34 protein-coding genes are annotated in these 40766 nt (G+C 66.1%); 19 read left to right on the plus strand and 15 right to left on the minus strand.

The features are described from left to right. A partial coding sequence (locus GOSPT_RS18230; RefSeq protein WP_005207935.1) for a TetR/AcrR family transcriptional regulator occupies positions 1-676 on the plus strand: 676 nt, incomplete at its 5' end. Positions 677-736: 60 nt separating this feature from the next. Here GOSPT_RS18230 and GOSPT_RS18235 read toward each other — a convergent pair. Next, entirely contained in the window at positions 737-2269 is a 1533-nt protein-coding gene (locus GOSPT_RS18235) for an AMP-binding protein (RefSeq protein ID WP_005207936.1), read from the minus strand. A 73-nt stretch (positions 2270-2342) separates the two neighbouring features. Then, a complete protein-coding gene (locus tag GOSPT_RS18240) occupies positions 2343-3302 on the minus strand; it encodes a phosphotriesterase family protein (RefSeq protein ID WP_005207937.1) in 960 nt (319 codons plus the stop codon). Between the two features lie 210 nt (positions 3303-3512). Here GOSPT_RS18240 and GOSPT_RS18245 point away from each other — a divergent pair, with 210 nt between their 5' ends. Then, entirely contained in the window at positions 3513-4469 is a 957-nt protein-coding gene (locus tag GOSPT_RS18245; protein ID WP_039856631.1) for a L,D-transpeptidase family protein, read from the plus strand. A gap of 134 nt (positions 4470-4603) precedes the next feature. Here GOSPT_RS18245 and GOSPT_RS18250 read toward each other — a convergent pair whose 3' ends face one another. The 3 genes from GOSPT_RS18250 to GOSPT_RS18260 all read right to left on the minus strand — a co-directional run bounded on the left by GOSPT_RS18250 (position 4604) and on the right by GOSPT_RS18260 (position 8479). Then, the gene (locus tag GOSPT_RS18250; protein ID WP_005207939.1) at positions 4604-5299 is read right to left on the minus strand and encodes a PIG-L deacetylase family protein; all 696 of its coding nucleotides are present in this window, start codon (positions 5297-5299) and stop codon (positions 4604-4606) included. Positions 5300-5302: 3 nt separating this feature from the next. Continuing rightward, positions 5303-6703, minus strand: a complete 1401-nt coding sequence (locus GOSPT_RS18255) for a class II fumarate hydratase (RefSeq protein ID WP_005207940.1) — start codon at positions 6701-6703, stop codon at positions 5303-5305. Positions 6704-6790: 87 nt separating this feature from the next. Next, positions 6791-8479, minus strand: a complete 1689-nt coding sequence (locus GOSPT_RS18260) for a fumarate hydratase (protein ID WP_005207941.1) — start codon at positions 8477-8479, stop codon at positions 6791-6793. 188 nt (positions 8480-8667) lie between these two features. On the opposite strand from GOSPT_RS18260, the gene GOSPT_RS18265 reads away from it, so the two are divergent. The 3 genes from GOSPT_RS18265 to GOSPT_RS18275 are packed head-to-tail and all read left to right on the plus strand — an operon-like array spanning position 8668 to position 13852. Then, entirely contained in the window at positions 8668-10908 is a 2241-nt protein-coding gene (locus tag GOSPT_RS18265) for a glycerol-3-phosphate 1-O-acyltransferase (protein WP_005207942.1), read from the plus strand. Beyond that, positions 10905-12419 carry an HAD-IB family hydrolase gene (locus GOSPT_RS18270; RefSeq protein ID WP_005207943.1) on the plus strand — a complete coding sequence of 505 codons (1515 nt, stop codon included), beginning with the start codon at positions 10905-10907 and terminating at the stop codon, positions 12417-12419. Before GOSPT_RS18265 ends, GOSPT_RS18270 begins: the two co-directional genes overlap by 4 nt. Then, on the plus strand, positions 12416-13852 hold the full coding sequence (locus GOSPT_RS18275; RefSeq protein ID WP_005207944.1) for a wax ester/triacylglycerol synthase domain-containing protein: 1437 nt from the start codon (positions 12416-12418) through the stop codon (positions 13850-13852). Before GOSPT_RS18270 ends, GOSPT_RS18275 begins: the two co-directional genes overlap by 4 nt. Positions 13853-13861: 9 nt before the next feature. Here the strand turns inward: GOSPT_RS18275 and glpX are convergent, their stop codons facing one another. From glpX to GOSPT_RS23300, 3 genes are all read right to left on the minus strand, one after another. Continuing rightward, complete coding sequence (gene glpX / locus GOSPT_RS18280) at positions 13862-14857, minus strand: class II fructose-bisphosphatase (protein ID WP_005207945.1); 996 nt, start codon at positions 14855-14857, stop codon at positions 13862-13864. 164 nt (positions 14858-15021) lie between these two features. Continuing rightward, on the minus strand, positions 15022-15798 hold the full coding sequence (locus GOSPT_RS18285) for an amino acid ABC transporter ATP-binding protein (RefSeq protein ID WP_005207946.1): 777 nt from the start codon (positions 15796-15798) through the stop codon (positions 15022-15024). Continuing rightward, positions 15795-17330, minus strand: coding sequence for an ABC transporter permease subunit (locus GOSPT_RS23300; RefSeq protein ID WP_005207947.1), 1536 nt, complete (start codon positions 17328-17330; stop codon positions 15795-15797). The genes GOSPT_RS18285 and GOSPT_RS23300 overlap by 4 nt, the downstream gene beginning before the upstream one ends. A 103-nt stretch (positions 17331-17433) precedes the next feature. Between GOSPT_RS23300 and GOSPT_RS18300 the strand changes: the two genes are divergently transcribed. Further along, on the plus strand, positions 17434-18009 hold the full coding sequence (locus tag GOSPT_RS18300) for a DUF4245 domain-containing protein (RefSeq protein WP_005207948.1): 576 nt from the start codon (positions 17434-17436) through the stop codon (positions 18007-18009). A 31-nt stretch (positions 18010-18040) separates the two neighbouring features. Here the strand turns inward: GOSPT_RS18300 and GOSPT_RS18305 are convergent, their stop codons facing one another. The 3 genes from GOSPT_RS18305 to GOSPT_RS18315 are packed head-to-tail and all read right to left on the minus strand — an operon-like array spanning position 18041 to position 20555. Further along, complete coding sequence (locus GOSPT_RS18305; protein WP_005207949.1) at positions 18041-18319, minus strand: exodeoxyribonuclease VII small subunit; 279 nt, start codon at positions 18317-18319, stop codon at positions 18041-18043. Beyond that, a complete protein-coding gene (gene xseA, locus GOSPT_RS18310; RefSeq protein ID WP_005207950.1) occupies positions 18316-19677 on the minus strand; it encodes an exodeoxyribonuclease VII large subunit in 1362 nt (453 codons plus the stop codon). Before xseA ends, GOSPT_RS18305 begins: the two co-directional genes overlap by 4 nt. Beyond that, complete coding sequence (locus GOSPT_RS18315) at positions 19674-20555, minus strand: lipid droplet-associated protein (protein ID WP_039856643.1); 882 nt, start codon at positions 20553-20555, stop codon at positions 19674-19676. The genes xseA and GOSPT_RS18315 overlap by 4 nt, the downstream gene beginning before the upstream one ends. Before the next feature lie 83 nt (positions 20556-20638). Here GOSPT_RS18315 and GOSPT_RS18320 point away from each other — a divergent pair, with 83 nt between their 5' ends. Beyond that, a complete protein-coding gene (locus GOSPT_RS18320) occupies positions 20639-21595 on the plus strand; it encodes a 4-hydroxy-3-methylbut-2-enyl diphosphate reductase (RefSeq protein WP_005207952.1) in 957 nt (318 codons plus the stop codon). Between the two features lie 17 nt (positions 21596-21612). Here the strand turns inward: GOSPT_RS18320 and mycP are convergent, their stop codons facing one another. Together mycP and eccD are read right to left on the minus strand one after the other, a co-directional pair. Beyond that, positions 21613-22959, minus strand: coding sequence for a type VII secretion-associated serine protease mycosin (mycP, locus tag GOSPT_RS18325; protein WP_051994039.1), 1347 nt, complete (start codon positions 22957-22959; stop codon positions 21613-21615). A gap of 38 nt (positions 22960-22997) precedes the next feature. Next, positions 22998-24569 carry a type VII secretion integral membrane protein EccD gene (eccD, locus tag GOSPT_RS18330; protein ID WP_039856634.1) on the minus strand — a complete coding sequence of 524 codons (1572 nt, stop codon included), beginning with the start codon at positions 24567-24569 and terminating at the stop codon, positions 22998-23000. A gap of 128 nt (positions 24570-24697) precedes the next feature. Here eccD and GOSPT_RS18335 point away from each other — a divergent pair, with 128 nt between their 5' ends. Together GOSPT_RS18335 and GOSPT_RS18340 are read left to right on the plus strand one after the other, a co-directional pair. Then, positions 24698-28885 carry a type VII secretion protein EccC gene (locus tag GOSPT_RS18335; protein WP_005207955.1) on the plus strand — a complete coding sequence of 1396 codons (4188 nt, stop codon included), beginning with the start codon at positions 24698-24700 and terminating at the stop codon, positions 28883-28885. Then, entirely contained in the window at positions 28882-30210 is a 1329-nt protein-coding gene (locus GOSPT_RS18340; protein WP_005207956.1) for a type VII secretion-associated protein, read from the plus strand. The genes GOSPT_RS18335 and GOSPT_RS18340 overlap by 4 nt, the downstream gene beginning before the upstream one ends. 61 nt (positions 30211-30271) lie before the next feature. On the opposite strand, the gene GOSPT_RS18345 is transcribed toward GOSPT_RS18340, so the two are convergent. Continuing rightward, the gene (locus GOSPT_RS18345) at positions 30272-30712 is read right to left on the minus strand and encodes a hypothetical protein (RefSeq protein WP_005207957.1); all 441 of its coding nucleotides are present in this window, start codon (positions 30710-30712) and stop codon (positions 30272-30274) included. A gap of 239 nt (positions 30713-30951) precedes the next feature. Between GOSPT_RS18345 and rplM the strand changes: the two genes are divergently transcribed. From rplM to GOSPT_RS18395, 10 genes are all read left to right on the plus strand, one after another. Continuing rightward, a complete protein-coding gene (rplM, locus tag GOSPT_RS18350) occupies positions 30952-31395 on the plus strand; it encodes a 50S ribosomal protein L13 (RefSeq protein ID WP_005174183.1) in 444 nt (147 codons plus the stop codon). Further along, entirely contained in the window at positions 31392-31994 is a 603-nt protein-coding gene (gene rpsI / locus GOSPT_RS18355; protein ID WP_005207958.1) for a 30S ribosomal protein S9, read from the plus strand. Before rplM ends, rpsI begins: the two co-directional genes overlap by 4 nt. A 1-nt stretch (position 31995) precedes the next feature. Next, on the plus strand, positions 31996-33387 hold the full coding sequence (gene glmM / locus GOSPT_RS18360) for a phosphoglucosamine mutase (RefSeq protein ID WP_005207959.1): 1392 nt from the start codon (positions 31996-31998) through the stop codon (positions 33385-33387). 16 nt (positions 33388-33403) lie between these two features. Further along, the gene (locus GOSPT_RS18365; RefSeq protein WP_005207960.1) at positions 33404-34102 is read left to right on the plus strand and encodes an HAD family hydrolase; all 699 of its coding nucleotides are present in this window, start codon (positions 33404-33406) and stop codon (positions 34100-34102) included. A 205-nt stretch (positions 34103-34307) separates the two neighbouring features. Then, the gene (locus GOSPT_RS18370; protein WP_141630930.1) at positions 34308-34670 is read left to right on the plus strand and encodes a hypothetical protein; all 363 of its coding nucleotides are present in this window, start codon (positions 34308-34310) and stop codon (positions 34668-34670) included. Continuing rightward, complete coding sequence (locus GOSPT_RS18375) at positions 34667-35644, plus strand: hypothetical protein (protein WP_005207962.1); 978 nt, start codon at positions 34667-34669, stop codon at positions 35642-35644. Before GOSPT_RS18370 ends, GOSPT_RS18375 begins: the two co-directional genes overlap by 4 nt. Beyond that, the gene (locus GOSPT_RS18380; RefSeq protein WP_005207963.1) at positions 35641-35916 is read left to right on the plus strand and encodes a hypothetical protein; all 276 of its coding nucleotides are present in this window, start codon (positions 35641-35643) and stop codon (positions 35914-35916) included. The genes GOSPT_RS18375 and GOSPT_RS18380 overlap by 4 nt, the downstream gene beginning before the upstream one ends. Positions 35917-35926: 10 nt before the next feature. Then, on the plus strand, positions 35927-36862 hold the full coding sequence (locus GOSPT_RS18385) for a dienelactone hydrolase family protein (protein ID WP_005207964.1): 936 nt from the start codon (positions 35927-35929) through the stop codon (positions 36860-36862). Between the two features lie 6 nt (positions 36863-36868). Then, positions 36869-38731, plus strand: a complete 1863-nt coding sequence (gene glmS, locus GOSPT_RS18390) for a glutamine--fructose-6-phosphate transaminase (isomerizing) (protein ID WP_005207965.1) — start codon at positions 36869-36871, stop codon at positions 38729-38731. A 6-nt stretch (positions 38732-38737) separates the two neighbouring features. Further along, positions 38738-40192, plus strand: coding sequence for a bifunctional ADP-dependent NAD(P)H-hydrate dehydratase/NAD(P)H-hydrate epimerase (locus GOSPT_RS18395; RefSeq protein WP_005207966.1), 1455 nt, complete (start codon positions 38738-38740; stop codon positions 40190-40192). Positions 40193-40260: 68 nt separating this feature from the next. Here the strand turns inward: GOSPT_RS18395 and GOSPT_RS18400 are convergent, their stop codons facing one another. Continuing rightward, positions 40261-40653, minus strand: coding sequence for a hypothetical protein (locus GOSPT_RS18400; protein ID WP_005207967.1), 393 nt, complete (start codon positions 40651-40653; stop codon positions 40261-40263). Positions 40654-40766 lie beyond the last annotated feature (113 nt).

A 40766-nucleotide genomic window follows, 5' to 3' on the forward strand; every position in this document is an offset into this window, starting at 1 on the left:
TGACACCGCGCTCGAGGTGCCGTCGGTTTCGGCTGCCCCGAGCGCGGTTCGCAAACCCCTGACCGCTCGCGGAGAGAGAACGCGGGCGGCTCTGGTGTCTGCGGCGCGCACGGTCTTCGAGCGCGACGGATTCGCCGACTCACGGCTCACCGACATCACCACTGAGGCCCAGTGCTCGATCGGGTCGTTCTACACCTACTTCGACAGCAAGGAAGAGATCCTCGACGCCGTGTTGGCCGAGGCGCATCAGGACATGCTGCATCCGGGCTTCCCGCACGTGGAGCCGGGTTCTGACGACGATCCCACCGAGATCCTCGCCGCAGCCAACCGGGCCTATTTCGAGGCGTATCGGCGTAACGCCGGCCTGCGTCTCGTGCTCGAGCAGGTGTCGTCGACGATGGCGGAGTTCCGTGAGAAGCGGCGCCAGCGCAGCCACGTGTTCGTCGAACGCAATGCGCGCCACATCCAGGAATTGCAGGAACGAGGCATCGCCGATCCAGAACTCGATGCGACGGCAGCGGCCGCGGCGTTGTCGGGCATGGTGTCGCGGATGGCCTACCAGGCGTTCATCGTCGGTGGCGAGCCGCATGACGTCGACGCGATGGTCGACACCGCCACCCGCCTGTGGGTCAACGCGATCGGCCTTCGCCGTCCGGGTTCGGCGTCGCGCGCCTGATCACCCGGACGGCACTCTCGCACGGGTCCGCAGCCTCGGATGAGGTTCCCGACCGCAACCTCATCGAGGCTGCCGTATACCAGTACCCGTCGAGCTGAGTTCGCGCAGCGAGTCACGGTCGATCGCGCGCTTGAGGATCTTTCCGGTCGCGCCCTTCGGCAGCGCGTCGACGACGTGGACGATCCGCGGAACCTTGTAGGCGCTGAGTCGTTCTTTCGCCCAGCCGCGTAGCGAATCGGTGTCGAGCACGGCGTCCGGCCGCAACGCGATGACCGCGGCGATCTCCTCGCCATAGTGGGCGTCGGGCACTCCGATGACGGCGACCTCGACGATGTCGGGGTGGGTGTAGAGCACCTCTTCGACTTCTCTCGGGTAGACGTTGTAGCCGCCGCGGATGATGAGATCCTTTGCGCGGTCGATGATCCGGAGGTCACCGTCGGCGTCCATCGCGCCGATGTCGCCCGTGCGCAGCCACCCGTCGACGAGCTCGGATGCGGTGGCCTCGGGGCGGTTCCAATAGCCCGTCATCACCGTCGGTCCTTTGAGGAAGATCTCACCGACCTCGTCGGCGGCGAGTGGTGTGCCGTCGGGATCGCGGATCTCGATGGTGAAGCCCGGCAACGCCGGTCCGACTGTTCCGACCTTCGGTTCGCCGTTGAGGTCGCGGAAGGTCGCGGTGCCCGCGGTCTCGGTGAGGCCGTAGCCTTCGAGGATCGCGCAGCCGAACTTGTCGGCGAACGCACGAATGACCTCACCCGGCATCGACGCTCCGCCCGAGCATGCCAGTCGCAGGTCGACGAAATCGTCTGACGAGTATCCGGACGCGTTCTGCAACATCGCATTCCACATCGTCGGCACGCCACAGGCGATGGTGACATGCTCGTCGCGGATGCGGTTCATGAACTCCACGGGCGCGAAGGGTGACAGCAGCGACAGGCTGCCGCCCCAGGTGAGTGAGTTGTGCATCACGACGACCTGGCCGAAGCAGTGGAACAGGGGAAGTGCTGTGGCCCAACGCTCTTCGTCGCCGAGCCGCAGTGCCGGGCGGAACGCGATCGGCGCAGCGTTGACGTTGGCGATGCTCAACTGGGCGCCCTTGGGCTTTCCGGTGGTTCCGGAGGTGTACAGGATGACCGCGGTGTCGTGCTCGTCGCGCTCGACGTACGAATCGACCGACGGCGCGTCTGCGGCCGGATCATCCTCGAACGGCTTCAGTTCGACGAACGGAAGGCCACGGTTCGTCGCGACCAGATCGGCCGCCGCTGCCGACTCGTGCCATGCGACGATCAACGAGGTCCCGGAATCGTCGACCACGTAGTCGATCTCGTGGGTGGTCGACATCGTGTTGACCGTGATGATGGTTGCGCCGATCGTATGGAGTCCGTAGTAGGCGATGACGAACTCGGGAATCGACGGCGCAACAAGCAGTACGCGGTCACCGGGAGAGACTCCCAAGGCCGCGAAACGCGCTGCGCTGCGGGTGATTCGAGCACGCAGGTCGCCGTAACGCAGGATGCGGTCGCCGCTGCGTACCGCGATGCGGTCGGGGTAGGTGTCGGCACCCTTCCACAGGGCGGCTACGGGGTTGGCCATGAGAATTCCTTATGACAGAAGGGTTGTGGAGCTGCATGCGCCCGGGGCGGTAGTCGCCCCGGGCGCATGGTGGTCACTCGAAGTAGCGGCGCGGGACGTCGACGAGCATGGTGGTGATGTCGGCGTCGCTCACACCCCGTTCACGCAGGGCGGGCAGCACGTCCTCGCTGATGTGGCGGTAGTTCCAGTTCGGGACCGCCTGCTTCTTGGCCTCGGGATCGAACCAGTCGATGAAGCACGACGCATCGTGGGCAAGTCCCATCCGATCGGCGTAACCGCGTTTGGCCAGTTCGACGATGGTGTTGATGCGGTCGTCGAAGGGCAGCAGGACGTCGAGTCCAAAGCGATCCATGCCCAGGATCGATCCCTCGTCGGCAAGCTTCATGAGGTAGTCGAGGTCGGTCGAGTCGCCGGAATGTCCGATGACGACCTTGCTCAGGTCGACGCCCTCCTCGCGCAGAACACGCTGCGCGACAAGGCCCGAGCCGGTGTGCGGGTTGGTGTGCACGGTGATCGGTGCACCGGTCTGAACGTGTGCCTGGCCGACGGCCCGCATCACGCGTTCGACGCCGGGCGTCAGGCCCTGCTCTTCGATGGCGCACTTGAGGAACGAGGCCTGCACGTCGGTGTCGGCGATGCCCTTGGTGAGGTCGCGGACGAAGAGGTTCACCAGCGGCTCGTCGACGTCGAAGAGCAGTCCCGGGCCGGTGTAGTGGAACTGGAAGGGAATGTCGTTGTAGGTGTAGAGGCCCGTCGCCACCACGATGTTCAGGTCGACCTGGTCGGCGATCTTCTTGATCCGGGGGATGTAGCGGCCCAGGCCGAGCACCGTCGGGTCGAAGATGGTGTCGATTCCAAGCCCCTTGAGCTCGCGCAGATCGCGCACGGCGTCGGCGATCTTGCGATCCTCGTCCCAGTCGTCCTGGTAGTTCTCCCGGTACTCCTCGCCGAGGACGAAGATGTGCTCGTGGATGAGAGTCGGGCCCAGGTCGCCCGAGTCCACGGGGCCCGTGACGGTGTTGACAGTGCTCATCTGATGTCCCTTCGAAGTGTGTGAGCAGTCGCCGACGGTGGTCGGTGTGCGCTGCATCACCAAAAGACAATAGATGAGGCTGAGTTCATGTTCAAGTAGCAGTTTTCACTGCTCTGTCATCCGATCAGTGCAGCACCGTGATGCCCCTGAGACTCACGCCCTGATGCCATTTGCCACACTTGAGTGGTGCAGAAGTTACTGGTGAGGCGAATGAGACTGTTGGGACTTGTAGCGATTGCGGTGATGGCTGCAATCGTTGCCGGTGCCGGCCAGGCATTGGCCGCGCCGGGAACCTCGACAACTCCGACATCGCCCGCTCCCACATCACCCACGACACCCCACACGGGAACGCCGACGTTGCCCTCTGTCGGTATCCCGCAGGTCGACGGAATCCTCGACACTCTCGCGGGTAACGGATCGTCGAAGCCGGGTACCACGGCGTCGGACACCGGCCAGATGATCGTGGTCACGGCACCCAAGGCGTCCGACCCCACCGCGACGCTCACCGCGTTCGAGAAGGGTGCGGACAAGTCGTGGAAGCCCGTGTTCGGGCCGACCAAGGCGTTCCTGGGTTCGCTGGGAATGGGGGAGCCCAAGGACAACGTCTATCGCACGCCCGAGGGCACCTTCGCGCTGGACCAGGCGTTCGGTAGGCAGGCCAACCCCGGCACCAAGATGCCGTACTTCCAGGCGACGCGTCAGGACTGGTGGGACTCCAACATGAAGTCCCCGACCTACAACACCCACGTCCGCCAGGCGAACAGCCCCGGCGGTGACAGCGAGAACCTCTACGACGCAGGTCCGGTGTACGACTACGCGGTCAACATCGCACACAACCCGCAGCGCACCCCCGGCAAGGCGTCGGCGATGTTCCTCCACGTCACCAACGGCGAGCCGACGCAGGGCTGCGTTGCCATCGATCGCGACGTGATGCGCAAGATCCTCGCGTGGCTCGACCCCGCCAAGCACCCCAAGATCACCATCGGCGTCAACGCCGCCGCCCCCACGGGCGACGGGCCGTCGACCACCGCGCCGTCGGGAACGACGCCGAAGACGCCTACAACGCCGAGCCTGCCGGGAGTGTCAGACATCCTGGGCGACAAGGGGTTGAGTGACCTCTTGACGCAACTGGTCAACCTCATCCCGACTCTGCTCGGGACCAAATAGCGCACTCGCGGCGGTAGCCGCGCGCTGAATATGTGTTGAATCGAAGGACGTGGGTGCTTCAGCACCCACGTCCTTCGATATGACACACATATAGGACGAAGTGAGGGCCAGTGAACCCGAGGGCGACTCGGCCGTCACTCCGAAGTAGCGCGCGTCCTCTTGAGCTCGAAGCACGCCGCGCGACGACCACCGAAGTCGTCGCGCGGCGCGCTCACGAGTTCGATCTGTGCACGCGCCTGGTCGACGACCGGTGTGTCGGGATCGAGCACTCTGAGGTACACCTCATGTGCCGCAAGGGAATTCACTGCGACATCGATCTGCTCGGTGACGTCGACGGCGTGCGTCGGGTGTGGACCGTTCTCGAACAGCCAGCGCGGAGCTTCGTCGCCGAGTGAGTCGTACGCATCGAGAACCGCTGCGGCGAACTCCATGTGATCGCGCTGGTTGGGTTTACCCGGCGCCCACTCCGCTCCGCCGTAGAGCGAGAGCACCACCTGCGGGCCGACCCGTCGGATCGTCTCTGCGATCGCGGCGCGGAGCTCGGGAGTGTTGCGAATGTTGCTGTCCGGAAAGCCCCAGAACTCCACCTCGTCGACGCCGACGATGGCGGCAGACGCGCGTTGTTCGCCTTCTCGAAGCGGACCGGCCTCGGCTGCCGCCATGCCTTCGATGCCGAGCTCACCGCTTGACGCCAGCGCGTACACGACGCGTTTGCCTTCGCTCGTCCACTTCGCGACCGCCGCCGCCATGCCGTACTCCGGATCATCCGGATGCGCCACGAGCGCGAGCGCCGTCTGCCAGTCGGTGGGGAAGGGCGCGAGATCGGTCATGACTCAGCGCTTGTGGTCGAGGTTGGCCATCTTCAACACGTCGAGGCGCTTGTCGAGTTCCTCTTCGCTGAGCTTGTCGGGGACGAGACCACGATCGAGAACGGTCTGCCGGATCGTCTTCTTCTCCTTGAGGGCCTGCTTCGCGACCGCCGCGGCCTCCTCGTAACCGATGGCCGAGTTGAGCGGCGTGACGATCGACGGCGAGCTCTCGGCGAGAGTCCGCAGGCGCTCCTCATCGGCCTTGAGGCCGGAGATGCAGCGGTCGGCGAACAGCCGAGACACGTTGGCGAGGAGCTTCAGCGATTCGAGGACGTTGCGCGCCATCATCGGGATGTAGACGTTCAGCTCGAACGCACCGTTGCCGCCACCCCAGGTCACCGCCGCGTCGTTGCCGATGACCTGCGCCGCGACCTGCGTAACCGCCTCGGGCAGAACGGGATTGACCTTGCCCGGCATGATCGAGCTGCCTGGCTGGAGGTCGGGGAGGTGGATCTCGGCGAGACCGGTGAGCGGACCGGAACCCATCCACCGGACGTCGTTGGCGATCTTGGTCAACGAGACCGCGATGGTCTTGAGCTGACCGGACAGTTCCACGAGTCCGTCGCGGGCGGCCTGCGCCTCGAAGTTGTTCTTGGCCAACGTGATCGCGTCGACGTCGGTGAGCTTGACCAGTTCTTCGACGACCTTGGTGCCGAAGTGGTCGGGGGCGTTGAGACCGGTTCCGACGGCGGTGCCACCGATGGGCACCTCGCCGACCCGCGGCAGCGTCGCGACAAGACGCTCGATGCCTGCTTCGACAGCCCTGGTGTAACCGCTGAACTCCTGGCCGAGCGTGACCGGCACCGCGTCCATCAGGTGGGTGCGGCCGCTCTTGACCACCTCGCGCCACTCCTCGGCCTTGGCGAGCAGTGCCAACCGCAGGTGGTCGAGCGCGGGGATCAGGTCGGTGACGACGGCCTCGGTCGCAGCGACGTGCGTCGCGGTGGGGAAGGTGTCGTTCGACGACTGCGACATGTTGACGTCGTCATTCGGGTGAACCTCGACGCCGTTCGCCTTCGCGATCGACGCGATCACCTCGTTGGCGTTCATGTTCGAGCTGGTGCCCGACCCGGTCTGGAAGACGTCGATGGGGAACTGGTCGTCGTGCTTGCCCTCGGCGATCTCCTTGGCAGCGGCGATGATGGCGTCGGCCTTGGTGGCGTCGAGCAGGCCGAGGTCCTTGTTGACCTGCGCGCAGGCGGCCTTGAGCAGTCCCATCGCACGGATCTGCGTGCGCTCGAGCGGGCGGTGACTGATCGGGAAGTTCTCGACGGCGCGTTGCGTCTGTGCGCGCCACAGTGCGTCGACGGGGACCTTGACCTCGCCCATGGTGTCGTGCTCGATGCGGTACTGCTGCTCGCTCATCTGATGCGTCCTCCGGATGTCTGCGGTGGGTTAGGACTACCTCAATCCACGCTACTCGCCGCGACCTACCGCCCATCCGCGGCCCGGTCAGGACCTGACGCGCACCCCGAGCGGGACCGTCACCGTGCCGGACGGGTCGGTGAAGAAGTCGTTGCCCTTGTCGTCGACGACGATGAAGGCCGGGAAGTTCTCGACCTCGATCTTCCAGACCGCTTCCATCCCGAGCTCCGGGTACTCGATGACCTCCTGGCTCTTGATGCAATCGAGGGCGAGGCGAGCTGCCGGGCCGCCGATCGAACCGAGGTAGAAGCCCCCGTGCGCGTCGCATGCCTGGGTGACCTGCTTGGAGCGATTTCCCTTGGCCAACATGACCATTGATCCGCCTGCGGCCTGGAACTGCTCGACATAGGAGTCCATGCGACCCGCCGTCGTCGGTCCGAACGAACCCGACGCCATGCCCTCGGGAGTCTTGGCCGGACCCGCGTAATAGACGGGGTGATCGCGCAGATACTGCGGCATCGGCTCGCCCGCGTCGAGGCGTTCTTTGATCTTGGCGTGTGCGATATCGCGAGCCACGACGAGGGGCCCGGTCAGCGACAGTCGAGTCTTGACCGGATACTTCGACAGTTCGGCGAGGATCTCCGGCATCGGCCGGTTGAGATCGATCTCGACGACCTGCCCTCCCTCGATGTCCTCGGCGACGCCGGCGTCCGGCATGTACTGCGCCGGATCGGTTTCGAGCTGCTCGAGGAACACGCCCTCGGAGGTGATCTTGCCCAGTGCCTGGCGGTCGGCCGAGCACGAGACCGCGATGGCCACCGGGCACGATGCGCCGTGACGCGGCAGACGCACGACCCGGACGTCGTGGCAGAAGTACTTGCCGCCGAACTGGGCGCCGATGCCGAAGGACTGGGTCAGCTTGAAGACCTCCTCCTCGAGCTCGACGTCCCGGAAGCCATGCGCCGACATCGAGCCCTCCGTGGGGAGCGTGTCGAGGTAGTGCGCCGATGCGTATTTCGCTGTCTTCAAGGCGAATTCGGCCGACGTCCCGCCGATGACGACGGCGAGGTGGTACGGCGGACAGGCGGCGGTACCCAGTGACCGGATCTTCTCGTCGAGGAAGGTCAGCAGGCGGTCGGGGTTGAGGATCGCCTTGGTCTCCTGGAACAGGAACGACTTGTTGGCGCTGCCGCCGCCCTTGGCCATGAAGAGGAACTTGTACTCAGGTCCCTTCGGCCCCTGCTGGGTCGAGTAGATCTCCACCTGCGCAGGCAGATTGGTGCCCGTGTTCTTCTCGTCGTATGTCGTCAAGGGCGCGAGCTGTGAGTAGCGCAGGTTGAGTTTGGTGTACGCGTCGTAGACGCCGCGCGAGATCCACTCGCCGTCGTCGACGCCGGTCAGCACCCCCTCGGACTTCTTGCCCATGACGATCGCTGTGCCGGTGTCCTGGCACATCGGCAGCACGCCGCCCGCGGAGATGTTGACGTTCTTGAGCAGATCGAGCGCGACGAAACGATCGTTGCCCGACGCCTCCGGGTCGTCGATGATCTTGCGCAACTGCCGCAGGTGTGCGGGGCGCAGGTAGTGGCTGATGTCGTGCATCGCCTCCGACGTCAAGCGTTCGAGGGCTTCCGGCGCGACCTTGAGGAAGGTCTGGCCGTCGACGTCGACCGTCGAGACCCCCTCGGTGGTGATCAGGCGATAGGGCGTGTCATCGGCGCCGGAGGGTAGCAATTCGGCATAGCGAAACTCCGGAGCAAGGGCTGGTTTGCTCACGTGCGAATCCTATCGCGGCCGGTCAGCGACCCTCCCGCGTCCCGGTGCCTGATGTGGGCCACGCCACGGGGATTCGTCACAGCCCCAGTCCGATGTGCGTGAGGAACGGAAGGGGTATTAGTGTGTGGTGGGTCACAGTTCACTGAACTGTTGTCGATTCAGTGATGTCAACACGGGAGGGGAACGCATTGGCAGCAATCGTGCTCGCCGAGGTTCGAACGAACTGTGAACGCGAGGCCGTCGCCGAATGGGCGTCGAGCAGACATCCCGACGCCCCGGTGCGCACACTCGACGAAGTCGATCCCGAGACCCTTGACCCGGCAACGACGCTGATTCCCGCCCGGGTTGTCTGGCTTCCCCCGATGCGCAAGGGTGAGCGCCGCGTGTCGATGGCCGACGTTCTGGTGCTGTCCAACCCGCGGCGACCACCCGCGTTTCGTCAGGGAGCGATCAAGAAGCGTGCGCCCGACCGTGTGCGAGTGGTCGCGGGCGAACCGGCGACCGTGGAGGAGTTGCGCCGCAGGCACGAGCAGTCGTCGGCCGAGGGAGAAGACTTCGGACGATTCGTCGAACTGGCGGCCGCACTGTCCGCGGAGCGCGCCGAGCGACAACTGATCGGCGACCGCTACAAGGTGCCGAAACTCGTGGCGCAGCAGATCGGTTCGTCGGCGCGCTTTCAGGCCAATGCCGCCAAGCTCGCCGCCGATCTCGGTCGCCCTGCGGCGGCGGTCATCCAGGATGCGATCGACAAGATGTCGACGTTCGTGGCCACGCAGAGCCCGCTGATGGACGACGTGTTCTCGACGACCTTCGGCAAGCTGTACGAACGTACCTGGACGGTCTCGGCCGACCTCGACACGTTGAGCGAACTGCGCAATCTCAACAAGACCCACGGCTTGGTGTTCCTGCCATCGCACCGGTCGTACGTCGACACGCTGGTTCTCTCCGATGTGCTACGGCGCCATGACTTTCCGCCCAATCTGGTGCTCGGCGGCAACAACCTGGCGCTGTGGCCACTCGCGGCAATTGCCCGACGTGCCGGAGTGATCTTCATTCGCCGCAAGTTCGGCGACGACCCGGTCTACAAGTTCGCGATGCGCGCATACCTGTCGTTCATCGTCGAGAAGCGGTTCAACCTCGAGTGGTACATCGAGGGCGGTCGCAGCCGCACGGGCAAGCTCCGTCCGCCGATGATGGGGCTGCTCGCCTACGTCGTCGACGCCGTCGAGCAACTCGACACCGCGGACGTCATGGTGGTGCCCACCTCGATCGTCTACGACCAGCTTCACGAGATCGCGGCGATCGCCCGCGAATCTGCCGGTGGCACAAAGAAACCCGAAGATGTGACGTGGCTGCTCAAATACGCCAAGGCGCAGCGGTCCTACCTCGGTGAGGCGCGGGTGCGGTTCGGTGAGCCGTTTTCGCTGCGGGAGTCGATCGTCGAGTTGAGCGAGGACGATCCCGCACGCTTGGAGAAGATCGCCTTCAAGGTGATGGACGAGATCAACGCGGCGACACCGATTTCGGCGACCTCGCTTGCGGGTTTCGCGCTGTTGGGGGCGGGTGATCGGGCATACACGGCCAAAGAGATCGAGGACATACTGCGGCCGCTGCTCGCCTACATCGAGCGTCGCGAGCTACCGGGACCCGATCCGGCGATGTGCCGGGGACTAGGGCTGAAATCCACGTTGAAAGAACTGACCGACGCGGGTGTGCTGACCCATTTCGCGGGCGGTGTCGACGACGTGTGGTCGATAGCCGGGGAGAACCACGCGGTGGCCGCGTACTACCGCAATGGTGCGATCCATCATTTCGTCGACCGTGCGATCGTCGAGGTCGCGCTGTTCGCCGCGGACCGTCGAACCATCGACGACGATCGCGAAACACGCCTGGCCGCAGCGCAAGCCGAGGCGCTGCGGATTCGGGATCTGCTGAAGTTCGAGTTCTTCTTCCCGACAAAGCAGGAGTTTCTGCACCGACTCGGCGCCGAGATGGATCTCATCGCGCCCGAGTGGCGAAAGGTCAGGCCAACGCCCGCGTGGTTGCACGACACCTTCGTCGCGATGTCGGGAGAGCTGTTTGCCCGCAGAACCCTTCAGCCCTTCTTCGACGCGCAATTGGTCGTGTCGCGGCGGCTGGTGGAACTGGGCGAGGAGTCCCGCGAGAAGCAGGAGATCATCGCCGATTGCCTCGGGTTGGGTAAGCAGCTTGCGCTGCAGGGCGTCGTGAAGAGCAGGGATTCGGTGTCGACGGAGCTCTACACCGCCGCGTACAAGCTGGCCGAGAATCGGGGATTGATCGATCCCCACGACGGACGCGATCTGGTTGCGGCACGGCAGGAGTGGCTCGACGAGGTCAAGGACATGCGGGATCGTCTTGCGAGAATCGCCGAGATCGAGGCGAAGCAGACCGGAGTGACGGCGGTATGAGCGCACTGGGCGATCGCCTGGCCGAGATCCGCTCTGCACCGCGCGGCAAGCACATCGGCGCGTTCTTCGACTACGACGGGACCCTGATCGAAGGGTTCTCTGCGACAGCACTTTTCGGAGCCCGGATACGAAGTATGGAGTTCGGGATCGGGGAGGTCGCCGACTTCGCGCTGATCGGACTGCGTGGAGTGGAGTCCGAACAGGACTACGCGGAGGTGCTCCAAGCCACCAAGCCGACGTTCGCGGGCAAGACGTACGCGGAGCTTTTGGACTTGGGAGACAGGCTCTTTCGGCAGGAGACGGCCGCCAAACTACGTCCTCAGATGTGGCAGATCCTCAACGCGCACCGCGAGATGGGGCACCGTATCGTGATCGCGTCGTCGGCGACGCGATTCCAGATCGAGCCCATCGCACGCGAAATCGAGGCTGATCACGCCTTGGCCACCGACGTCGAGGTGGTCGACGGCATCGTCACCGGGGAGGTGCTCGGCCGTCCGCTCTGGGGACCGGGTAAAGCGGCGGCGGTGCGCTCCCTGGCGCGCGAGCACAACATGGATCTCGACGCGTCCTTCGCCTACAGCGACGGCAACGAGGACATCCCGTATCTCGAAAGCGTCGGACATCCCGCAGCGGTCTCGCCTCGGAGGACGCTGCGGGCCGAGGCGGAATCCAGAGGGTGGCTGATCCTCGAACTACGCAATCCATCACACAATCGCTTCGGGATGGCTCTGCGTACCGGTGCGATGTACGGATCGTTTCTCGCCGGTGCCGCCGCCGGAATCGCGGGCGGCGTCGTGGCGCGCAGTCGATTCGAGAGCGCCGTCCAGGCGGGCATCGCCACCGGGAACGACGTCGGGCTGGCGTTGGCCGGTGTGCATGTCGACGTCCTCGACGGCGCCGAATACCTGACGTCGGACCGTCCCTGCGTGTTCGCGTTCAACCATCAGTCGAAACTCGACCTCCCCGTCATGATCCACCTGATCCAACGCAACGCGACGGGTGTGGCGAAGAAGGAGATCCAACGGCTTCCGGTGTTCGGTCAGATTCTCGACGCAGCAGGGTTGGTCTTCATCGATCGAGCCGACGCCGGGAAGGCCATCAATCAGCTCGAGCCGGCCGTACGCAAGCTGCGCGACGAGGGCGCCTCGTTGGTCGTGGCGCCGGAGGGCACGCGATCGCCGACGCCGCGGATCGGACGGTTCAAGAAGGGGCCCTTCCACATCGCCATGCAGGCAGGGGTGCCCATCGTTCCGGTCGTGCTGCGCAATGTCGGCGAATTGATGTGGCGTGGTTCGCAACTCGTGGCACCGGGCACGATCGAGGTGCGCGTGTTGCCGCCCGTCGACACATCGGAGTGGCAGGCGGAGACGATCGACGACCACACCGAGGAGGTACGCCAGATGTTCATCACCGCGCTGGCGGAGTGGCCGGAGCCGAACGGAACTGCAGAACACGATGATTCGCAACAGGACGAGAGCCGCAGTGACGACGCAGGGGAGGCTGTCGAATGAGTGAGGACCAACCCCTCGAGTGGGGCACCGAGCAGCACATGAGTCCGGTCGACGCGCTGATGTGGCGCGGCGACACCGACCGTCGACTGCGCGGGACGATCTCGATGATCGAGATCTACGATTGCGAACCCGACTGGGACAGACTGATCGCGGCACACGACTGGGGCAGCCGGATGGCGCCCAGATTCCGTTCGCGCGTTGTTGATTCGCCGCTGCACACCGGCACGCCGAGTTGGGCCGTCGACCCGGAGTTCGATCTCCACTATCACGTTCGACGCATCCGATTGCCCGGCGACGGCTCGATGGGCGAACTGCTGTCGACGTGTGAGCAATTGGCGATGACCGCGCTCGACCCGGCGCGACCGCCGTGGGAGGGCTACCTGATCACCGGCCTCGCCGACGGCAAGACCGCGTACTTCCTCAAGGCGCATCACGCGTTGACCGATGGACTCGGCGCGATTCTCGCTCTTGCGCAACTGCATTCGCCTTCGCGTGAGCCGATCCCGGACAAGCCTCAGCCACCCGCGCCGCCGCCGACCGAACTGTCGGCGTTCGAGGTGCTCGCTCGACAGGTGGGGGAGGAGATTCGACGTACGCCCTACCGTGCGGGCGTGGTGTTGCGCGGAGCGTTGGCGCTGACAGATCCCAAGCAAGCGTTGAGCAAGGTGCTGCGCTACGGGCGGTCGGTGCCGCGCGTTGCCGGCCTCGTGAGTCCGCCCGGTTCGCCGCTGCTCGCCGACCGCAGCCTCTCCTGGCGCTTCCTTGCGTTCGAGGTGCCATTCGTTGAGCTGAAAGCGGTGGCGAAGTCGATGAAGGCGTCGATCAACGACGTCTATCTCGGCGGGCTGATCGGTGGCTTCCGCATCTATCACGAGAAGATGGGTGAGCAGGTCGACGCGATTCCCGTCGCGATCCCGATCTCGGTGCGTCGACCAGAAGATCCCGAGGGTGGTAACCGCATCGCGGTCGGCAGGCTTGCCGGGCCGATGGGCATCGACGACCCGTTCGAGCGTGTGTTGACGATCCGCGAGCAGGTGCGTGCCGCGCGCACGGAGCCCGCCGTCGACATCTTCAACACACTGGGGTCGGTGCTGGCGTGGATGCCGGGTGAGCTTCTCGGTCAGTTCAGTGGCGCGACGAGCATGAATGATCTGCAGGCCAGCAATGTGCCGGGTATCCCGTGGGAGACGTTCGTGGCGGGTGCGAAGGTCGAGCGGTTGTTCCCGTTCGGACCGCTCCCCGGATGCGCGGTGATGGCAACGATGATCACGCACAACGCCACGGCATGCCTCGGGCTCAACTGCGACGCCGCGTCGATCTCCGACCCGGAACTGTTCGCCGAGTGCATCGTAGCCGGGTTCGACGAGGTGCTCGCCGTCGCCGCCCCGACCGGTGAGGACATCGACCGGGTCGGGATGCGGCGCGTCGTATAGGGGCTCTGGCTAGATGTCGAGGCGCGCGTACTCGCGCAGCTTGGTGGTGCGGTGCACGGCCTCGATGCGGCGGATGGTTCCCGACTTCGAGCGCATGACCAGCGAACGGGTGGTCGCGCCGCCACGGCGGTAGGTGACGCCGCGGAGCATGTCGCCGTTGGTGACGCCGGTTGCCGCGAAAAAGCAGTTCTCGCCGCGGACCAGGTCATCGGTGCCCAGCACCCGGTCGAGGTCGTGTCCGGCGTCGATCGCCTTCTGGCGCTCTTCGTCGTTGCGCGGCCACAGCTTGCCCTGGATCTCGCCGCCCATGCACTTCATCGCGACTGCGGTGATGATGCCCTCCGGCGTACCGCCGACACCCATGAGCATGTCCACCGTCGAGTAGTCACCGGCAGCGGCGATCGCGCCCGCGACGTCGCCGTCGGAGATCAAGCGGATCTTGGCGCCTGCCTTGCGGATTTCTCCGATGAGGTCGGCGTGGCGCGGACGGTCGAGGACGACGACGGTCAGATCGCCGACGTCGATGCCCTTGGCCTTGGCGACCGAGTTGATGTTCCACTCGACCGACTCGTCGATGTTGATGGCGCCCTTGGCTTCCGGGCCGACGGCGATCTTGTCCATGTAGAAGACGGCAGACGGGTCGTACATGGTGCCGCGCTCGCTGACCGCGATGACGGCGATCGAGTTGGGGCGACCCTCGGCCATCAGCGTGGTGCCGTCGATGGGGTCGACCGCGACGTCGCAGTCGGGGCCGAATCCGTTGCCGACCTCTTCGCCGTTGAACAGCATCGGGGCCTCGTCCTTTTCGCCCTCACCGATCACGACGACGCCGCGCATGGAGACTGTCGACAGGAGTTCGCGCATCGCGTCGACGGCCGCACCGTCGCCCTTCTTCTTCTCGCCGCGTCCCACCCAGCGTCCTGCGGCGAGTGCCGCGGCCTCGGTGACCCGCACCAGCTCCATGGCAAGGTTGCGGTCGGGTGCCTGGTGGTTTTCGGCTGTCATGTCTGATCGACTCCTTGGCGTTGGCAGTGACGCGGCCGCAGTGGCGTACGCGGCATCGGGCGAATGACGCCCATCGATCATCCTTTCATGACGAGTGCGAGTTCACGCACCCGCCTCGGGAGTGATCTGACGCGTCGATGCAGCGCACGCGGGTTGTGGAGGCCTCAGAGGGGGTCGAGGATGCGACGGAGGAACTGACGGGTGCGTTCCTCCGCGGGATGTGCGATCACCGCGTCGGGGCCGCCCTGCTCGACGATCACACCACCGTCGACGAACAGCACCTGGTCGGCGACCTCCTGCGCGAATCGGATCTCGTGGGTCACGACGACCATCGTCCAGCTCTCCTCGGCGAGACCCTTGAGCACTTTCAGCACGTCGCCGACGAGTTCGGGATCAAGCGCCGACGTCGGTTCGTCGAACAACAGGACCTGCGGATGCAGCGCGACGGCGCGGACGATCCCCACTCGCTGCTGCTGGCCGCCCGACAACTGGTGCGGGTATTGGTTGCGCTTCTCGGCGAGCCCGACGCTGGCCAGCAGTGCTTCGGCCTCCGCAGTGGCGTCGGCCTTGCTGCGACGCTGCACCGTGACGGGCCCCTCGATGACGTTCTCGAGGACCGTCATGTGAGGAAAGAGGTTGTAGTTCTGGAACACCATCGCACTCTGCGCGCGATACCTGGCGATGTCGGATTTCGAGTACGTGCCGTCGAAGTCGATCGTCTGCTCCCCGACGCGGATGACTCCGGCGTCGGGGATGTCGAGGGCGTTGAGCGATCGCAGGATGGTGGTCTTGCCCGAGCCGGATGGGCCGACGATGACGGTCACCGTGCCGCGGTCGACGGTGAAGTCGATGCCGCGCAGAACGTGGTTGTCGCCGAAGGACTTCTGCAGCCCGGCGACGTCGACGACTCGCTCCGGCTGCTTGCTGACGGGTTCACTCATGACGTCACGAACCTTCCCAATCGGGACTCGAGCCTGTTCTGCAGGGCGGACAGGACCATGCACACGATCCAGTAGTAGATGGCTGCGGTGGTGTAGAGCGCGAAGAACTCGAATGTCGGTGCTGCGGCGAGCTGGGCGACCCGCAGCAGTTCGGTCACCAGGATCGTCGACGCCAGGGAGGTGTCCTTGACCAACGAGATCAACGTGTTGGACAAGCCCGGCACCGCGTTGCGTGCCGCCTGCGGCAGGATGATCCGACGCATCGTCGTGCGGTAATTCATGCCGATCGTCTGGGCCGCTTCTGTCTGCCCCTTCGGAACCGAGAGGATCGCGCTGCGGATGATCTCGGCGGCGTACCCGCCGACGTTGAGCGAGAACGCGACGACGGCGGCGGGGAACGGCGGCACCTTGATGCCCAACTCGGGTAGCGCGTAGAAGATGATGAACAACTGCACCAACAGTGGCGTGCCACGGACGATCGAGATGTAGGCGCGCGCCAGCCAGTTGATCAGTCGTGTCTGCGAGAGCCGTGCCAGCGCCACGATCAAGGCGATCACCAGACCGATCACGAAACTGATCGCGGCGAGCGGCATGGTGACGGTGATGGTCGCCTTGGCCATCGGCCACAGGTTGTCGCCGATGATCTTCCACGTGCTGCGCGGCACTGCCTGCTGCTGCTGTGCGGCAGCGCTTCCGCTGGCATCCGCCTTGAGGTACTTCTGCGAGATGGTCGACAGGGTTCCGTCGGCACTGAGCTCGTCGAGTGCCTTGTTGATGTCGCCGGTGATCCCGCTGTTCTTTCTGGCGGCGAAGGCTTGCTCGCTGGTGTCTCCGGTCTTGGCGGCGATCTTCACGCTCTTGTCGCCGGTCTCGGCGAAGTAGGCGTAGACCGCGACGCTGTCGTTCACGGTTGCCTGGACGCGTCCCTGGTTGAGCAGCTTGATCGCCTGGGTGAAGCCCTCGACGGATTCGACGTTCGCGCCCGCGTCGCGGGCCACCTGTGCCCAGTTGCTCGTGGCCGACTGCGCGGTGGTCTTGCCCTTCAGGTCGTCGAGCGACTGGATGGAGTTGTCGTCGGCGCGGGTGACGATGACACCCTCGCTGACGGCGTATGGCTTGGAGAGGTCGTATTTGGCTTTGCGTTCCGGCGTGATCGACACCTGGTTGGCGACGACGTCGAATCTGCCCGACTCGAGTCCGGCGAAGATGGAATCCCAAGGGGTGGTGACGAATTCGGCCCGCACGCCCATCTTCTTGGCGACCGCGTTCGCGACGTCGACGTCGTAGCCTGCGAGCTCGCCCGTCGTGGGATCGCGATAGCTGAACGGCGCGTAGGTGCCCTCGGTGCCGACACGCAGCACGCCGGACGACCGGATCTCGTCCATGCCGTTGCGCTGGTCGTCGGAACCGCCGCACGCAGCAAGGGTTGCCGCGGCGATCAGTGCGGACAACACGACGACGGCGATGCGTCCTCTGCCGCCGAGCCGGACGGTCGACCCGACGCGGGACATGACGAGCTGTAGCGCGCGCATACGGAACCGTACCGCGTGACGGTGACGGTCGATTGTGGCGGCGCGCACGCTCGTCGAGGGGCGCGACGCGGGGTGTGGCGTGCGGCTGGGATACTCGTGAGCCATGGCGAGCAAACCCCGCATCCTGACCAGCGGCAAGGACATGATCTGGACGCTGATCCCGTTGCTGGCGGTCTGCGCACTGGTGGCGATCGCGTCCGGCAACTGCTCGGTGGGACTGACGGGCACCGCGTCCGACGACAAAACCCCCGCGTACGACGTCCACAACGGACTCGCCGCCGACGCGCGGACCATGCCGTTCCCGATTCGACGACCCCCGACGCCAGAGGGCTGGAAGCCGAACTCGGGCAGCACCGGGGAGATGGCAGGCGGCTCGACGTCGAGCAACGTCGGTTGGGTCACCGGCACCGGTGCCTATCTGCAGCTCACGCAAACCAATGCGTCCGAGGACGATCTCGTCCAGAAGCTCGGTGGCGACGACGTCTCGTCGGGAACGGGCACCAAGGACATCGGCGGGCGCACCTGGGTGACCTACTCGACGCACGACGGCAACAAGTTCTGGATCACCGACCTCTCCGACGTGCGGATCGCCGTGATGTCACGCGGTCCCGACTCCGAGATGGAGCAGATGGCGCAGTCGGTGCTCGCCCAGCAGCCGCTGCCGAAAACGGGTTCCTGAGCAGGTCCGTGTAAGCCCGGTGTTGGTGAGCTCAGTCCTCGTCGGGGTCTGAGTCGTCGAATTCGTCGTCGTCCTCGCTGTCCTCGGGTGAAAGGGCTGCCTCGATGCGGTCACGCGCTCCGGTGAGGTGTTCCTCGCAGCGCGTCGCCAATGCTTCGCCACGTTCCCAGAGCGCGAGCGATGCGTCGAGGTCGAGGCCACCGTGTTCGAGTGTCGTGACGACCTCGATGAGCTCGTCGCGTGCCTGCTCGTAACCGAGCTGCGCCACCGGAATCGGCTTGGGGGACGTGCCTTTCGCGGGGCCGGTCACTTCGTGCTCCTCTTCGTGCTGGGGGTGTCGTCGGTGGTCTTCGCTGCGCGCTTCTCGGCGTCGGGTGGTTCTGACGTGACCTCAGCCGTTGCTGCGCCGTCGCCGACGCGGATGCGCAGTCGCGCGCCCGCGGGCATCTGGTCGGTCGAGGTCACCACGTGGGGGTCGCCATCGTCGACACGTTGGACGACGGCGTACCCGCGGGCGAGCGTCTGCGCCGGACCGAGTGTCGACAGGCGCGCAGAGAGATGTTCGACGCGACGCTGCTCGGCGTCGACCATTCTGCTGACGTCGCGTCGGATGTCGCGGCGCATGCGTTCGACGTCGTCGGAGCGGCGGTCGATCATGGTGAACGGGTTGGCCAGGACGGGTCGTGCACGCAGACCCGCGATCACCCGTTCTTCGCGGTGGACCCAGTTACGGAGCGCGTGGGCGCTGCGTCGACGCATCTCTGCGATGCCCGCGAGTTCGGCGGTGACGTCGGGGACGACGCGCTTGGCCGCGTCGGTCGGGGTGGCGGCGCGGATGTCGGCGACGAGGTCGAGGAGCGGATTGTCGGGTTCATGACCGATCGCGCTGATGACGGGCGTGGTACATGCTGCGACGGCCCGCAGCAGTGCCTCGTCGGAGAAGGGGAGTAGATCCTCGACGCTGCCTCCGCCGCGTGCGATCACGATGACGTCGACCTCGGGGTCGGCGTCGAGATCGGCGAGGTGGGCCAGGATGCGTGGCACCGCTGTCGGTCCCTGGACGGGAGCGTCGCGGACCGCGAAGCGCACCTGCGTCCACCGTGCCTGTGCCACCGACATCACGTCGCGCTGGGCGGCGCTCGCGCGTCCGGAGATCAACCCGATGGTGCGCGGGAGGAACGGCAGCGACCGCTTGAGGCGCGGATCGAAGAGCCCCTCTGCCGCGAGGAGTTGTTTGAGACGTTCGATGCGCAGCAACAACTGGCCGACGCCGATGGGTCGAATGTCGGTGACGCGCAGAGAGATCGTGCCGCGGCCGGCGTAGAAGTCGGGTCGGCCGAGCATCACGACGTGGCTGCCCTCGGTCACGGGGACCTCGGTGCGCATCAACAGGTCGGGGCTGCAGGTGACGGTGATCGAGATGTCTGCGGCCGGATCGCGCAGCGTGAGGAACGAGGTTCGGGTACCCGGTCGGCGTGAGACCTGGGTGACCTGACCCTCCACCCAGATCTGACCGAGCCGGTTGATCCACTCCGCGATCTTGCGATTGACGGTGCGAACCGGCCACGGGTTGTCGGCGTTGTTGCCCGTGTCCCTGGAGTTGCCCGTGTCCCTGGAGTTGCCCGTGTCTCTGGAGTTCCCGGGCGGCGATGCGTTCGCCGAGGTCACGACCGCTTGTTCTGGGCGGTGATCCGGTTGTCGAGCATCGTGATGAACGGCGCACGGTTCTTGGTCGCTGTTTCATAGGCGACCAGCGCGGTGAGGTCGTCGAGGTCGACGGTCCGCAGTTTGGCGCGCAGTTGGGCCAGCGTCAGGGTGTCGTACTCGATGAACTCGACGATCTCCGGCTTGTCGACGTCGGCGGCGTCGTCGTCGGAGGTGGGTGTCTCGCCGGCGATGAGGTCGGCGGGGGCTGAGCTGTAGAGCGCGAACCGCCCGGCGTCGGCACGGGGCGCCGCGGTCTTGGCCGCGGAGTTCGACTCCGGTGTCGCGGTCTTCGCGGGTTCCGCAGGCTTGGTGGTCGTCGCGGCGTCGGCCGCCTTGGTGGTGGCCTTCGCAGGCGCTGAGTCCTTGGTCGCGGTGCTCTTGTGAGTGTTCTTCTCGGTCGCGGTCTTCGTGGACGCGCCCTCGTGGGTCGAGGTCTTGTGGCTTGCCGCGGGCTTCGAGGACGACTTCGCGGCCGTCTTCGACTTCGCAGGCGTCTTCGGTGTCGCGTGCAGCGTGGTGACCTCGGCGGTTCGGGTCACGGTTGGTTCGGTGTCCGGGCTCTCGATGGGTGTCCCCGGATCGATTTCGGTCAGCTCATCTTCGTCGAAGCGTGCCCACTCGGGCTGTTCGTCGGGTTTGTCGAAGAGGAGGTCGAGGGCCTCGTCGCCCTTGATCGCCAGTTCGGCGATCTGCTGCTGCGCCCGCATGCCGGCTTGCAGCGTCTGACTAACCGCTGTCATGGGCAGCGTGAACAGGCGAGTCGGCAGTCGGCGGGTCTCTTCGATTGCCACGACGATGAGACCTGCGGCGATACGTGCAGGATAGGGTGCGCGAACCATGACCACACTCTGCCATCTGGTCTGCGTCACACCAACCCGAAGCGCGGCGGTTCGCGGGCCCGACACCACGTACCCTGGAGACCATGTCTGAACCCAAGCGTGTCCTGCTGGCCGAGCCGCGCGGTTACTGCGCGGGCGTCGACCGTGCGGTCGAGACCGTCGAACGCGCCCTGGACAAGCACGGAGCACCCGTCTACGTGCGCAAAGAGATCGTTCACAACAGGCACGTCGTCGACACGCTCACCGAGCGTGGCGCCGTGTTCGTCGGCGAGACCGACGAGGTCCCGGAGGGCGCGATCGTCGTCTTCTCCGCACACGGGGTGTCGCCAGAGGTGCATCGCACGGCTGCGGCCCGCAGCCTCAAGACCATCGACGCCACCTGTCCGCTGGTCACCAAGGTGCACCAGGAGGCCAAGCGTTTCGCCCGCGATGATTACGACATCCTGCTGATCGGCCACGAGGGCCATGAGGAGGTCGAGGGAACCTCCGGCGAGGCTCCCGAGCACATCCAGATCGTCGACGGCCCCGACAGCGTCGACAAGGTGACCGTGCGCGACGAGTCCAAGGTGATCTGGCTTTCGCAGACCACACTGTCTGTCGACGAGACGATGGAAACCGTGCGCAGGCTGCGGGAGAAGTTCCCACTTCTCAATGACCCACCGAGCGACGACATCTGCTACGCCACCCAGAACCGCCAGGTCGCGGTGAAGGCGATGGCTCCGCAGTGCGACCTGGTGATCGTGGTGGGGTCCAAGAACTCGTCGAACTCGGTGCGGCTTGTCGAGGTCGCGGTGCAGAACGGCGCCAAGGACGGCCACCTCGTCGACTACGCCCGCGAGATCGACGACGCATGGCTCGACGGCGTCTCGACGGTCGGAGTCACCTCCGGCGCGTCAGTGCCGGAGGTCTTGGTGCGTGGAGTGCTCGACTACCTCGCCGAACGCGGCTACGACTCCGTCGAGAAGGTCAACACCGCCGAGGAGACGCTGACGTTCGCGCTGCCGCGCGAGTTGCGGCCCGCGCGGACGTCGTCGAAGTAGCCGACGGCTCCGGCGTGTCAGTACTCATCGGGACTGAGCGTGCGGGTGCGTCGATGCGGCAGCGCAAGTGCAAGAACCACCACGATGAGCACCGCGGCCGCCCCCGTACCGAGCAGGGCGACGTTGCGGGCGGTGTGATCGGGTGCCTGCGGTGACGGCGGTGCCGCGATCGGATGTGCGACGGCGTCGGCGCGCGGAGTGTCGTCGAGTTCTGCGGTGAGTGCCGCAACGGGGTCGACGACTCCGAATCCGATACGGGTATCGCGACCGGTGCCCGGCGCGTGGGCAGTTCTGGTGACACGATCGATGACCGCGGCTGCAGTCAGACGCGGGTAGCGCGCACGAACGAGCGCGACGAGGCCGCTGACGTAGGCAGTCGAAAAGCTGGTGCCGCGCAAGGGGATTGGTCCCGACTGATCCTGCTGTGCATACACGACGCGCCCCGAGCCGTCGATGCTGATGACGTCGGTTCCCGGCGCTGCGACAGATACCCACGGGCCGTTGATGCTGAAATCGCTTGGGGTGCCGCTGCCCGCGTCCACGGAGCCGACGGTGAGCACGTACGGAGAAAACCATGCGGGGCTCGCGATCATCGACACCGACCGCCATCCCGTCGGGTCGTCGCCGGTCGGGATCGGATTCTGACTCGTACATGCCGAATCGCGTGTCAGGTTGCCTGCGGCGACGACGACAACGACATCGCGCTCGTGTGCGTATCGCACCGCTGCGCCGAGTGATCGGTCGTTGAGCTTGGCGCCCACGGCGGCGCACGCCACCTCCGAGATGTTGATGACCGTTGCACCGAGGTCGACGGCGCGGACCACCGCGTGGGCGAGCGTGCGCACCGAGCCGTATCCACTCCCGACGTGAGGATCGTCGGAATCGCGAGAACGTTTGGCGCCGAACGCCGTACTCGATTGGCGGATCGAGATGATCGACGCGTCGGGTGCCACACCTGCGAAGGCGTCGGTGCTGCTCGGCGCACCCGCGATGATGCCCGCGACGAGAGTGCCGTGTGCGTCGCAGTCGGACAAACCGTCGCCGGTCGACACGTAGTCGCCACCCGCGGTCAGCCGGGGGAGTCGTCGACTCGGGCTGACGCCGGTGTCGATCACCGCGACGCGCTGGCCTGCGCCCCTGCTGAAGCGCCACGCGTCGGGCAGCCGCATCATCGCCTGCGCACCTGTCGCCGACGAATACGCCTCTGCGGCAAGCGGTGCGGCACACAGTGTGCGTTGCTCTGTGGGTTCGGGTGGTGCGACCGGTGCAGATCTGATGAGTGCGGCGGTGTCGATGACCGGTGGTGTCACAGCGAGAGCCGGAGCCTCACTCGAGCACACGAGCACCGCAATGCACGACACCATCGCTGCCACAACAGAACACGCGCGTGCACGCGACAACGTCAGAACTCCCGCACGAGCCGGTACAGATCGAGTATCCACAACAGCAACGGGATCACCGCGAGCAGCAGCGCGTACTCGAACAACTCGGCGCTGCGTCGCAGCATAGGCGAGAAGTCATGAACCGCAGCGAGTCTGCCGACGATCACGGCAACGACAGCGAGCGCTGTGGCGACGCCGAACCCGATCAGCGCCCACGGCGACGGATCGCCCACCGTAAGTCCGACGAACACCGCGATCACCGTCAATGCGCCACCGGCGATCTGCGTTGCGGCCTGCGCGAGGTCGCTGTGCGAGCGACCGCGCAGACACAGGACCACACCGATGACGATCGCGTATGCGACCGCGATCGCGTGGAATCCGGAGAGGGGAGCCGCTGCGCCGCAGGCTGCCACGGCGGTGACAGCGGTTGCGCCGCCGATGATTCCGGTCAGATACGCGTTGGCGAGGTGTGAGCGTCGTTCGAGCGCATCGACTTTGGGCAGTGCAATCGCGCCGATCGCGCCGATTCCCTCGATCGCCGGTGTGGGTTCGAAGACATCGAGGTCGATCGGGGCGCCCGCTGTCGGGACCGGTGGCACAGGCAGTTTGGTGAGCAGGATCGTCGTGCGCGACGCGGTGCATACGGTCAACAGGCCGACGGCAGCCACGATGGCCGACACCTTCTCAACGCCGATGCCGGTGCCGGCGACGAGTGCCAGAACTGCTCCTGCACCGGTCAGCGTGGACGCGGTGGTCAGTGCGCTGTGGGTGATCGGTCCGACAGCGGTCACCCGATATGAGACGACTGCGGCGAGCAACACCAGCGCACACCCCAGTGCCAGATGGGCGGCGCCGAACGTACCGGGAGGGGTCAATAGGCCCGCGACAAATGCGAAGGGCATGGCTGACGCCGACAGCACGGTGGCCGACGGCGCGTCGTCGAAGTGTCGGGCGACAACAGCCGCGGCGACGAGGAAAGCCAGCGCAGCGATACCGCCGAATAGTGCTGTCGTGCTTCCCATTCCACCGAGACGAGTGAGGCTCAGCGATGCTGCAGCACCCAGTGCGGCGATCAACGTCGCGACATATCCGGCGTATCGCGCGGCGAGTGGCGACCACGTCGCGAACACCGAATCGTTGAGTCGCGCGACAGCGTCGACGACGTCGTCGAACAACACGGGCGACTCGCCGGTGTCGACCAACTGCAGCATCAGCAGGTCGCCGTCACGAACACCCGACTCCGACAATGTTCGGTTCGGTACGAGCGGCTCCTGTCCGACAAGTGCGAGCGTCCAACGGTGCTGGCGGTCGGGTGGCTGCGTCGAGGGATCGACGTCGGGGTCGTCCGGGTCGTGTTGGACCGGGACGCGCGAGGTGATCTGGGTGACGAGCTCGCCGATCAGCACCGCCACCGGCACGGCTGCGGGAAGCCCGACGTCGAGCTGGGTATTGCCGCCCAGGACAGACACGCGAACGAGGGCCGGCTCGATCGGCGTCGTACGGCCGGCGCGTCGCTCGCCGGCAGGCCCGCTCCCGACTGGGCTGTCGACCGGGCTGCCCCCGACCATTCTCGACGTGTCCACAGATGTCATGTTTGTCCGTTCTCCCCGCGGTTGGGAGTTAACATAGCGAACTACGACATCGACGACCAGCCAAGTCTCAACAGGGCTAGAAGCCATGAGGCGCAGCGTGTGTCCGGGTTCTGTGGGGGGGAGATGAGTTGGCTTCGACGACCGAGGGGTTCGTGCGTCGTGCGCGGATCGCCATGCCGCGTACGCCGGGCGGCGAGTTGACGATCGCACCGCCGCCGGACGTGCCCCGTGTGGTCCCCGGGAATCTGTTGATGAAACTGCTGCCGGTCGTCATGATCGTGGCGGTCGTCGGCATGCTGGCATTGATGTTCGCGACCGGCGGTCGCAATATTCTCAGCAATCCGCTCTTCATGATGTTTCCGCTGATGATGCTCATGTCGATGTTCGGCATGTTCGCCGCGGGTGGTCGCGGAGGCGGTAAGCGGGCCGCGGAACTCAACGAGGAGCGCAAGGACTACTTCAGGTACCTCGGACAACTGCGTGACCAGGTCCGCGACACCGTCGACGCGCAACGCGCAGCGCTGACCTGGAGCCATCCCGACCCGCGCACACTGCCGACGCTCATCGGTACGCGTCGGATGTGGGAACGACGGCCCTCTGATCCCGACTTCGCACACGTCCGGATCGGAGTCGGCGCGCATGGACTCGCGACGCGCCTGATGCCGCCCGAGACGGGCCCTCCCGAAGACCTCGAACCCGTCTCGATGGTCGCGTTACGTCGTTTTGTGCGAACGCATTCCGTCGTTCACCGATTACCGACGTCGATCTCGCTGCGCGGGTTCCCGGCGGTCAACATCGGCGGCGTCCGCGGAGAAACCCGCGACGTGGTGCGCGCCCTCGTGGCAGAACTGTGTGTGTTTCACGGTCCGGACCATCTGCGGATCGCGATCGTCACCGCCGACCCCGTCGGCGAGGCATGGGACTGGACGAAATGGCTTCCCCACGTGGGACATCCGAGCCTTCGCGACGGATTGGGGCCGCTGCGTATGGTCTTCGAGTCGCTCGCCGATCTGGAGACGTCCCTTGCGGCGGAACTACTCGACCGCGGTCGATTCAGCCGGTCCGCGCCACCCGTGGCCGGACGAGCGCATGTCGTCGTGATCATCGACGACGGCCACGTCGCCGGAGACGAACGGCTGGTCAACGATGCCGGCACCGAACAGGTGACCGTTCTCGATCTGTCTGCCCCACCAGATGGACTCGCGGCACGCCGCGGCCTCGAGTTGATGATTCGCGGCGGCAAGGTCTGTGCGCGAAGCGCTGTCGGCATCGAGGAGTTCGCCGACATGGACGGGTTGACGATCGCCGAAGCGGAGGCCATCGCGCGCAAACTCGCTCGCTACCATGTGGCAACCGCGGCGAGCATGGCCAACCTGGACTCCGAGGCGACAGCGGGCGACCCGGGACTGCCCGCACTTCTCGGCATCGACGACGTTGCCCGCTTCGATCCGAGCGTGCAGTGGCGCGGTCGGACCGGTAAAGATCGCCTCCGTGTGCCGATCGGTTTCCAGCCGAACGGAACGCCTGTCGAACTCGACATCAAAGAGAGCGCACACGGAGGCACCGGACCGCACGGATTATGTATCGGCGCAACGGGTTCGGGAAAGTCCGAGTTTCTGCGCACGCTCGTCGTATCCATGTTGGCAACACACTCGCCTGCCGAACTCAACCTCGTTCTCGTCGACTTCAAAGGCGGGGCGACGTTCCTGGGACTCGAGTCGGCGCCGCACGTCGCGGCGATCATCACCAACCTCGAACAAGAACTCGCAATGGTCGACCGGATGAAGGATGCGCTCTCCGGTGAGATGACCCGTCGACAGGAGGTGCTCCGCGCCTCGGGAAACTTTGCCAACGTTGCCGAGTATGAGCGTGCGCGCGCGTCGGGCGTGCGTCTCGAACCGATGCCTGCACTGTTCATCATCGTCGACGAGTTCTCCGAATTGCTCTCCCAGAAGCCGGATTTCGCGGAGCTGTTCGTGGCGATCGGCCGACTTGGGCGTTCGCTGCACATCCATCTGCTGCTGGCTTCGCAGAGGTTGGAGGAGGGCAAACTGCGCGGCCTCGACAGCCACCTGTCGTATCGCATCGGGCTGAAGACGTTCTCCGCCAATGAGTCGAGGTCGGTGCTCGGCGTTCCCGACGCCTATCACCTGCCGAGCGTTCCGGGCTCCGCGTACCTCAAATGCGACAGCGCCGAGCCGGTCAGATTCAACACCTCGTATGTGTCCGGCCCCTATCACTCGCCATCTGCCTACCTCGACGAGATCGACGTGGACTCCGATCGTCCGCGCGCCACGATGAAAATCTTCACTGCACTACCGGTGCCACTCGACGGTGCGGTTGACAGCGGTTCGGTTGACGGCGACGCGAATGACGGAGACGGGGATTACGCAGTGGCCCAGCAGGGTTCGGTACTCGACGCCGCGCTGGCGCTGCTCGACGAAGAGCCGCCGAGGGCCGATTCGAACACCACCGAGCTGGGAATGACCGACGGGGTTGGGGCGGGCGATTCCGGCGACAACGGAAGCGTCGGTGCAGACGTCGTCGGGGTTGGTGTTCCGACGTTGCTGCAGACACTCGTCGGGAGAATCGCGGGGCATGGACCCGCAGCGCACGGTGTCTGGTTGCCTCCGCTCGACGACTCTCCGACAGTCGACGTACTCGTCGGTCGGGACGTGAATCAACCCGCTGCGCCAGGCACTCTCGTCGCTGCCGTCGGCATCGTCGACCGCCCGTACGACCAGCGTCGCGACCTGCTGCTGCTCGATCTGTCGGGCGGCGCGGGCAACGTCGCGGTTGTCGGTGGTCCGCAATCGGGCAAGTCGACGACGCTGCGCACCCTGGTCATGTCGATGGCGGCAACCCATACACCCGAGCAGGTTCAGTTCTACTGCCTCGATTTCGGCGGTGGCAGCCTCGCGGGTCTGGCCGGAGTGCCGCACGTCGGATCGGTGGCCTCGCGCGGCGATCTCGACGCGGTGCGTCGTACGGTCGCCGAGGTGTCGGCGATCCTGCGTCGTCGCGAATTATTGTTCGCGCGCTTGGGAATCGAGTCGATGCAGGACTTCCGCGCGCGTCGGGCGCAATGGTTCGCCACCGGAGTCCTCGCCGACGACGACCCTCTCGGCGACGACCGGCACGGCGATGTGTTCCTCGTCTTCGACGGCATCGCGGTGCTCCGCGGCGAGTTCGACTTTCTCGACGAACAGATCAGCACCCTTGTCTCACAGGGACTCTCGTACGGAGTCCACGTCGTCATCGCGGCGTCGAGGTGGGCAGAGGTCAAGCCGGCGATGCGCGACCTGATGGGCAGTCGGATCGAACTGCGGCTCGGCGACCCCAGCGACTCGACGATGGGCAGGCGCGCAGCGGCATCGGTCCCGCAGAATCGGCCAGGACGCGGGCTCACCGCACAGGAACTGCACATGCTCATCGCGTTGCCGAGGCTCGACGGGGTCTCCTCAGCACAATCGCTACGCGCCGGTGTCGCTCACGCCGCGGAGAAGCTGCAGAACGCGTACGGAGCCGACCGGCAGGCCATGCCGGTGCGCAAACTCGGCACCGAGATCACCCGTGAGGGCGTCGACGAGTTGTTGGCGGCGTCGTCGATCACGTTGGGACCCAACCAGGTAGCGATCGGCGTCGGCGAACTCGAGCTTGCTCCCGTGATCCTCGACTTCGGCGTCCAACCGCATTTCATGGTGTTCTCCGATGTCGAGCACGGAAAAACCAACGTGCTCAAGACGATCGTCAAGGGGCTCGTGCGCAATTCGACGCCCGACGAGGTCAAGATCGTCCTCGTCGACTTCCGGCGCACGATGCTGGGCATCATCGAGGGCGAGCACCTGGCGGGCTATGCGAGCTCGACCGAGAACGCGGGATCGATGATGACCCAACTCGCGGGCTACTTCCGTGACCGGCTGCCACCGGAGGACCTGACCGTGCAGCAGTTGAAGGAACGGAGCTGGTGGTCGGGTCCCGACATCTACGTCATCATCGACGACTACGACATGGTGGCCACCGGCGCTCGGCATCCGATCGAACCGCTGGTCGAGATGGCGTCGCACGCCCGCGACATCGGACTGCACATCGTGCTCGCACGACGGTCGGGTGGTGTCGGTCGGGCGATGTTCGACCCGGTGATCGCCCGGCTGAAGGACCTGTCGAGTGACGTCCTGCTGATGAGCGGCGACCGCGACGAGGGCTACATCGTCGGTCGATCCAGGATGCAGCAGCTCGTGCCGGGCCGCGGAGAGCTCGTGTCGCGGGTCAGGCCGCAGGAGATGATCCAGGTGGCCCTCGAGGCGGATCAGTGAGCGTGACGATCCGGCAGCCGGAGCCGTTCGCCCCGGCCGCACCGACAGTTGCGCCGGTCGTCGTCGATCTCGCGTACGGCGAGGCCGTCGTCGACACTGCGAGCGGGCCGGAGCCCCTTGACGTCACCTTCTTGCTCGACCACATCGACGCGGCCGCGGTGACCGTAGCCGGTGCGTCGCGTGACGTCGGAGAACTCTGGCGTGAGGTGCTGTGGAACATCGCTCGCAGCGTGAGCGATGTTCCTGTCCTGATCGGCCACCCCAGCACCTGGGGGTCGGTGCGGTGCGGGGTTCTCGCGCGCGCGGCCGCGGGTATGCGCCCGCCCGCGAGTCTGATACCTCGCGCAGTTCTCGTGGCACGCAGTCACAGCGACACCGTGATGGGCAACTGTGTGGTTGTCGAGACCACACACCGGCCGAGCTATCCGGCCGACACGGTGCCACCGACCTGGGATGTTGCACGGCTGGTCCGCACCTCCGCGGGTTGGGTGATCGAGCGCAGCGGCGTCATCACTCTGGATGACGATGCGCAGGTGGGGGAGAAGATCGTCGCGCTCATCGACGACTCGGTGGAGGCGGTATTCGTCGACGGTTCCGACCGGAATGAGGTTCGCGCCGCGATCGAAGAGATCTGCGCGTATGCCGTTGCCGGGCGCGTTGTGCCGGTCGATCGTGCACTTGTCCGTCGGCACGGGGCACGGACGGCCGTCGTCGCCCCGCTACCGGAGGCGGTGGGCGACCAACCGGAGTACGCACCTGCACGCCAGTCGTTCGCGCGACGATACCGACTGCCGATCGCGTGCTGTGCTCTGCTGGTCGTCGGTCTGGTGGTGCTCGGCGTCGTCGGATGGCGACACGACGACGCGCCGCAGGGGCCGACATACCGCGACGCCGTCGTCGGGCGTACGACGTTGTCGGTGCCAGTGGCCTGGCATCACAGCGCGCCACCGATGCCCGGCGACCCGTCCGATCGTGGCACCGGCCAGGCCCGCAGTGTGTTCACCGATCCAGGGTCGGGTGGTCGGATTCTTCTGGTGCAGAGCGACGTGCGCTCGGCGTCGACGCTCGACTCGGTGGCGAACAGTTTGCGCAACCGGATCAGTCAGCGCGGCGACGACGTGGTGAGCGAGTTCTCGGCGTCGACGAGGTTCGGGGACCGCGAGGTGATCGCCTACCGCGAGGCACCCGCGTCGGGGTCGGCGATCCGCTGGTACGTGCTGGTCGACGACGATCTGCAGGTGAGCGTCGGTTGTCAGCCGGGTTCGACCGGTGATCCGATCGACGACGTATGCGCGCGAGCGGTGTCGACGGTGCAGGTGCGGTGACGTCGGCGCGCGGTCGCTGAACGTGTCCGTGATGGCGCCGCGAGCATTGACGACGACTGCGTCAGAACTGGTTACCGAATGGTCCGGGGTTCGGTTGGGGAGGCAGCGGGCCGGCGGACTGCGGGGCGGGGAAGCCCGGTGCGTTGCGTGGTTTGGGCGAGGGAACAATCGCGATGAGTAGCGCGGCCACGATCATGCCGATTCCCACACCGATTCCGAATATGCCCCTCGTCTGCGTCTCCGACCGCATCTGCCCGCACGTGAGATAGAAGGCGGCGTCGGGAACCTTCTTGGGTTCATCGGTGCTCGGGTTCGAGTGGTTGGCGGTGCCTCCACCGATGACGCTCCCGCAGAGCGCAGTGCGGGTGCTCGACGTGTCCGGATGCTCCGTGTCCATCGCCGGTTCATAGACGGTGGTGGTGCTCTTCAGCGCGAGCAGTGCGCTGAGCGCAAGCGCCACCCCCACGACGCTGAGAAAGATCACGATGCTGTTCTTGCGCACACCCGTTCCCCGTTCTGCACTGTGTTGACCCTGACCAGTTGGGTCGACCCTGACCAGTTGGCCCTGACCACTGTTTTGACCCTGACCTGCGGCGTCGCGTACTCTGAATCGCTGGTGCGTGACACCTTCGTTCCTGCGTGGAGCAAGGTAGCAGAGCCCCGGGTCCCCACTGGTCGCCGGGAATCGTCTCCGTCTGCGCCCCTGACCAGCACCATCGACACAAGAGTTGAGGACCACCTGTGCCTACTTACACCCCGAAGGCCGGTGACATCACGCGTACGTGGCATGTCATCGACGCCAACGACGTGGTGCTCGGCCGGCTGGCCGTGCAGAGCGCGAACCTGCTCCGCGGCAAGCACAAGCCGACCTACGCACCCCACATGGATGGTGGCGACTTCGTCATCATCATCAACGCCGAGAAGGTCGCGCTGACCAGCAACAAGGCTGATCGCAAGCTGAACTACCGGCACTCCGGACATCCGGGTGGCCTCAAGGTGCAGACCACCGCTGAACTGCTCGAGTCGCACCCCGAGCGGGTCGTCGAGAAGGCGATCACGGGAATGCTGCCCCACACCAAGCTCGGCCGCGCCATGGCCTCGAAGCTCAAGGTGTACGCAGGCCCGAACCATCCCCACGCGGCCCAGCGCCCCGTCCCCTTCGAGATCAAGCAGGTGGCCCAGTGAGCAACGAGAACATCAGCGACGAGGCTGTGGAAAACGCAGTCGAGAACGCCGCCGAGGCGCAGGCCGCTGCCGGTGACAACACCGCTGCCGCAGAGGGCGCTGTCGAAGCTGCCGTCGAGGCCGCTGTCGAGCTCGAGCAGGCCGCAGATGATTACGACACCGAGGCACCCGCTGCCGCCGAGGTCACGATCGATCGTGGTCCCGTGGTCATCGACCGTCCGATCCAGACCGTCGGTCGCCGCAAGGAGGCCGTGGTCCGCGTCCGCATGCTGCCCGGTTCGGGTGGATTCACCCTCAACGGCCGCAGCCTCGAGGACTACTTCCCCAACAAGGTTCACCAGCAGCTCATCAAGGCTCCGCTGGTGACCGTCGAGCGCACCGAGTCGTTCGACATCTACGCCAAGCTCGTCGGCGGCGGCCCCTCGGGCCAGGCCGGTGCGCTGCGTCTCGCGATCGCCCGTGCCCTCATCGAGGTCACCCCTGAGGATCGTCCGGCACTCAAGAAGGCCGGCTTCCTGACTCGCGACCCGCGTGCGGTCGAGCGCAAGAAGTACGGCCTGAAGAAGGCCCGCAAGGCGTCGCAGTACTCCAAGCGCTGACTTGGCACGCCTTTTCGGTACCGACGGCGTCCGAGGCCTGGCCAACGACCAACTCACCGCAGAGTTGGCGTTGCGCCTGGCCTCGGCCGCCGCGGTCGTTCTCGGAGACCTTTCCACATCCCGCGACAGCACCACAGGCTTCCGGCCCCAGGTGGTCGTCGGTCGTGATCCGCGTGCGTCGAGCGAGATGCTAGAAGCCGCGGTCTGCGCCGGACTCGCCTCGGTCGGCGCCGACGCCATCCGCGTCGGTGTGCTGCCGACGCCCGCCGTCGCCTTCCTGACCGGCGACTACGACGCGACGTTCGGTGTGATGATCTCGGCGTCGCACAATCCGATGCCCGACAACGGCATCAAGTTCTTCGGCGCGGGCGGACACAAGCTCGACGACGAGGTCGAAGACCGGATCGAAGCCGTGATGACCTCCGGCGACGTTCCCCATCCCACCGGTGCGGGCGTTGGTCGTCTACGCGAGGCACCCGACGCCGGTGCCCGCTACGCGGCGCATCTCGCCGCGGCCATCGACGCGCGACTCGACGGACTCAACGTCGTCGTCGACTGCGCGAATGGTGCTGCGGCACAGGTGGGTCCGCAAGTGTTCGCCAGTGCTGGTGCCACCGTCACCACCATCCACGCCGAACCCGACGGCATCAACATCAACGCTGACTGCGGCTCGACGCACATGGAGAAGTTGCAGGCGGCCGTTCTGGAACACGGCGCCGACCTCGGCATCGCGTTCGACGGCGACGCCGACCGATGCCTCGCAGTCGACTCGACCGGACAACTGGTCGACGGCGACGCGATCATGGCCATTCTCGCCACCGCACTGCATGCCCGCGGCCGACTCGTCGACGACGTGCTGGTCGCCACCGTGATGAGCAACCTCGGTCTGCACATCGCCATGCGCGAAGCAAGAATCGAGGTGCGTACCACCGCTGTTGGTGATCGGTACGTACTCGAGGAACTGCGACGCGGAGGCTATTCGCTCGGTGGAGAGCAGTCCGGTCACATCGTCTACCCGCAGTCGGGAACGACCGGCGACGGCATCCTCACCGGGTTGCTGCTGATGGAGCAGATCGTCAGGTCGGGCAAGCGTCTGGCCGAACTGGCGTCGATCGTCACCGTGCTGCCGCAGGAACTCATCAACGTTCGGGTCGCCGACAAGCACGCGGTCGCGATCGCCGACTCGGTGCGCGACGCCGTCGAGGTGGCCGAGCAGGAGTTGGGATCGACAGGACGAGTTCTGTTGCGTCCCTCGGGAACCGAGCAACTCGTTCGCGTCATGGTCGAGGCACCGACACCCGAACTCGCACGCGGCGTCGCCGAGCGGATCGCCTCGGTCGTCGCCGAAGCAGGCTCATCGGAGTCTGTTGGTGCGTCAGCGCGGTCGGAGTAGGGACGTCGGTGACGCGATGAGCAGCACTCCCAAGGCGGTCCTGTTCGACTTCTCGGGGACACTGTTCCGCTTGACCGACCAGCCTGAATGGTTTGCCGACCTCCACGACGAGAACGGTCAACCACTGCACCTCGACCACCAGATGGAACTCATCCGTCGGATGACGCAGCCCGTCGGACTTCCCGCCGCCGTCGAAGACGACGATCGAATCTCCTGGGAGAGAAGGGATCTCGATCCGGCCGAGCATCGTCGTGCTTATCTGGCGATCCTGCGGGCGTCGGGATTGACGGTTCCCGGTCAGGCGGAGTCGCTCTATGAACGGGTGCTCGACCCGGCGTCGTGGGAGCCGTTCGACGACACCGCGACGGTCTTGCGGGGCCTGAAGTCGGCGGCCGTTCCGGTCGGCATCGTCAGCAACATCGCCTTCGACGTCCGCAAAGTGCTCGAGCGCGTCGGCCTGCGTGATCTTGTCGACGCGTACGCACTCTCGTACGAGGTCGGCGCGATCAAGCCCAATCCGAGGATCTTCGAGGCTGCCCTCGACGAACTCGGTGTCGCGGGCTACGACGCCCTGATGATCGGCGACAGCTCCGAAGCCGACGGCGGGGCGACGCGCATCGGTAGCGCGTTCGAACTCGTGCACGACGTCCCGCCGCAGCAACGCCCGACAGCCCTGGTCGACGCCGTGGAGCGGCACGGAATCGCTGTGTCGTAGCGTTCGGCGACCTCGTCGACCGCAACTGTTGCTGAGTGAATGTCGGCTGGTACCGAGAAAATGTGGGCGAACATGGAACCCGCGGCGTGTTCTCACCGTCTAGACTTCAACGCCACACGTAGATAGCCGCATATCGGGCACCCGAACGAGGTGTCCGACGCTATCTCGACAGCGCAGGCGGCAGACGGGTGGGACTGTGTCAGAAGTGAGTTCGCGGGCGTCGGGAGACCATCTCCGCGTCGACCTCGATCAGGTGCACGGGGTGGTCTCGTTCTATCGGCGCGCGTCGTCGGTCGTCGCCGCCGCCGCATCCGACATGGAGTCGGCGGCCTTCGGCCGGTGGTGTTCCGGTGAGGCGTACGCGACGCTGGCCGAACGCTACGTCGCGATGGGCGACCGTCTCGCACAACGACTTCGGACGCAATCCATCGCTGCGGCCGACCTCGCGGACACGCTCGAGCAGGGGATGAGTCGCCTCGACGACGCCGATGCCGAGCTCGCGCCCGTGATCCGACGAGCCGCCGGCGGTCATTCAGGGACTGTGCGCCCGGCGGGAGTCGGCGAGTGACGCACGCGATGGAGGAAGTGCCGGAGGGTCTACCCGTCCTACGGGAGCAAGCGATCGCGAGGATCGGCGACCTGGTCACGCTCATGGGTGTCGGCCGGTCACTCGGGATCGACGTTCCCGCCGACGACGAGCTGCGAGAACCGTTGGCGCGCATCGGACAATTCGACGTCGCCGCACTCGCCGACGACGCGCATCGGCTGGCGGCGGCACATCGCGCAGTCGCCGAGCAACTGCACTGCCTGCCCGAGCAGCAGATCAGACTCGACGACGGGTGGTCGAGCGCATCGGGCGACGCCGCGACCGCGCTCCTCGTCGCACATCAGCGCCGCGCCGAGTCGGATCTCGGTGTGCTGCGCACCCTGTCGGAGTCGACGAGCAGTGCGGCGTCGGGAATCGATCGTCTCTTGCGAACCTGGTACGTCACGGTCGCGCGTTGCTCGTCTCCCATCATCGCGGGCGTCCCGATCGCCGAGCTGCCCGCAGCGGTCCTCACCGGGGCGGTTCCGCTCTCGCTCGTGGCGGCCGACATCGCGTCGCGGGCGCGACTGTTTCTCGACACCGCCGACACGACAGTCCGCACGGTCGACGAGATCCTCCACACGCTCAACCGGGCGACCGAGGGCCTCGACGTCGAGACGTACCCCGATCGCGAGCGCGGCCGCGCCGACGTGAATCATCCTGTACCACAACAGATGTCGGTTGACTTCTCGGACGGCCAACCCGCAGGGCGAGCCCATGACGACAGCGACGGTGAGCGGAGTCGCGCGCCTGAGGGGGAGATCGAGCCGCCCGATCGCGCCGTCGACCACGAGAACGTCGACGTTCCGCTGACGCTGCCGCAACCCGAGAGTTCTCGATCCGACAGCCCACCCAGCCGGGATCAGACCGACACGGCGCCCGCTTCCCAACCGCCCCCGACGTCGCGAGACTACGTCGATTCCGGCGCAGACCTGGCACTGGCAGGAGACCAATGAGCCTTGCGGATCAGATCGACGCGATCACTCGCGGCGCAACCGAATCGATCGTCGTGGCGTCGCGCGAGTTCACCGCGACGCAGGCCGAATTGGCGAGCACACTCGCCGAGCATCGACGACGATCGGGATCACAGACGGCCCGGATGCGCGAACAACTCGTCGACGATGCCGACGAGGCTGACGCGCTTCCCCGGCTGCTGCTGCCGGCAGATCTGGCCGAGGCGAGTCCACATTCTCCCCCTGAGGCGCTTTCGGGTGGTGTGACGACATAGGCTGAGCAACGTGGCTCGGAAAAAGCGCGTCTCCACGAAGTCCCCCGACAAGTTGTCCAAGCAGCTTGCCCGGCGAGGTCCGCACAAGGTGCTGCGTGGCGACCTCGGCATCGTCGGAATGCCCGGCCATGTCTTCACACCCGCCGACGCCGGTCGGTACCCGGCTATCGCGTTCGGTCACGGGTGGCTCACCAGCGCCAACCGCTACCGCTCGCTGCTCTATCACTTCGCGTCGTGGGGGATCGTCGTCGCCGCTCCCGACGACCAGAAGCGCGTGATGGCGTCCGACATCGGGCTCGCGGCCGACCTGAGGGCAGCGGCGTCGATCGTCAGCAACTACTCGCTAGGCACCGGCGAGATCACCGTCGACCGTGACCGGATCGGCTTTGTCGGGCACGGTTTCGGCGCGTCCGCGGCCATCATCGCCGCGGGCGATCAGCAACTGCTCGGGCAGGAAGCGCCGGATGCGCGCGGCGTCGTCGCGCTGTTCCCCGCTCCAACGACGCAGGCACTGCCGCAGGCAGCGAAGACCGCAACTGCTCCGTGCCTGCTGCTCACCGGCGCCGGAGATCTCGACAACGTCGACGCCAACGCGCTCGCGCTGGCTCGAGATTATGCGGGAGATGTGTCATTGCGCACCATCCCCAAGGCGACCCGTGCAGGCATCGTCGAGCGGCCGTCGGTCAAGTCGCTACTCGGGTTCGCCGCGGTCGACCGTAAGTCTCATTCGGCCGTACGTGCGATGAGCACGGGATTTCTGCTGTACACCCTCACCGGTGACCCTCAGTACGCCGCTTTCGCCGACGCCGAGGCGCAGATCGGCAAGACGACGGTCGTCGAGCTCGACGACGTGCCCGAGGAGCGCCTCGATTCGGTATCGCGATTGCTCGGCGCCAAGTCGGGCGGCGGGGCTCGTCAATTGCTCGCAAAATCCCCGGTACGCTGAACATCTATGTGTGGAATCGTCGGATACGTGGGCAGGCGCGAAGCCCTCGACATCGTTGTCGAGGCGCTGCGTCGAATGGAGTACCGCGGATATGACTCGGCGGGTGTCGCCATTCTCGACGGGCACGGTCACACGACCGTCGAGAAGAAGGCAGGCCGACTCGAGAACCTGGACAAGCAGATCGCCGCGGTCGGTCGGGAAGCCCTGACGGGCACCACCGGGATGGGGCACACGCGCTGGGCGACGCACGGTCAGCCGACCGATCGCAACGCGCACCCCCATGTGAGCACCGACGGCAAGATCGCCGTCGTGCACAACGGGATCATCGAGAACTACGCTCCGCTGCGCGCCCAACTCGAGGCCGAGGGCATCGAGTTCACCTCCGACACCGACACCGAGACCGCGGTGCACCTCGTCGAGCGTGAGTACAACTCCGGCCCGACCGCAGGCGACTTCGTCGCGAGCGCATACGCAGCGCTGCGTCGACTCGACGGTGCGTTCACGCTGGTCTTCACGCATTCCGACCACCCCGACACGATCGTCGCGGCGCGTCGGTCGACGCCACTGGTCGTCGGTGTCGGCAAGGACGAGATGTTCGTCGCATCCGACGTCACCGCCTTCATCGAGCACACGCGCGACGCCGTCGAACTCGGTCAGGACGAGGTCGTGGTGATCACGGCCGAGAGCTACACGATCACCGACTTCGACCAGAACCCTCGCCCCGGCAAGCCGTTCCACATCGACTGGGATCTCGCGGCCGCTGAGAAGGGTGGCTACGACTACTTCATGCTCAAGGAGATCGCCGAGCAGCCCCGCGCGCTCGCCGACACCCTGCTCGGGCATCTGGAGAACGGTCGCATCGTGCTCGACGAGCAGCGCCTGTCCGACGACGACCTGCGCGACGTCGACAAGGTCTTTGTCGTGGCGTGCGGTACCGCATATCACGCGGGCATGCTCGCCAAGTACGCGATCGAGCACTGGACCCGCCTGCCCGTCGAGGTCGAGTTGGCCAGCGAGTTCCGCTATCGCGATCCGGTCCTCGACCGCCAGACCCTCGTCGTCGCCATCTCCCAGTCGGGCGAGACCGCCGACACGCTGGAAGCGGTCCGGCACGCCAAGGATCAGAAGGCTCGGGTCCTGGCTATCTGTAACACCAACGGTGCGCAGATCCCGCGTGAATCCGACGCCGTGCTTTACACGCACGCCGGGCCCGAGATCGGCGTCGCGTCGACCAAGTGCTTCCTTGCGCAGATCGCCGCGGCATATCTTGTTGGTCTCGCGTTGGCGCAGGCCAGGGGCACAAAGTATGCCGATGAGGTCGCTCGTGAGTTCGGTGCGATGGAAGCCATGGTCGATGCGGTCCGCGCGGTGCTTGACACCATGGAGCCCGTCCGCGATCTCGCCCGGTCGCTCGCCGATCGCGGCACGGTCCTGTTCATCGGTCGCCACGTCGGCTATCCGGTGGCGCTCGAGGGGGCGCTCAAGCTCAAGGAACTCGCCTACATGCACGCGGAGGGATTCGCTGCCGGTGAGCTCAAGCACGGCCCGATCGCGCTGATCGAAGACGGACTGCCGGTCATCGTCGTGATGCCTCAGGCCGACGGTCGCGCGGTGCTGCACTCCAAGATGGTCAGCAACATCCGCGAGATCCAGGCGCGGGGTGCACGGACCATCGTGATCGCCGAAACCGACGACGAGTCGGCACGTGCCGTCGCCGATCACTTCATCCCGATCCCGAAGACGCCGACGCTGCTGCAGCCGCTGGTGTCGACCATCCCGCTGCAGGTTTTCGCGGCGAGCGTCGCGCAGGCTCGCGGCTACGACGTCGACAAGCCGCGTAACCTCGCCAAGTCGGTCACCGTCGAGTAGGTCCTGATGCCGGTCAGCTACCTCACCGCCGACGCCGTCCGCGCCGCGGAACGCGCGACAGGGGAGTTGCTGACCAACGGGACTCTGATGCGTCGCGCCTCTCACGGTGTGGCTCAGGTGGTGGCCGCGCTTCTCACAGAACGCACGAACGGTGTGGTGGGGCGAGCCGTCGGCATCGTGGTCGGAGCTGGCGACAACGGCGGTGACGCACTCTACGCAGGCGCCGAACTGGCCAGACGAGGCGCTGCGGTCAGCGCGACGCTGCTCGCACCCGACAAAGCGCATGCCGGCGGGTTGGCTGCGTTTCGACGTGCGGGTGGTCGGGTCGTCGACCCGCTGCCCAGTTCGCTCGACGTCGTCGTCGACGGTGTCGTGGGGATTGGTGGGCACGGGCCGCTACGGCCTGCCGCTGCAATGGTGTTCGCGTCCGTCGATCCGCTGACGCCGATCGTGGCCGTCGACCTTCCCTCTGGTGTCGACGCCGACACCGGGCAGGTCAACCAGCCCGCTGTGCGCGCCGACGTCACCGTCACGTTCGGGGTGAGACGACACGCGCACCTGCTCGCAGCACCACAATGCGGGCGCGTAGAACTCGTCGACATCGGTCTTGCCGAGGACCCGGAAGGTGCGCCGCTGGTGTCGACGCCTCCGACGGGGCCGCGACTGTACTCACTCACCGACACCGAGATCGCCGACGCCTGGCCGGTCCCCGGACCGCACGACGACAAGTACACGCAGGGCGTCGTCGGAGTGATCGCGGGATCGCATCGGTATCCGGGCGCGGGCATCCTGTGCACGGGAGCCGCGGTGACCGCGACGTCGGGGATGACGCGCTACGTCGGGTCGGCGCACGCCGAGGTGGTCGAGCACTTTCCGGAGGTCGTCGCGGTACCGGACTTCGCCGACGCCGGGCGTGTGCAGGCGTGGATCGTCGGACCGGGAGCCGGAACAGACGACGCTGCTCTGGACCTCCTTGGGAAGATCCTCGCCACCGAACTGCCGGTCCTCGTCGATGCGGACGGGCTGACCGTCCTGTCCGAGCACCCAGACTTGGTTCGTGGACGCGAGGCGCCGACACTGCTGACACCGCATGCGGGCGAATTCGCACGCCTCACCGGCGAGGAGGTGGGTGCCGACCGCCTCGGGGCGGTGGCGGGACTCGCTCAGCGCTGGGGAGTGACGGTATTGCTGAAGGGGCGCATCACGCTGGTCGCGGAGCCCGACGGCACCGTGTTCGGCAACGACGCCGGGTCGTCGTGGGCGGCGACAGCAGGAGCGGGAGACGTGTTGTCGGGCATCGCGGGTGCGCTGCTCGCGGCGGGTCTGCCGCCGATCTGGGCGGGTGCCGCAGCAGCGAGGGTGCATGCCCAGGCAGCGGCGCTGGCCAGCGGCGGAGCGCCGATCGGGGCGTCGAATCTGCTGGCTGCGCTACGGCCCGCCCTGCGCACGTTGCTGGTCTGAGGGAGCCCGCAGCCCTGGCTGGTCAGGGAGCTTGCCAAAGGTCTGGCCCTCGCTAGATCTGGCCCTCGCTAGAAATGCAGGTAGTAGGTAAGGACTGCATGCCCGATCAGATTGAGTGCTGTCACCACCCACGCCGTGACGATCGCCCAGGGCTCGTCCACGTGTCGTATCTGCGCGACGACGGTGAGCGCGAGTGCCGCGAGCGTCATGATGCCCGAAGCGACGATGAGGCCCGCTGCGACCGCCAACAGAGCGACTCCGACATACCCTATGGCGTTGCCGGCTTCGGCGCCGCTGATGGTGAGGACAAATCCGAATAGCCCCGCGAGTCCGGCTAGCGGCAAGACGCCGATCGAGACCACGTTGAGAACGAATGACCAGGTGAGCACAGCCTTGCTCGGCTGAGCGGCTCCGACAATCGGCGTCGGGTACGAACTGGGGTGGAAGGGTACGAATGTCATCAGGACCTCCAGTGAGCGGGGAGTGGGGTATCGGCGTGAGCGCCACGGTCCAGTTCACTCGCCGGTCGCCGCGTGCGGATGCGGGTGATTACTCACGTGCATGGTGGGAATCG

Source organism: Gordonia sputi NBRC 100414, assembly GCF_000248055.1.
Taxonomy (GTDB): domain Bacteria; phylum Actinomycetota; class Actinomycetes; order Mycobacteriales; family Mycobacteriaceae; genus Gordonia; species Gordonia sputi.

Excerpts from the sequence above, each read along its gene's own strand:
- GOSPT_RS18275 (WP_005207944.1), top strand. The coding sequence starts at position 12,416 with ATGAGTGAGGACCAACCCCTCGAGTGGGGCACCGAGCAGCACATGAGT.
- GOSPT_RS18250 (WP_005207939.1), bottom strand. The coding sequence starts at position 5,299 with ATGACCGATCTCGCGCCCTTCCCCACCGACTGGCAGACGGCGCTCGCG.
- GOSPT_RS18365 (WP_005207960.1), top strand. The coding sequence starts at position 33,404 with ATGAGCAGCACTCCCAAGGCGGTCCTGTTCGACTTCTCGGGGACACTG.
- GOSPT_RS18245 (WP_039856631.1), top strand. The coding sequence starts at position 3,513 with ATGAGACTGTTGGGACTTGTAGCGATTGCGGTGATGGCTGCAATCGTT.
- glpX (WP_005207945.1), bottom strand. The coding sequence starts at position 14,857 with ATGACAGCCGAAAACCACCAGGCACCCGACCGCAACCTTGCCATGGAG.
- GOSPT_RS18255 (WP_005207940.1), bottom strand. The coding sequence starts at position 6,703 with ATGAGCGAGCAGCAGTACCGCATCGAGCACGACACCATGGGCGAGGTC.
- GOSPT_RS18270 (WP_005207943.1), top strand. The coding sequence starts at position 10,905 with ATGAGCGCACTGGGCGATCGCCTGGCCGAGATCCGCTCTGCACCGCGC.
- GOSPT_RS18285 (WP_005207946.1), bottom strand. The coding sequence starts at position 15,798 with ATGAGTGAACCCGTCAGCAAGCAGCCGGAGCGAGTCGTCGACGTCGCC.
- GOSPT_RS18240 (WP_005207937.1), bottom strand. The coding sequence starts at position 3,302 with ATGAGCACTGTCAACACCGTCACGGGCCCCGTGGACTCGGGCGACCTG.
- glmS (WP_005207965.1), top strand. The coding sequence starts at position 36,869 with ATGTGTGGAATCGTCGGATACGTGGGCAGGCGCGAAGCCCTCGACATC.
- GOSPT_RS18315 (WP_039856643.1), bottom strand. The coding sequence starts at position 20,555 with ATGGTTCGCGCACCCTATCCTGCACGTATCGCCGCAGGTCTCATCGTC.
- eccD (WP_039856634.1), bottom strand. The coding sequence starts at position 24,569 with ATGACATCTGTGGACACGTCGAGAATGGTCGGGGGCAGCCCGGTCGAC.
- GOSPT_RS18320 (WP_005207952.1), top strand. The coding sequence starts at position 20,639 with ATGTCTGAACCCAAGCGTGTCCTGCTGGCCGAGCCGCGCGGTTACTGC.
- GOSPT_RS18300 (WP_005207948.1), top strand. The coding sequence starts at position 17,434 with ATGGCGAGCAAACCCCGCATCCTGACCAGCGGCAAGGACATGATCTGG.
- GOSPT_RS18380 (WP_005207963.1), top strand. The coding sequence starts at position 35,641 with ATGAGCCTTGCGGATCAGATCGACGCGATCACTCGCGGCGCAACCGAA.
- GOSPT_RS18395 (WP_005207966.1), top strand. The coding sequence starts at position 38,738 with ATGCCGGTCAGCTACCTCACCGCCGACGCCGTCCGCGCCGCGGAACGC.
- GOSPT_RS23300 (WP_005207947.1), bottom strand. The coding sequence starts at position 17,330 with ATGCGCGCGCTACAGCTCGTCATGTCCCGCGTCGGGTCGACCGTCCGG.
- GOSPT_RS18235 (WP_005207936.1), bottom strand. The coding sequence starts at position 2,269 with ATGGCCAACCCCGTAGCCGCCCTGTGGAAGGGTGCCGACACCTACCCC.
- GOSPT_RS18400 (WP_005207967.1), bottom strand. The coding sequence starts at position 40,653 with ATGACATTCGTACCCTTCCACCCCAGTTCGTACCCGACGCCGATTGTC.
- mycP (WP_051994039.1), bottom strand. The coding sequence starts at position 22,959 with ATGGTGTCGTGCATTGCGGTGCTCGTGTGCTCGAGTGAGGCTCCGGCT.